The 57,671-nt window shown below is 40.2% G+C and carries 53 protein-coding genes, 5 pseudogenes and 1 riboswitch (1 of these 59 cut by a window edge); of the genes and pseudogenes, 49 read left to right on the top strand and 9 right to left on the bottom strand.

Annotated features, from left to right (window positions below; all coding sequences use genetic code 11):
- The 5 genes from A5886_RS15175 to A5886_RS15155 all read left to right on the top strand — a co-directional run.
- Positions 1 to 2,212, top strand: partial view of a TIGR02680 family protein gene (locus A5886_RS15175; protein WP_086275877.1) — the 3' portion only. 1,850 nt of this gene lie to the left of the window's left edge; only the last 2,212 of its 4,062 coding nucleotides appear in the window; its start codon lies off the left edge, out of view; the stop codon is at positions 2,210 to 2,212.
- The gene (locus tag A5886_RS15170) at positions 2,199 to 3,422 is read left to right on the top strand and encodes a DUF2399 domain-containing protein (protein ID WP_179190059.1); all 1,224 of its coding nucleotides are present in this window, start codon (positions 2,199 to 2,201) and stop codon (positions 3,420 to 3,422) included. The genes A5886_RS15175 and A5886_RS15170 overlap by 14 nt, the downstream gene beginning before the upstream one ends.
- 41 nt (positions 3,423 to 3,463) lie before the next feature.
- Positions 3,464 to 3,871, top strand: coding sequence for a hypothetical protein (locus A5886_RS15165; protein ID WP_086275875.1), 408 nt, complete (start codon positions 3,464 to 3,466; stop codon positions 3,869 to 3,871).
- Between the two features lie 395 nt (positions 3,872 to 4,266).
- Positions 4,267 to 4,860: a type IV toxin-antitoxin system AbiEi family antitoxin domain-containing protein gene (locus A5886_RS15160; RefSeq protein ID WP_086275874.1), complete on the top strand. Its 594-nt coding sequence runs from the start codon at positions 4,267 to 4,269 to the stop codon at positions 4,858 to 4,860.
- Between the two features lie 13 nt (positions 4,861 to 4,873).
- Positions 4,874 to 5,731: a nucleotidyl transferase AbiEii/AbiGii toxin family protein gene (locus A5886_RS15155; protein WP_086275873.1), complete on the top strand. Its 858-nt coding sequence runs from the start codon at positions 4,874 to 4,876 to the stop codon at positions 5,729 to 5,731.
- 352 nt (positions 5,732 to 6,083) lie between these two features.
- Here A5886_RS15155 and A5886_RS15150 read toward each other — a convergent pair whose 3' ends face one another.
- Positions 6,084 to 7,460, bottom strand: a complete 1,377-nt coding sequence (locus A5886_RS15150; protein WP_086275872.1) for an MATE family efflux transporter — start codon at positions 7,458 to 7,460, stop codon at positions 6,084 to 6,086.
- Between the two features lie 384 nt (positions 7,461 to 7,844).
- Here A5886_RS15150 and A5886_RS15145 point away from each other — a divergent pair, with 384 nt between their 5' ends.
- From A5886_RS15145 to A5886_RS15080, 14 genes and pseudogenes are all read left to right on the top strand, one after another.
- Positions 7,845 to 8,822, top strand: coding sequence for an ABC transporter permease (locus A5886_RS15145; RefSeq protein WP_086275871.1), 978 nt, complete (start codon positions 7,845 to 7,847; stop codon positions 8,820 to 8,822).
- A gap of 11 nt (positions 8,823 to 8,833) precedes the next feature.
- Positions 8,834 to 9,721, top strand: a complete 888-nt coding sequence (locus tag A5886_RS15140; RefSeq protein WP_054114370.1) for a carbohydrate ABC transporter permease — start codon at positions 8,834 to 8,836, stop codon at positions 9,719 to 9,721.
- Positions 9,722 to 9,788: 67 nt separating this feature from the next.
- Positions 9,789 to 11,402 carry an ABC transporter substrate-binding protein gene (locus A5886_RS15135; RefSeq protein WP_086276084.1) on the top strand — a complete coding sequence of 538 codons (1,614 nt, stop codon included), beginning with the start codon at positions 9,789 to 9,791 and terminating at the stop codon, positions 11,400 to 11,402.
- Entirely contained in the window at positions 11,399 to 12,877 is a 1,479-nt protein-coding gene (locus A5886_RS15130) for a glycoside hydrolase family 32 protein (RefSeq protein WP_086275870.1), read from the top strand. The genes A5886_RS15135 and A5886_RS15130 overlap by 4 nt, the downstream gene beginning before the upstream one ends.
- A complete protein-coding gene (locus A5886_RS15125; RefSeq protein ID WP_086275869.1) occupies positions 12,874 to 13,752 on the top strand; it encodes an ROK family protein in 879 nt (292 codons plus the stop codon). Before A5886_RS15130 ends, A5886_RS15125 begins: the two co-directional genes overlap by 4 nt.
- Before the next feature lie 53 nt (positions 13,753 to 13,805).
- Positions 13,806 to 14,774, top strand: coding sequence for a LacI family DNA-binding transcriptional regulator (locus A5886_RS15120; protein ID WP_054114366.1), 969 nt, complete (start codon positions 13,806 to 13,808; stop codon positions 14,772 to 14,774).
- Positions 14,775 to 14,946: 172 nt separating this feature from the next.
- Positions 14,947 to 15,121, top strand: a pseudogene (locus A5886_RS15115) (transposase); the annotation flags it as partial.
- A gap of 141 nt (positions 15,122 to 15,262) precedes the next feature.
- Complete coding sequence (locus A5886_RS15110) at positions 15,263 to 15,811, top strand: RNA polymerase sigma factor (RefSeq protein ID WP_179190058.1); 549 nt, start codon at positions 15,263 to 15,265, stop codon at positions 15,809 to 15,811.
- Positions 15,808 to 17,049: a DUF4179 domain-containing protein gene (locus A5886_RS15105; RefSeq protein WP_086275867.1), complete on the top strand. Its 1,242-nt coding sequence runs from the start codon at positions 15,808 to 15,810 to the stop codon at positions 17,047 to 17,049. Before A5886_RS15110 ends, A5886_RS15105 begins: the two co-directional genes overlap by 4 nt.
- A gap of 380 nt (positions 17,050 to 17,429) precedes the next feature.
- Positions 17,430 to 19,037, top strand: a complete 1,608-nt coding sequence (locus tag A5886_RS15100; RefSeq protein ID WP_086275866.1) for an ABC transporter substrate-binding protein/permease — start codon at positions 17,430 to 17,432, stop codon at positions 19,035 to 19,037.
- Between the two features lie 12 nt (positions 19,038 to 19,049).
- On the top strand, positions 19,050 to 19,784 hold the full coding sequence (locus A5886_RS15095) for an amino acid ABC transporter ATP-binding protein (RefSeq protein ID WP_086275865.1): 735 nt from the start codon (positions 19,050 to 19,052) through the stop codon (positions 19,782 to 19,784).
- A 66-nt stretch (positions 19,785 to 19,850) separates the two neighbouring features.
- On the top strand, positions 19,851 to 21,131 hold the full coding sequence (locus tag A5886_RS15090) for a M24 family metallopeptidase (RefSeq protein ID WP_086275864.1): 1,281 nt from the start codon (positions 19,851 to 19,853) through the stop codon (positions 21,129 to 21,131).
- Between the two features lie 170 nt (positions 21,132 to 21,301).
- Positions 21,302 to 23,926 (top strand): calcium-translocating P-type ATPase, PMCA-type, encoded by a 2,625-nt coding sequence (locus tag A5886_RS15085; RefSeq protein ID WP_179190057.1) that lies wholly within the window; start codon positions 21,302 to 21,304, stop codon positions 23,924 to 23,926.
- Positions 23,927 to 24,079: 153 nt separating this feature from the next.
- Complete coding sequence (locus tag A5886_RS15080; RefSeq protein ID WP_086275862.1) at positions 24,080 to 24,457, top strand: hypothetical protein; 378 nt, start codon at positions 24,080 to 24,082, stop codon at positions 24,455 to 24,457.
- A gap of 202 nt (positions 24,458 to 24,659) precedes the next feature.
- Here A5886_RS15080 and A5886_RS15075 read toward each other — a convergent pair whose 3' ends face one another.
- Both A5886_RS15075 and A5886_RS15070 read right to left on the bottom strand, forming a co-directional pair.
- Positions 24,660 to 24,851, bottom strand: a complete 192-nt coding sequence (locus tag A5886_RS15075; RefSeq protein WP_086275861.1) for a DEAD/DEAH box helicase family protein — start codon at positions 24,849 to 24,851, stop codon at positions 24,660 to 24,662.
- Between the two features lie 36 nt (positions 24,852 to 24,887).
- The gene (locus tag A5886_RS15070; protein ID WP_086275860.1) at positions 24,888 to 25,250 is read right to left on the bottom strand and encodes a hypothetical protein; all 363 of its coding nucleotides are present in this window, start codon (positions 25,248 to 25,250) and stop codon (positions 24,888 to 24,890) included.
- A gap of 222 nt (positions 25,251 to 25,472) precedes the next feature.
- Positions 25,473 to 25,545: riboswitch (Fluoride riboswitch) on the top strand.
- Between the two features lie 134 nt (positions 25,546 to 25,679).
- Between A5886_RS15070 and A5886_RS15065 the strand changes: the two genes are divergently transcribed.
- Entirely contained in the window at positions 25,680 to 25,931 is a 252-nt protein-coding gene (locus A5886_RS15065) for a MarR family winged helix-turn-helix transcriptional regulator (protein WP_086275859.1), read from the top strand.
- On the top strand, positions 25,931 to 26,965 hold the full coding sequence (locus A5886_RS15060) for a threonine aldolase family protein (RefSeq protein ID WP_086275858.1): 1,035 nt from the start codon (positions 25,931 to 25,933) through the stop codon (positions 26,963 to 26,965). Before A5886_RS15065 ends, A5886_RS15060 begins: the two co-directional genes overlap by 1 nt.
- Positions 26,966 to 27,115: 150 nt before the next feature.
- Here the strand turns inward: A5886_RS15060 and A5886_RS15055 are convergent, their stop codons facing one another.
- Together A5886_RS15055 and mazE are read right to left on the bottom strand one after the other, a co-directional pair.
- A complete protein-coding gene (locus A5886_RS15055; protein ID WP_086275857.1) occupies positions 27,116 to 27,457 on the bottom strand; it encodes a type II toxin-antitoxin system PemK/MazF family toxin in 342 nt (113 codons plus the stop codon).
- The gene (gene mazE, locus A5886_RS15050; protein WP_086275856.1) at positions 27,457 to 27,687 is read right to left on the bottom strand and encodes a type II toxin-antitoxin system PemI/MazE family antitoxin; all 231 of its coding nucleotides are present in this window, start codon (positions 27,685 to 27,687) and stop codon (positions 27,457 to 27,459) included. The genes A5886_RS15055 and mazE overlap by 1 nt, the downstream gene beginning before the upstream one ends.
- 182 nt (positions 27,688 to 27,869) lie before the next feature.
- Between mazE and A5886_RS15045 the strand changes: the two genes are divergently transcribed.
- From A5886_RS15045 to A5886_RS14955, 18 genes and pseudogenes are all read left to right on the top strand, one after another.
- Complete coding sequence (locus A5886_RS15045; protein ID WP_086275855.1) at positions 27,870 to 28,295, top strand: cytidine deaminase family protein; 426 nt, start codon at positions 27,870 to 27,872, stop codon at positions 28,293 to 28,295.
- A 201-nt stretch (positions 28,296 to 28,496) separates the two neighbouring features.
- Positions 28,497 to 28,739 carry a hypothetical protein gene (locus tag A5886_RS15040; protein ID WP_086275854.1) on the top strand — a complete coding sequence of 81 codons (243 nt, stop codon included), beginning with the start codon at positions 28,497 to 28,499 and terminating at the stop codon, positions 28,737 to 28,739.
- A gap of 193 nt (positions 28,740 to 28,932) precedes the next feature.
- On the top strand, positions 28,933 to 29,778 hold the full coding sequence (locus A5886_RS15035) for an SDR family oxidoreductase (protein WP_086275853.1): 846 nt from the start codon (positions 28,933 to 28,935) through the stop codon (positions 29,776 to 29,778).
- Positions 29,779 to 30,013: 235 nt separating this feature from the next.
- Complete coding sequence (locus A5886_RS15030; RefSeq protein ID WP_086275852.1) at positions 30,014 to 30,655, top strand: hypothetical protein; 642 nt, start codon at positions 30,014 to 30,016, stop codon at positions 30,653 to 30,655.
- Between the two features lie 7 nt (positions 30,656 to 30,662).
- On the top strand, positions 30,663 to 31,106 hold the full coding sequence (locus A5886_RS15025) for a hypothetical protein (RefSeq protein ID WP_143353800.1): 444 nt from the start codon (positions 30,663 to 30,665) through the stop codon (positions 31,104 to 31,106).
- 440 nt (positions 31,107 to 31,546) lie between these two features.
- Positions 31,547 to 32,428 carry a LysR family transcriptional regulator gene (locus A5886_RS15015; RefSeq protein ID WP_086275849.1) on the top strand — a complete coding sequence of 294 codons (882 nt, stop codon included), beginning with the start codon at positions 31,547 to 31,549 and terminating at the stop codon, positions 32,426 to 32,428.
- Positions 32,429 to 32,540: 112 nt separating this feature from the next.
- Complete coding sequence (locus A5886_RS15010) at positions 32,541 to 32,954, top strand: cupin domain-containing protein (RefSeq protein ID WP_086275848.1); 414 nt, start codon at positions 32,541 to 32,543, stop codon at positions 32,952 to 32,954.
- Positions 32,955 to 32,970: 16 nt separating this feature from the next.
- Positions 32,971 to 33,282 (top strand): carboxymuconolactone decarboxylase family protein, encoded by a 312-nt coding sequence (locus A5886_RS15005; RefSeq protein ID WP_054114336.1) that lies wholly within the window; start codon positions 32,971 to 32,973, stop codon positions 33,280 to 33,282.
- A 30-nt stretch (positions 33,283 to 33,312) separates the two neighbouring features.
- Complete coding sequence (locus tag A5886_RS15000; protein WP_256926242.1) at positions 33,313 to 34,452, top strand: MFS transporter; 1,140 nt, start codon at positions 33,313 to 33,315, stop codon at positions 34,450 to 34,452.
- A 109-nt stretch (positions 34,453 to 34,561) separates the two neighbouring features.
- Positions 34,562 to 34,693 (top strand): annotated as a pseudogene (locus A5886_RS14995) (Txe/YoeB family addiction module toxin); the annotation flags it as partial.
- Between the two features lie 104 nt (positions 34,694 to 34,797).
- Positions 34,798 to 35,097, top strand: a complete 300-nt coding sequence (locus A5886_RS14990; protein ID WP_086275845.1) for a rhodanese-like domain-containing protein — start codon at positions 34,798 to 34,800, stop codon at positions 35,095 to 35,097.
- 174 nt (positions 35,098 to 35,271) lie between these two features.
- Positions 35,272 to 35,679, top strand: a complete 408-nt coding sequence (locus tag A5886_RS14985; protein WP_086275844.1) for a (deoxy)nucleoside triphosphate pyrophosphohydrolase — start codon at positions 35,272 to 35,274, stop codon at positions 35,677 to 35,679.
- A 1-nt stretch (position 35,680) separates the two neighbouring features.
- A complete protein-coding gene (locus tag A5886_RS14980) occupies positions 35,681 to 38,557 on the top strand; it encodes a DEAD/DEAH box helicase (RefSeq protein WP_086275843.1) in 2,877 nt (958 codons plus the stop codon).
- Between the two features lie 745 nt (positions 38,558 to 39,302).
- Positions 39,303 to 39,614 (top strand): PTS sugar transporter subunit IIA, encoded by a 312-nt coding sequence (locus A5886_RS14975; RefSeq protein ID WP_086275842.1) that lies wholly within the window; start codon positions 39,303 to 39,305, stop codon positions 39,612 to 39,614.
- A gap of 13 nt (positions 39,615 to 39,627) precedes the next feature.
- Positions 39,628 to 39,939 (top strand): PTS sugar transporter subunit IIB, encoded by a 312-nt coding sequence (locus tag A5886_RS14970; RefSeq protein ID WP_086275841.1) that lies wholly within the window; start codon positions 39,628 to 39,630, stop codon positions 39,937 to 39,939.
- The gene (locus tag A5886_RS14965) at positions 39,936 to 41,228 is read left to right on the top strand and encodes a PTS sugar transporter subunit IIC (RefSeq protein WP_086275840.1); all 1,293 of its coding nucleotides are present in this window, start codon (positions 39,936 to 39,938) and stop codon (positions 41,226 to 41,228) included. The genes A5886_RS14970 and A5886_RS14965 overlap by 4 nt, the downstream gene beginning before the upstream one ends.
- Before the next feature lie 25 nt (positions 41,229 to 41,253).
- Positions 41,254 to 42,723: a glycoside hydrolase family 1 protein gene (locus tag A5886_RS14960; protein WP_086275839.1), complete on the top strand. Its 1,470-nt coding sequence runs from the start codon at positions 41,254 to 41,256 to the stop codon at positions 42,721 to 42,723.
- Positions 42,724 to 42,961: 238 nt separating this feature from the next.
- Positions 42,962 to 43,815: pseudogene (locus tag A5886_RS14955) on the top strand (IS30 family transposase); the annotation flags it as partial.
- A 67-nt stretch (positions 43,816 to 43,882) separates the two neighbouring features.
- Here the strand turns inward: A5886_RS14955 and A5886_RS14950 are convergent.
- Positions 43,883 to 44,878: a LacI family DNA-binding transcriptional regulator gene (locus A5886_RS14950; RefSeq protein ID WP_086275838.1), complete on the bottom strand. Its 996-nt coding sequence runs from the start codon at positions 44,876 to 44,878 to the stop codon at positions 43,883 to 43,885.
- 179 nt (positions 44,879 to 45,057) lie between these two features.
- Between A5886_RS14950 and A5886_RS14945 the strand changes: the two genes are divergently transcribed.
- Genes A5886_RS14945 through A5886_RS14910 form a run of 8 tightly spaced genes read left to right on the top strand, consistent with a single transcriptional unit; the run spans position 45,058 to position 54,224 of the window.
- A complete protein-coding gene (locus A5886_RS14945) occupies positions 45,058 to 46,377 on the top strand; it encodes an ABC transporter substrate-binding protein (protein ID WP_086275837.1) in 1,320 nt (439 codons plus the stop codon).
- Positions 46,377 to 47,252, top strand: coding sequence for a carbohydrate ABC transporter permease (locus tag A5886_RS14940; protein ID WP_086275836.1), 876 nt, complete (start codon positions 46,377 to 46,379; stop codon positions 47,250 to 47,252). Before A5886_RS14945 ends, A5886_RS14940 begins: the two co-directional genes overlap by 1 nt.
- Positions 47,239 to 48,075, top strand: a complete 837-nt coding sequence (locus A5886_RS14935; RefSeq protein WP_003125479.1) for a carbohydrate ABC transporter permease — start codon at positions 47,239 to 47,241, stop codon at positions 48,073 to 48,075. The genes A5886_RS14940 and A5886_RS14935 overlap by 14 nt, the downstream gene beginning before the upstream one ends.
- Before the next feature lie 12 nt (positions 48,076 to 48,087).
- A complete protein-coding gene (locus tag A5886_RS14930; RefSeq protein WP_086275835.1) occupies positions 48,088 to 49,596 on the top strand; it encodes an alpha-amylase family glycosyl hydrolase in 1,509 nt (502 codons plus the stop codon).
- Positions 49,593 to 50,498: an MTP-1 family protein gene (locus A5886_RS14925; protein ID WP_086275834.1), complete on the top strand. Its 906-nt coding sequence runs from the start codon at positions 49,593 to 49,595 to the stop codon at positions 50,496 to 50,498. Before A5886_RS14930 ends, A5886_RS14925 begins: the two co-directional genes overlap by 4 nt.
- An 11-nt stretch (positions 50,499 to 50,509) precedes the next feature.
- On the top strand, positions 50,510 to 51,577 hold the full coding sequence (locus A5886_RS14920; protein WP_086275833.1) for a BtaManbiosPhlase: 1,068 nt from the start codon (positions 50,510 to 50,512) through the stop codon (positions 51,575 to 51,577).
- Complete coding sequence (locus A5886_RS14915) at positions 51,574 to 53,292, top strand: phospho-sugar mutase (RefSeq protein WP_086275832.1); 1,719 nt, start codon at positions 51,574 to 51,576, stop codon at positions 53,290 to 53,292. Before A5886_RS14920 ends, A5886_RS14915 begins: the two co-directional genes overlap by 4 nt.
- Positions 53,289 to 54,224 (top strand): DUF1861 family protein, encoded by a 936-nt coding sequence (locus tag A5886_RS14910; protein ID WP_086275831.1) that lies wholly within the window; start codon positions 53,289 to 53,291, stop codon positions 54,222 to 54,224. The genes A5886_RS14915 and A5886_RS14910 overlap by 4 nt, the downstream gene beginning before the upstream one ends.
- Before the next feature lie 967 nt (positions 54,225 to 55,191).
- Here the strand turns inward: A5886_RS14910 and A5886_RS14900 are convergent.
- Both A5886_RS14900 and A5886_RS14895 read right to left on the bottom strand, forming a co-directional pair.
- A pseudogene (locus A5886_RS14900) lies at positions 55,192 to 55,729 on the bottom strand (transposase); the annotation flags it as partial.
- A complete protein-coding gene (locus A5886_RS14895) occupies positions 55,693 to 56,244 on the bottom strand; it encodes an IS110 family transposase (protein WP_256926241.1) in 552 nt (183 codons plus the stop codon). The pseudogene A5886_RS14900 and the gene A5886_RS14895, both read right to left, overlap by 37 nt.
- 341 nt (positions 56,245 to 56,585) lie before the next feature.
- On the opposite strand from A5886_RS14895, the pseudogene A5886_RS15985 reads away from it, so the two are divergent.
- Positions 56,586 to 56,801, top strand: a pseudogene (locus tag A5886_RS15985) (transposase); the annotation flags it as partial.
- Here the strand turns inward: A5886_RS15985 and A5886_RS14885 are convergent.
- A complete protein-coding gene (locus A5886_RS14885; protein ID WP_256926240.1) occupies positions 56,784 to 57,266 on the bottom strand; it encodes a transposase in 483 nt (160 codons plus the stop codon). The pseudogene A5886_RS15985 and the gene A5886_RS14885 sit on opposite strands and share 18 nt — an antisense overlap.
- On the opposite strand from A5886_RS14885, the gene A5886_RS14880 reads away from it, so the two are divergent.
- Positions 57,266 to 57,671 (top strand): transposase (locus tag A5886_RS14880; protein WP_506511092.1); only part of this gene is annotated, 406 nt, incomplete at its 3' end. The two genes, A5886_RS14885 and A5886_RS14880, sit on opposite strands and share 1 nt — an antisense overlap.

Genomic DNA, 57,671 nt, shown 5'->3' with positions numbered 1-57,671 from the left:
AGTCAACAATATTGAAGGTGCGCTATATGCTTCAGGTATTCTCGACAGTTTGATTGCCAAAGATGGGCTGGCAGTCGATGAAGATATCCAAATTCTGCCAAATCCACAGTTTTTTACAACAACATTGGCGGATATTCTAGAAATGACTCCTGATACGCCAGCAGAATTACAAAGCATTGTCGCGGATGTGTTGCAAAGTATTGTCTTAGATGAAGTGAATGAAAGAGTACCAATGATTTCTCAAGAAGGAAGCTACCAAATTGCCAATTTAAGAGGGGCAGCACCGAAGGATTATCAGGCCAGCTATATCGGTGCAACCAATCAAGAACGATACCGACAGCAACGTATTGTTGCATTAGAAGAAGAGCTGCTAGCCATTGAAACAGAACAAGCACAATTAACGCAGCAATTACAACAATTACAATTGGCGGAAGAACAGTTGCATGATGATTTTCAGCAACACCCCAAAGGAACAGAAGTCTATCAAGCCATTTTCTATATTGAAAAGAATCAAAATGAAAGAAAAGGTGAAGAAGTCAATTTTGCACGGGTGCAGCAGCAACTCGACACACATCAGATCTTGTTAAATAGCCTAAACATACAACTGCATGAAAAGACAGCACAAGATACTTTCAAATGTACATTAGATAGCTATGAAGATGCTTTGCGCTATATCGACAACTATTCAGCGAATATTGAGGATGCCTATAGGTATGGAAAAGACATTGCAAACCAACAATTGCTGATCGAACAAAGCAAGACCTATATCGACACGCAAGAAGAAGAGACTGCGCTGTCCCTCCAGGATTTACACGAATTGAATGATAGTCAAACAATATGTGCAGCGCTGCGTGAAGACAACTTAGCCCAACAAAAATTGGTGAATGTCGAAGAACTGCAGCAACGACTAGCCGAAAACAGAAAGGAACAGGTGCAACGAAAAAAAGAACAAAAAGTGTTTGCGGCGCAAAATATCCAGTTGAATAAAGATGAAAGCAGCAAAACCACGCAACTAGAAAGTGGTGCGAAACAACAGCAACAGCTTGTTTTTCAAGAAAAACACTGGCGCGAATTGCTTCAAGTAAAGAGTGCTATTGCGCCTGAAGATCTGTTAGATTTTGCGAAACAAGAAAAGAAGCCCTTAGACAGTAAGAGAATAAAAGAGTTAGAAAGCAATATGATGCGTCAATTTAACTTTTTATCAGATCAATTGCAAAACTATAAACCACAATTGCTGAATCACACAGGAATTGAATTGACGATGCCAGATGAGCAACTGATTGGTGAATACGGTCAATTCAATCATTATAAAGAAGTGTTTTTCCAGTTTGAAGGACAAAAAGTAAATGTGATGGATCTTTCTACACAATTGAAAGAACAACAAATCACCTTAAAAGAATTATTGAAAAAAGATGACGAGCGTCTCTTTAAACGGGTTATCTTGGAATCAGTAGGAACGATATTGCGTAGGAAAATCGAAACCGCTATGTTATGGGTGAAACAAATGAATGAGCTTTTACAAGGACAAAAGAATTCATCAGGACTTTCTCTGTCTATCGTATGGAAGCCTCTTTCTAGTATGTCTGAAAAAGATTTAGGCACCAAACAGCTGGTCTCCCTATTGCAAAAACAGACAGAGCTATTGCGAGAAGAAGACCGCGAAGCCATTGCCCGTCATTTTCAAGAAAAAGTCGCTTATGCACAAGAACGCGTGCAACAAAATCCAGAAGAACGCAACACTTTATTTCAAGCAATCGCGCAAGTTTTGGATTATCGAGATTGGTTTGAATTTGAATTGCGTTTCCGCAGGGCGAACGAACATTATCAGGCTCAAGTACTTACTGACCGCAAATTTAATCAATTCAGTGGAGGAGAAAAGGCAATTTCCATGTATTTGCCGCTATTTACAGCAGTCGCTTCGCGTTACCGTGATGCGAAGGCAGAATGTCCCAAAGTGATTACGCTAGATGAGGCATTTGCAGGGATCGATGACAATAATATCGGGGAATTATTCAAAGCCTGTGAACAGCTGGAATTCAATTACGTTATGAACTCACAAGCGTTATTTGGTGACTATCCAACTGTGTCTGCCCTTATGGTCTATGAACTGCTGCGTCCACAAAATATCAATCTGGTCACACCGATTTGTTACTATTGGAATGGATCGCGTAAAGAAATGAGACTAGGAGATGGCATATATGACACCGAATGAATTTTTTTCCCCGCCTATTTTCAAACAGATTGCGGTTATCCTATGGAAAAGGTACTATCTGAATAGCGATTTTGGACGGACAATAGGCAAAAAACAAGTGGATGCCTACGATCAAGAGCCCTTATACCGCATGTTGGGTATGACGAAAATTGAGTGGGATAAAAAGAAGAGTCTAAATTTGCACGCTTTTGAAACAACATTACGAAACAGTATCTTCGATATGTCCTTGATAGATTTTGTCGTTCTTTTGAAAGGGCCGTTACTGGAAAAAACGATCGTGTTAGCGCAAGAACAAGCAAATTATCAATTATTTATTGAAAGGATCGATGAGATTAGCCCAGAATTTACACAATTGCTTGATGAACATCAGTTGAAAGAATGGTTCAAATTGAAAGATTTCACAGCCTTTGATTTTGTGAAGCGAGGTTTGGCTCAATTGCCAACAGTCTATACAAGGTTGCCCGTATTTGCTTATCAGATAACCAAAAATCCACATGCCTTTGATGATAACCAGCCAGCTGGCCGGTTATTACTGCAAATGTTAGCCAAAAAAAGTGCACTTCAGTGGGCGGAGTGCACTATCATTGAAGGTAAAAATCAACTTTTGAATCAATTCTATTTGCTGAAAGACGACATCATGAATGCGGTATCGATCCGTGGACTAACTGCTTCTACCAACAACGAACAGAAGCAAATGTGGAAAGCCGCCTGCGAAGAAAGTTGTTCTTGGAATGTACCGTTAAAGGAGATTTTGAAAGTGGATCAGATCCATCCCTTTCAAGGGGAGCATGTACTTATTGTGGAAAATTCAGGAGTTTATTCAATTCTGTTGGAACAGCTTCCACATGTAGCCATGGTTTGTTCCAGTGGTCAGTTTACTTATGCTGTGATTACTTTATTAAGAAAACTAGCTGACAGTCACAGCAAATTGATGTATGTCGGTGACATTGATCCAGAAGGTTTGGTTATGGCACAAAAAATGTTGGATCTCTTTCCAAATCAGTGCCAAATCGTGGGCATGAACCAAACAAATTATCATAGGTATGGGGTGCAGCAAGTAGGCGTCATCCATCGTTTGAAACAGTTACGCTTGATCAAAAACGAGCACTTGCAACAGTTAGCTAAGGACATGCAGACAACCCAAAGAGTGGCTTCACAAGAAGGATTTATTGATGAAGTGATTGCTGAGGTTTTACGTATTGCTTTATAGAGGCTGAATGAGCAGGTAAATCATTTTTTAGGAGGCTTTAGATGAAACTGCATGAAATAAAAAAAGCACATGGATTCAACCAAAAGACATTTTATGGCTGGTTACGTGAAACAGGGATGATTGTCAAAGAAGCTTCAGGATATGTGATAGGACCCAATGCGTTAGAAGGGATGTTTACTTTGCATACTAAGAGTGCAAACCAAGATGGAGAACTGCTCACGCGGACACAAGTAGCCGTGGAAGACGATAATGTCTTCCGACTAGTTGAGAAGTACGAACAAACAGATCTGCCTAAACGATATGCATCGAAACCGAAAACCTCAAATCACGGATCAGCGGACATTTCACAAACGGAAAAAGATATGGCTGAAGCGTTGCTCAGAATTTCCATTTTAGAAAATCAAGTATTGATTTTGACGAAACAGTTGGAGATGGTGATGACTGTCTAATAATATTTGAATGTTTGTTTTGGGATATGAATCTAAAAGTGTTGTTTTGGTTCAATGATGTGAGAGTCGCGCGTCGGTATTCCTCTTTTTATTTTAAATGATCGCGTGAAGATTCTTCTGACTTATGACACGTTTACAAAGATGGCGAAAGGCTTATAGTTAAAGGCGATTCTTTTGCTGATTTTGATTAAGTTGTTCTGTGAAAAAAAGAAATTCTTTGCAGTAAAATCACATATGGGATTAACTATATAATAATAAACGTATAAGCTTTTCGAAATTTGATTGGTAATAACTATATGTTATCTTTATTCCTGAAACTATTCCATCTTATTGTTAATAATAAACTAACGTAGTATAATTTAGTTAGTTTATAATTAACGAGTGGAGGGGTTATTTTGAATCAAAAAATTACTAATGTTTTTGATAAATATAGTGGCAATCTCTCTCTGAAAGATGCCCGAAAAGAGGGAATTCTACCTATGACATTAGATAGATTGGTTAAAGCTGATGAAATTGAGAAGGTAGCGCCAGGATTTTATGTGATGAAAGATACGTTTATTGATGAACTATACTTGGCTCAAAGTATGTATCCCAAAGGCATATTTTCTCACGAAACAGTACTAGATATTAATCAAATCGGCACCTATATTCCCCAAAAAATAAATATGATGTTTCCAAAGGGATACCATGTTCCAAAAGAACGTCTGGAAAAATATGCCATTCATCCCCACTATACAACAAAAGAAACATACGAATTAGGATTAACAGAAAAAGAAAGCTTTTATGGGAACAAAATCATTATTTATGATCTGGAAAGAACCCTATGTGATATGTGGAATTCAAGATATAAAGCAAGTGCAGAAGTAAAACAAGAAGCTTTAAAAGAATACATGAGTTCCCCTAATAGAGATACAAATAAGTTAAGAAAGTACATGCAAACTTTGAAGTCACCCAAAGAAATGAAATCTTATATGGTACCATTATATTAGGAGGCGGAAACGAGTGAACCCCAAGCAGTTTAAAGCAAAAACGCGAAATTTTGCGATGGAAAGACACCTAAATCCGCAAATTGTCCAAAGGTACTTTATGATGGAAAAGCTACTTGAGTGCATTTCGGAATCTGATTATCAAGATGATTTCGTTTTGAAAGGTGGGTTCTTAATTGGTTCCAAATACGGATTGGAGAACCGCTCGACTGTAGATATTGATACCACTTTTAGAAATTCAAATCTGACAAAAGAGAAATTAATAGAGGTTTTTAAGGAACTAACGGCCCGTCCAACAAAAGAAGGAATTCAGTTTGAACTTCAAAGTTTATCAGAAACCAGAGAAGCAGATTTTTATCCAGGATTTCAAGCAAAAATTATCGCTCTTTTAGATAAAGCACGTATTCCTTTTAAATTGGATATTACTTCAGGCGACTCTATTATTCCGGAAGCTATATTTTATGAACACAAGTTAATGTTTGAGGATAAAAAAATTCGGATTCCGGCATATCCTACAGAACAGATTCTATCTGAAAAGCTGCATGCAACATTCAGTTTTGGGACAGACAATTCAAGAATGAAAGATTTTTATGATTTATATATGATTACAAAGTTGGAACCGATCGATGTTAAAAGTCTATGCGAAAGTATACATGGTACATTTACCAAAAGATCAAATCAAGCCTCGTTTACAAATCTTTACAACGAAGAGATGCCGCAATTGTTCCAAAACAAATCATTGGCAGAACAATGGGGAAAATATCAAGAAGAAAATAATTTTGCCAAAAATATTTCATTTGAATTGGCGCTTGGATCAATCGATTCCTTAATGCAATTAGTGATAGATGAAGAAAGGAAGAAAAACGGAATTTAAAAAAGAGAAGAAGTCAGATATGGGAATGACGAATTGCACATAATAGATAGCCATGATTCATTAGATTCTATCCAAATGGAAATGGGCTGGCTGAAACGACACTCAAGATTTCTATTCTAAAAAAAAATGAATTAGTTTTGATCAAATAGGTGAATCGGGGGATGATTGGTAAATAGGTGAATTTTTTAATACTTTAAGGAATGGATTTACTTGTTAACTGATACTTCTCGCTAGATACTCACTCTGATTTTATTTTTCCATAAAAACACCCATAGAAAGAAACAAAAAAATCGAATCATCAAGTTTGCGTATGCATCTTGATGATTCGATTTTTTCATTACATACATTTTCCTCAATGCACGATATTTTTCACCCAAAGATCAGAGCGGATCAAGCGGTACCCGATTCCACTCTTCAACAGTTCCACCAATTGGCAGCACAGGTAAACCAAGACGATCGAGAGCGTCGTATGCGTACTTAGTACAAAGGCCAACGGCAGAACGATTACCCAAGTGAAGACACTGTCGAACAAAAAGGTAATAAAAGTTTGGCCGCCAGAACGTAAAATGAAATAGCTGGCATGGTTAAAGGCATACATCGGCATACATAACGCAGCGACTTTGATAAATTGGCTGGCTAGGCTTTTGACTGCCGGTTCAGTTTGGTAGATTTCTGGGAAGAACGGTGCCACCACCATCATCAAAATCCCAAGTCCGAGACAACTCATGACGGAAAAGAAGAGCAGTTTTCGTGCACTGTCCTTGGCTTCATCGAATTTATCAGCCCCTAAAAGTTGACCGACCATGATAGCAACTGCACCGCCCAGCGCCATATAGACAATGTTGAACAGGTTGGAAACAGTAGAAGAAATGTTCAAGGAAGCAATCACCGATAACCCACGAACGGAATACGCTTGAACGATCATCGTTTGGCCAATTGCCCAAAGGATCTCATTGGCCATCAAAGGCGAACCTTTACGCAAAATCTGTTTCACCAACTGCAGCGGTACGCTGAATTGATGGTAGACCCGAACGGCAAACGGATTGTCCTCGACATGGTGATGCACCCAATAGACTGTGATGGCACATTCAACGATACGGGCAATCAATGTTGAAATCGCAGCGCCCCGCACGCCCAATGCAGGGAAGAAGAATAGGCCGAAAATCAGCAAGAAATTCAAGGCTGTGTTGATGACTACGGCGATGCTGCTGGCAAACATCGGCACCATCGTTTTGCCCATTTCCCTAAGCGAACTGGCATACGCTTGAGAAATGGCAAAAAATGGCAGGCTGAACAACAGGATGATTAAGAATTCTTTGGCAGAGGTCAAAGCAAGAGCCAACTCAGCACTATCGCCACTGCCATGCAAATAGAGACGAATCAAGAAATCTTGCCCAAAGAACAACAACCCCATCGCAAATAGACAAATCAACAAATTGCCCACCAATTTGAAGCGAAAGGCATCCCGCATCCCATGATAATCTTGCTTCCCATAGAACTGGGTCCCGAAAATACTACCCGCAGAAACGATCCCAAAGATGCTCAAGTTAAACACAAAGATCAGTTGGTTGACAATGGCTACACCGGACATTTGTGCAGTCCCGATTTGTCCCACCATTAAATTATCTAATAAGCCCACAAAATTGGTGATCGCATTCTGGATCATCACTGGAATCGCGATCGTTAAGACCGTACGGTAAAAGGCTTTGTTTCCAATATATTTTTGCATGATTCCTCCATAAACAACAAATAATTTCAAATATGCTTACTCAGTATAGCAAAAAGTGGCTGGTTTAGAAAGCAAGGTTTGATGTGAGACAGATAAGATTCGTTTTTGATGACCTTTAGTTAGAATTGATGAGCGTATCAGTGGGAATACTCAAGAAAAATACTTTGATTGGAAATGACTGGAAATCAGAAGGAAAGGCAGATGTAGCGATAGGTTTTGTACAACTATAAATTTTTGTACTGTCAATATACATTTTGATATTGACATGAAAAAGAAGGCGTGCTAATCTGAAAGCAGAAAAAGGGAAACGTTTCCACTTTCAGATTGGATGCTTTCTTTTTTTAAAATCAAAAAATGGAAACGTTTCTAAAAAGGGGGATCTATATGGAAAAAGTGATAAAGGAACAGTTTTCGGGACGAAAACGACCCATAGCTAATCCTGATAGAAAAAAAGAAAAATGGCAAAAGCTCAGAAAAAAAGTAGCAAAAGACAAGTGGCTTTATTTACTCATGGTACCAGGCATTTTACTTACAATTGTTTTTCGTTATTTCCCAATGTATGGCGCCATCATTGCGTTCAAAGATTACAACCCAATGCTGGGCATTTGGGAAAGTCCCTGGGTTGGCTTAGCGCATTTTCGAACATTTATCTCTTCACCTAACTTTTCAGTCTTGTTAACCAATACTTTGAAAATTAGTGTTTATGGACTGATATTGGGCTTTTTTCCTCCCATACTGTTGGCATTGTCACTAAATCAAATTCTTAATAAAAAAATCAAACAAAAAATCCAATTGATACTTTATGCGCCTAATTTCATTTCTGTTGTCATTATAGTAGGTATGCTCTTTTTGTTTTTATCTGCAAATGGTCCAATTAACGGGCTCGTCGAAAAATTCACAGGACAGCCTATTATGTTTATGTCAAACCCTGATTATTTTCGAACAATTTATATTCTTTCTGGTATCTGGCAAGGGATGGGTTGGGCTTCAATACTATATACAGCGACTTTAGCTGGCATTAGTTCTGATTTATATGAAGCTGCAAATATCGATGGCGCAAATATCCTGCAAAAAATTTGGTTTATTGATTTGCCCGCGCTCAGACCAGTTATGGTTATCAATTTTATTTTATCAGCAGGAAATATCATGAATGTTGGTTATGAGAAAGCTTACTTGATGCAAACGTCAATGAATATTCCAACTTCAGAGATTATTTCGACATACGTATACAAAATAGGGTTGCAATCTGGTGATTATGCGTATTCAGCAGCCGTGGGGTTATTTAATATGATCATCAACGTAGTGCTTTTGTTGCTTGTCAATGGAATAACTAAAAAAATAAATGACGGCGAAGGCTTATAGGGGGAAATAAAATGAATCTTACTATGTATACGAAGATAGACAGGCAGTTGCTCTGGGTCAATCGTATTATTGTTGGGTTTTTGGTGATAATCACACTAGTACCACTGGTATACGTGGTCGTAGCCTCATTCATGGATCCGGCTACTTTAATCAATCAGGGGATCAGTTTTAATCCTAAAGATTGGACGACGCAAGGATATAGTCGTGTGTTTGCTGATGATGCTATTTTAAGGGGATTCCTCAATTCATTGTTCTATTCGTTTAGTTTCAGCTTCTTGACAGTATTCATTACAATGATTACGGCATATCCGCTGTCGAAACCAGATTTAGTGGGTCGTAGGGTCATCATGATTTTCTTCATCATTACCATGTTTGTTGGTGGGGGATTGATTCCAACCTATTTATTGATCAAAAATTTAGGAATGTTAGATACCGTTTGGTCCTTGATCGTTCCTGGGGCAATCAATGTTTGGAATATCATATTGGCGCGGACATACTTTATGAGTTTGCCGAAAGAACTATCTGAGGCTGCCACGATCGATGGCGCCAATGACTTGCAAATTTTGTTTAAAATTATGCTGCCTTTAGCAAAACCAATAATGTTCGTGTTATTTCTATATGCGTTTGTGGGGCAGTGGAATGCCTATTTTGATGCCATGATCTATATAAAGAATCCCAACTTAGAACCTTTACAGTTAGTTTTAAGGAACATACTGATTCAAAACCAGCCTTCTCAAGATATGGTAGGCTCAAATACAGCCATGGCTGAAATGAAACAAATCGCTGAATTGATCAAATATGCCACCATAGTTATCTCTAGTTTGCCATTGATCGTCATGTATCCATTCTTTCAAAAGTATTTTGATAAAGGCGTATTGGTTGGTTCGGTCAAAGGATAGGATATGGATGTATGGTTTATATCAAGAAGTCATCAAAATAAAAAAAATTTTTAAAGGAGAGAAACAAATGAAAAGAAATGCAAGAATGATCACCACATTAGTAACAGGTTCATTGCTATTGGCTGGTTGTGGAGGCGGTTCAAAGGACAGCGCAAAGTCAAGCCCAGATTATGAGCTAGCAGATATCAGTTTTCCGCTTGCTGAAAATGTGACATTAAAAATGATGTCCCAAAGTGCAGCACTCGCACCAAATGATCCCAATGAAAAATTGATTTTTCAAAGAATTGAAGAGGACACCAATGTTCATATAGATTGGACCAACTATAAAGCTGATTTTGCGGAAAAAAGGAATTTAGATATTGCAAGTGGAGATTTACCAGATGCAATATTTAATGCTGGCGCCGGGGACTATGACTTACTTAATTGGGCAGAAAGTGGTGTGATTTTGCCGGTTGAAGATTTGATTGACCAGTATATGCCGAATTTGAAAAAAATATTTGACGAGTACCCCGAATATCGTCAATTATCTACAGCACCAGATGGTCATATCTATTCTTTTCCATGGATTGAAGAATTGGGTGAGGGAAAGGAATCGATTCATACGGTCAATGACATGGCATGGATCAATGTAGAATGGTTGGACAATTTAGGGTTGGATATGCCGACGACAACGGAGGAATTGATGACCGTATTAGAGGCGTTCAAGACAGAAGATCCTAATGGTAACGGAGAAGCAGATGAGATTCCCTTTTCATTTATCAATGATGGTGGAAATGAAGACTTGAAAATGCTTTTTGCTGCCTTTGGTGAAGGGGACAATGATGATCATTTGATTGTCGACAATAATGGCAATGTGCAGTTTACAGCGGATAAAGATGGATACAAAGAGGCAATCACTTACTTTAATGAAATGTATCAAAAAGGCTTGATCGACAATGAGGCTTTTGAACAGGATTGGAATACGTACGTCGCAAAAGGAAAAGAACAAAAGTATGGTGTGTATTTTACTTGGGATAAGACCAATGTGACTGGAGACAATGACCAATACGATGTACTGCCGGTATTAGCAGGACCGGATGGGCGAAAACATGTGACGAGAACAAATGGTGTCGGCTTTTCAAGGGATCGGTTCGTGATCACTAGTGCGAATAAGAACTTAGAACTGACAGCTAAGTGGGTCGACAAAATGTATGAGCCATTACAGTCTGTACAAAATAACTGGGGAACATATGGAGACACAGAACAAGCAAATATTTTTGAGCTGAAAGATGGGATGTTACACCATCTGCCTTTGGATGGAGTTGCGCCAGGGGAATTGAGACAAAAAACTGAAGCAGCCGGACCTTTGGCTGTGCTGAACACCTATTATGGCACGGTTACGACAATGCCCGACGATGCACAGTGGCGCTTAGATTTGATGCATGCTACTTATTTGCCTTATATCAATAATGAAAATATCTATCCAAAAGTTTTTATGGAAAAGGATCAAACAGATCGACTGGCAAAAATAGAAACAGATATGTGGGATTATATTTACCGCAAGCGTGCAGAATGGATTACGAATGGCAATATTGATGATGAGTGGTCAGATTACTTGGCTGAGTTGAGCAGAGTGGGAATAGGAGAATGGCTTGAAATCAAGCAAACCGGTTATGATAATTTTATTAAAGGGACTGAATGAATTTGACAGAGAAACGGAAAGACACGATAGAACAGGCAAATCACTTCATTGCGCAATCCAAACATCAAGTGAACCAGCAATACCGCCATCAGTATCATCTGATGGCGCCGATTGGCTGGATAAATGATCCGAATGGGTTCATTTTTTTTCAAGGCGCATACCATTTATTTTATCAGTATTATCCTTATGATAGCCAGTGGGGACCGATGCACTGGGGGCATTCCAAATCAACGGATATGATACATTGGGAACATTTACCAGTCGCACTGGCGCCTGATCAGTGGTATGACAAAGATGGTTGTTTTTCAGGAAGTGCGCTCGAAAAAGATGGTCTGCTCTACCTTATGTATACAGGACATAGGATAGAAGAGGGCAAAACGTACCAAACACAATGTATTGCTATCTCTAAAGATGGTATCCATTTTGAAAAATTAGAGAATAATCCGGTTATTGGAGAATCGATTCTTGGCAAGGAAGGGAGCATTCATGATTTTCGTGATCCAAAAGTCTTTGTACATGGTGAATCATATTTTGCTGTTGTAGCCACTAAGACTGAACATGATCGAGGGCGTATTCTTCTCTTTTCATCAGAAGATTGTCTCAACTGGCAGTTTTACTCCGTTCTTCTGGAGGGGGATGCATCTCAAGGAATCATGTGGGAGTGTCCAGATTTATTTCATTTAGATGGTAAAGATGTGTTGATTTTGTCACCAATCCAGATCGAAAAGAATGGTTATGAATACCATAATATCAGTTCTACGATGGCATGTATCGGAAAAATGGATTGGCAGACTGGTAAACTAGAGGTAGAAACGTCCCATGAAATCGATTTTGGGTTAGATTTTTACGCGCCACAAACGACGCTTGGTGCCGACAATCAACGAATCATGATAGCATGGATGCAAATGTGGGGCAGAACACTGCCAACCCATGTATTAGGCCATCGGTGGGCTGGATCAATGACATTGCCGCGGACCTTACATGTAAGAAACGAGCGCTTGGTGCAAGAACCCTTTCCCCAAATCCATGATGCGTTAGACCTTCAATTAAACGAAGAACAAATAATAGTCAATGAACATCCGATTGTGTATCGACGCGTAATAGAAGACAACACATATTTGCGCCTAGTTATTCAGCTAAACGAAGCAAGAGAATTTACGTTCACCTTGGCTGGATTGCAATTGAGTTATTCTTATGACAAAGAAGCGTTGACGTTGTCACGAGAGAACGTTGGCCATGTGATCTCAGGAGATGAACAGCCAATACTGACACAAAGAACCATCCAGACTCCTTTAATAGAAGATTGTCTAACGTTAGAGATTTTTCGTGATACATCGTCGATCGAAGTCTTTATTAGTGGACAAGAAACCATAACAACTACTTTCTATGAAGAAGAAAAGAATAAAGATTTAATTTTCTCAGCAACTGGAAATGCAATAATCCAACAGTTGGATATAGGTCAGGTGATGGTATGACATACTATGGTGCAATCGAAGCAGGAGGCACAAAGTTTGTATTGGCAGTAGCGGATCAAGAAAACCAAATAATTGAGCAAATTTCGCTTCCTACAGAGACTCCAGAAAAAACGCTCAGCGCTGTGCAGACATTTTTCAAGCAATATAGCTTGAAAGGATTAGGTGTTGGGAGTTTTGGACCATTAGATCTGGATCCGAAATCTTCTACTTATGGTTGGATCACCAATACACCTAAGGTTGATTGGCAATTTTTTGATTTGCTTAGCTACTTGAAACAACATATTTGCAACCAAGTTACATTAACGACAGATGTCAATGCTTCGTGCTTAGGTGAATACTTATATGGGGCTGCGAAACATGTGCATAGTTGCTTGTATTATACTGTTGGCACAGGTGTCGGTGCCGGTGCGATCAATCAAGGTACATTCGTTCAAGGTGCTGCACATCCTGAAATGGGACATGTCATCATACGCAGAATGGATGGCGATGATTTTGAAGGTATTTGTCCTTTTCATGGTGATTGTTTAGAAGGCATGGTCTGTGGTCCTGCATTAGAAAAACGTACTGGAAAATTAGGAAAGCTTATCTCAAAAGAGGATGAACATTGGACATATGTGGCAAATTATTTGGCACAATCTGTGTATAATGCGAGTTTGACATTAGACCCTGAAGTTATTTTGTTTGGGGGTGGTGTTTTTAAGCAAACACATTTATTACCAAGAATCAAAAGTGCATTTGATGAACTAAATCATGGGTATAAGAAAATAGGAGATCAAGATTCTTACTTGAGATTGGCAGCGTTAAATGACCAGCAAGGCGTTTTGGGATGCCTTGCACTAGCTAAACAGACAGAGAGACCACTTATCCCGGACTAGTCTTTTGCGTCTTGCTCTATTATAATAAATCGTAGAGATTGCGAGGGGATTTTGTGAAAGCTACGATGAAAGAAGTTGCTAAGCTAGCAGGTGTTGGTGTAGGAACTGTATCAAGAGTGCTAAATAATGGCTCTGTGAAGCAATCCACACGAGAAAAAGTGGAAACTGCTATCAAGTCTTTAAACTATCAGCCAGATATTTACGCAAGAGGGTTAAAGACAAATAAAACCAATACGATCGCCTTAATTTTGCCTAGTGTATGGCACCCCTTTTTTTCAGAATTTGCTTTGCATGTTGAAAGTCATTTAGAAAGAAATCATTATAAACTCTATCTTTGTAACTCTAATGGAAATTCAGAGAAAGAGCGAGAATATATCCAAATGGTCATGCAAAATAAAGTGGATGGTATCATTGGTATCACCTATTCTGATATTGATGAATATATTTCCAGCAATCTTCCCTTTGTGAGTATTGATCGTTATTTTACTGAAGATGTAATCTATGTGACATCTGACAATGCAGCTGGAGGGGAATTGGCTGTTAAAGAGTTGCTAGACAGGCAGTGCCATCACTTAGCATATATTGGTGGATATCAAGATACACCGAATGAAACAAAAAATCGCCGTAAATTTTTTGAATTGTCTTGTGAACGTTATGGAATCAGGTATGATGTGTTAAATATGCTCGAACCGATTGCATGTATTGAGGAACAGATCACAGCATTTTTGACTACCCATCCATTGATTGATGGCATTTTTACAATCAATGATTCAATGGCTTTAGAAGTATGCCGAGTGCTGTCTAAAATGGGGCGAAGGGTACCTCAAGATGTCCAAGTGATTGGATTTGATGGGCAGCGCATTAGAGCGGAGGAAGATTATCTGGTCTCAACGATTGTGCAACCTATTCAGGACATGGCCATCCAGGCTGTAGAACTGCTTTTAGATGTGATTGAAGGCAAAGAGGTTGAAAAACGTACGGTTTTGCCGGTGAAATTTGCTGAAGGCGGCACAACTAAATAATATCCAGTGAATTTGGAAGCGATCCGCTAAACTGAGGTAAAATATAGAAGCACCTCTTGTTGTATTCAAGTTAATGTAGTGACCCTAAAAGTTAGACTTTTAGGGAGTGGATAAATTTGGAGTTGGTATAATAAACTAGACAAAGAATTAAGGGAAGGCGAAGATCTAGATTATGCCAAGACGTTCATTTGATAAAGCATTGAAAATCGCCGTTGTAAAACTAGTGACGGAAGAAAAATTTTCTGTTAAAAAAGTTAGCCTACAGCTAGAAGTTCAAGCGAATAGCTTGTATCGATGGGTTCAAGAAGTTGATAAATATGGATAAAAGTGCGTTCCCTGAAAAAGGGGGCCTTATAATTTATGGGACTGAAGAATCATTTCTGATTCATCAGTCCCATAAATTATAGAGCCGAAATAAAATTTTACATCATTTTAGTATTTTTAATACTTTGTCTTGTATATAAATATAAAGGAGAAAAATGCTGGAGATGAATGAAAAAGATGCGTATTTGAAAGACCGCTTGCTGCAGCAAAACAATGATGCGTTAAGAGAAGTCATTGATACCTATTCGCATGACTTGTATGCGGCAGCGGCGATTGTACTTACCAAACAGTATGCGCAACGTGTGCAAGAAATAGAAGAAGTCGTACAAGATACCTTTGTTTTTCTGTGGCGGTATCCCGAAAAGTACAATCCTGAAAGAGCCTCTTTGAAAACCTATTTGTCTTGGAAAGTCATCAGTTTGGCAAAAAACAAAGTGGTAAAGAACAATCGAGAGAAGAAATTGTTCGCTTCACTAGCTGGTCTGTATCAACATCAACAAATACCTGATTGGTTTGATGATCACTATCTTGATATGTTTCTTGCCTTGCCTGACAAAGCCAGAGAGGTCATGGTGCGGCGATTGATTTTGAATCAAAAACCAAAAGATATCCAAAATGCACTCGGCATACCACTGAAAGAAATCAATAATATCCTTTTCTACTATAAAAAACGCTTGAAAGACATGATCAAAGAGGGGATGGATGCGAGATGAAACAGGATACTCAGAAAGTGGATCTCTTCTTGCAGGAAGAAGGCCTGCTTGATACGATTGATGAACAACGAATTTTTCGCGCAGTTCAGTCTAAATCAGTTCCCCGAAAACCGAAGAGGCTGAAAAAAGGTGTCGCATTGATAGTTGCGTCTTTATTGATTCTTACTTTAGTTGGATTTACGACTGTTCCTTATCTTTCCAAAATCATCAACACGTATTTTGGGCACAACTTTAGCACTTTGTTGACACCGCAAGAGGAAACCAGTGTCACAAAAAATGGGGTTAAAATTCGGCTGCTGCAGTATTTTCAAGATAATGGCGTGTATTACACAGTCATATCGACTGAAGGGACTGACCAGAAAGTGCTGATTGATCCTGCTGATGTACCTGGTGTGTCTGTGATCAAAGAAATCACGCCTGAAAAAGAGCATAGGAAGCAGTTCTTTTTACTCACCAGTTTCGATAAATTATCCGAATTAGCGATTAAGCTGCTGCAAACAAATCCAGTCAAAATCAAAGAGGAGATAAAGTTAAGCAGCATTGAAGAGAGGGCTGCCAATCAATCTGAGCAGATATCTCGTTCAGCTATTTTAAGCAGTACAGGCATTGAGGAAGCCAATGATCCGCTGTTGATTCTTAAGGGAGAACATCGGTCAACAGACGACTATTTCGCTATCAGCAGCTATGGGATGATTCAAGATAGATTCCATGTCCAGATTCAAAGCCTGAACAAATCCATCAATGACCTTTTACTTTCAGTGAATACAGACACAGAAGCGGCATATCAGCCGACTGTGACATATCTGTTTGATTATTATCAGGGAGCGAATAAAACGTACCGGAAAGAATTTGTTTTTGACATAGATGAATTGGATAAGGTGGATGCTTTCACTATTTCTGGTACGTTGTTTACAGAACAAATTGCTGCTGATTGGACTATAGACATGGGTGATCCTGATCCATTGCCAACGAAAGTATTTGAAAGTACGGACAAAGCAGTATCTATTACTGTTTCTCCATTATCTGTCCATATCCAAACACCGTATACAACACGGTTAGCAGGTAGTTCAGTGATTGCGGAAGATAGTGAAGGGAACAAACAAGAATTGGCAATTTTAAATCCACAGGATCAGCAAAGTACCAACGATATGACATATATGACCTATTATCATGACCTTAGTCGAATCGAAAAGATATCTATCGGTGATGAGGTGTTTACACTAGCTGTCCACCGGTAATAGGTACTTTGGTACCATGGCTTGAATGATCAACAAAATAACGATTGAGGCAATAAAAAAAGAAAAAACATTTGACGTATTATGCAGAAATGGATAGAATGTTCCTTAACAAAGACAAGGAGGCTTTTTTGATGCAAACGCACGTAATGAATACTGGACAATTTTATTATTACGCTTTTTATAGATGATGTTTGCGTCATATAGATGCAAACATGCGGTGTTTGTATCTATGAAGAGCTCATTTTTGGTGCCTGCATAGATTGGTGAATCTAATGTAGGGCTGAAAAATCGAAACTGATTTTTTAATACAACTATCTGCCGACATTAGAGTGATCTGATGTCGGCTTTTTGTGTATAAAAGGAAAGAGGTAAGGGAATAAATGAAAAAAAGAGTAAAAGAAAAAAATGGATGGACAATAGGGATTGTAGCTGTACTCTTGGGCTTGTTGGTCTTAGTATGGAGTCCGTTCCAAGCAGCAGCGCAAACAGTGGTGGTAGGGACATCTGGTCAAACAAAACCATTGAACTTTTTCAGTGAAGACAATCAATTGACTGGATTTGAAATCGATGTGTTAAAAGAAATGGAAAAACGTTCCGATACATTGAACTTTACCTTTGAAACAGCAGAATTTGCGTCGTTGTTTGCAGGTCTGGATTCGAAAAAATTTGATCTAGTCGTCAATAATCTCGGCGAAAGTGGTGACCGTCGGGAAAAATACTTATTTTCTTTGTATCCGTATATTGTCACCCATAATGTGTTGATTACAGATATGAAACAACCGGATGAATTAGCGATTGGTGATCTGAAAGGAAAGTCAGTAGCCGTTGTTCCTGCTTCACCACAATCACAATTTTTAGAATCGTGGAATGAAAGCAATCCAGAAGAAGCGGTACGTATCCAATATGTGGACTCGGATCCTTCACAAATCATTCGCGATGTGGAGAGCGGGAAATTTGATGCCACGATTTATGCCACGACCTATGTTCATGATGTGGAAACAACATTTGGCATTACGCTAAAAACCCACCCCATTGAGAATGAAGCGGCTATTAGGCAGCCAGGTTCGTATTTTATTTACCGTAAAGACGAAGTGACATTACGGAACGACATGGATGCGCTCCTAGCAGAAATGCGGGCAGATGGTACGTTGGCTGAGATTAGTCAACGTTACTTAGGGCAAGACGATACAACATTAACAACCGATATTATTGAAAAAAACGATGCATTGAATGAAGAAATGGCGGCGTCATCAGAAGATACTGCTGTGGAGACGGAATCTAGCACGAAGGGTAAATTATTTGTCCCTGCGATGATTCCTACAATTATGAAACAACTGATACCTAAACTACCTATCACTTTGCTGATGACAGTTGTGTCTGTGGCAATCGGTTTATTACTTGGTTTTGTGATTGCCGTTATCAAGTTAAAGCAGATTCCTGTATTGACCCAATTGAGTAGTGTGTTTGTTTCATTTATGCGAGGGACACCACAACTGGTACAACTGTTCTTGTCCTTTTATGGATTTCCTATTTTTATTGAATGGCTAGGCCAGTATCTGCATTTCAGTGCAAATGTCAATGCAATCCCTGCGTTAGTCTATGTGTTTATTGCGTTTGGTTTGAATGAAGCAGCATATACGTCTGAAACATTCCGTGCAGCATTGTCTTCTGTCAATCAAAGTGAGATTGAAGCAGCTAGATCAATCGGTATGACGAATGCACAAACCATGCGCCGGATCATCTTGCCTTCAGCATTGATCGTTGCTTTGCCGAACTTAGCCAATAGCTTGATTAGCTTGCTCAAAGCGACTTCATTAGCCTTTACCGTGACGATCGTAGATATTATGGGTCAAACACGAATCATTGCAGGAGCGAATTTGCGCTTTTTTGAAGCGTACATTGCTGTGGCACTTGTGTATTGGGGAATGTGTATTCTAATTGAACAGTTGGCTAAGGTAGCCGAGCGCAAGTTGAGAGTGGACCAATAGAGGAGAGACGATATGCTTACATTAAAGAATTGGAACAAATCTTTTAAAGACAATCATGTATTAAAAAATATTGATTTGACCGTCGGTACCGGTGATGTGCTTACAATTATTGGATCAAGTGGTTCGGGTAAATCGACCTTGCTGCGCTCTATAAATTTCTTAGAACCTGCAGATGCCGGGACTATTCAAATCGGCGAGGTGAGCTATGATGCAGCTAAGGCAACAAAAAAAGATATTTTGGCTGTCCGAAGACAAACGGCAATGGTTTTTCAAAATTATGCCCTATTCTCCAAAAAGACAGTTAGAGAAAATGTCATGGAAGCCTTGATTCAAGTAAAAAATCTACCTAAAAAAGAAGCCATTGAACGTGCAGAGGCGCAACTACACTTGGTTGGCATGGCAGACCGAATGGATTTCTATCCAAATAAATTATCAGGTGGACAACAGCAACGTGTAGGCATTGCGCGGGCGTTGGCCATTGAACCCGAAGTCATTTTGTTTGATGAACCCACGTCTGCTTTAGACCCTGAGCTTGTCTCTGGTATCTTAGATGTCATCAAGAAGGTCGCCCACCAAAATACCACTATGATACTCGTGACACATGAAATGAAATTCGCCAGAGAAGTATCGGATCAGGTCATCTTTTTGGATCGAGGCACGATTTTAGAGCAAGGCACCCCAGACGAATTATTTAACCATTCAAAAGAAGCGCGAACGAAGCAGTTTATTCAAGGATTTCAATCATGAGAGTGAACATGTTATCCTAGTCATAGAAGAAGACACTAGCATACAGTCACAGAAAGAAGGGCCAACATGTCAAAGATCACTTTAAAAAAAGTCACAGCTCCAGAAAAAGATCATGAAGCAACCATCGTTCAGTTAACCGATGAAACGATGACAGAGCGCAAGGGAAAAGTCATCAATGCAATGCAAAATGCCAATGTAGATACCTTAGTCATTTATTGCGATGTGGAACATGGCGGCAATTTTTCCTATCTAACGGGATTTGTCACACGATTTGAAGAAAGTTTGCTCATCTTGCATCAATCAGGTGAAGCATTCTTGGTCCTTGGCAACGAAAATACCAAGATGGCAAACTACGCAAGAATCGACGCAGAAGTGATCCACACGCCGCTCTTTTCGTTACCTGACCAACCAATGGATAATGAACAGCAGCTAACTGATGTGTTGGCTGCTGCGAAAATCGAAAAGGGCCAACAAGTCGGTCTAGTTGGTTGGAAAATGTTCACGACTGCTGGAGACAATCGAAAACTGTATGATCTGCCTGCATTTATCGTCAACGGAGTGGAAACCCTCGTTGGCTCATCTTTGGCTTCAGATTGTGTATTACGGGCAATCGACGAAGTAGCGGTAGGAAAAACGGAAATGGAGATTGGCAGTCATTTGGTGAAATATGGCCAACGCACGAATGTCTTTCCAATTGCCGCGACGGGTGAACGCTTTGAACATGCTGTGATCTCACCTACAGACAAGAAAATAAAATTAGGCGACAAACTGTCGATCACCACAGGCTTTAAAGGCGGATTGGCCAGTCGCAGTGGATACGCCGCTGCATCAGCTCAGGATCTGCCTGAAGAACAAAAAGCATATATAGAGAAAGTAGCCGCACCGTACTACAAAGCGGTAGTGACCTGGCTGGAAAATATCAAGATCGGCATGCAAGGCAAAGCATTATATGCATTGATTGAAGAGGTTCTGCCGCAAGCCGACTACCACTGGCATTTAAATCCGGGTCATTTAACCTCTGATGAAGAGTGGATGTCCTCGCCGGTGAAGAAAGATACAACGACTCCCTTAACATCTGGTATGCTGCTGCAAATCGATATCATCCCCTCAGTTGCAGGGTATGCGGGAACAAGTTGTGAAAATGGCATTGCTTTGGCTGACGAAAACCTGCGGCATGCATTAGCCGAATCTTATCCAAATTTTTGGCAACAAATCATCAAGCGCCAAGTGTATATTCGTGCGGTACTCAATATTGATTTACCTGATGAAGTCTTACCATTATCCAGCGGCGTTGCTTACTATACACCCTTCTTTTTAGCGAAGGATGTCGCGTTTGTTAAAGGATAGGTGAGGTTTAGAATAGTTGTCCACAGGTTATGCACAACGAACAAATCATACGCTGATGTCACAGCAGAATCCCGATTCTCTGCTGTGATTTTTTTCATAAACGCACCAAACAGCGCCAAAATAGAGTATAGTATTATATTGATAGTTAAAAAAATGAATATGAATAGGGGATGAATCGTTTGACATTATGGTTTGCCAAATCCAAAGAAGAAGTGTTACAAGCTTTGGAGACGGACCAGCAACAAGGACTGTCCAAGCAAGAAGTGAAGAAACGTCTACAGTCTTTTGGTCATAATGCACTTGATGTGCAAAAGAAAGAGAGTTTACTGAAGAAAGTCATCGGGCAATTGAAAGACCCAATGATCATCGTATTGTTGATTGCGGCATTTCTTTCCTATGTATCCAGCGGTTTTGAAGATTGGGTCGAATCAGTGATCATTCTTTTGATCGTGGTGATCAATGCCATTATTTCAATCTCGCAAGAAAACAATGCCAGCAAATCGTTGGAAGCTTTGCAGAAAATGTCTGCACCATTGGCTAAAGTGATTCGTGATGGACAATTGGATCATGTCGATACCACGACATTGGTCCCAGGGGACATCATCGAATTAGAAGCCGGTGATTTGGTGCCGGCGGATGCCAGAGTCTTGAAAGCCATCAATCTGAAAGCAGATGAAGCGGCGATGACAGGTGAATCGGTACCGGTCAACAAGAAAGATATCGACAACCTGTCAGATGATACCGGCTTGGCGGATCGCAAAAATATGTTGATTTCTTCCACCGTGATCACCAATGGCCGTGCAACATGCGTGGTCACTGACACAGGAATGAAAACCGAAGTCGGTCGGATTGCGGGCATGTTGATTTCTGAAGATGAGAACATCACGCCTTTGCAAAAGAAAATGGCTGAAATCTCAAAAATATTGTCGATTATTTGTTTGGGTATCTGTGTGTTGATGTTCGTTGTCGGTTTATTATATGGCCGTCCGATCCTAGATATCTTTATGATGGCTGTTTCACTGGGTGTTGCGGCAATTCCTGAAGGATTAGCAGCAATTGTGACCATCGTATTGGCATTAGGTGTTCAGCGTTTGGTGAAACGCAATGCAATTGTCAAAAAATTGCCAGCTGTAGAAACGTTAGGGGCAGCTTCCGTGATTTGCAGTGACAAAACTGGGACATTGACTCAAAACAAAATGACCATTGTAGAAACGTTTGCTTATGGAGAGCAATCAGAAGCTGAGTTGCTGACGATTGGTGCACTTTGTAACGATTCAAAATTAATTGGTGATGCTGCAGATGTCCAAGTGACGGGGGATCCAACAGAAACTGCGTTCGTCACCAAAGCCTATGAAGAACAATTGAACAAAAATGATTTAGAAGTAATGTATCCACGGGTAGCAGAAATTCCGTTTGATTCTGAACGGAAACTAATGAGTACCATCCATAAAACTGCTGCTGGCTATCGGGTTATGGTCAAAGGGGCACCTGATGTCCTACTGACACGTTGTATCATCGATGGTGCAGACCAACAGATCATTGCTGACAAGAATGCCGAAATGGCATCGAAAGCCTTGCGTGTTTTAGGGGCAGCGTATAAAGATATCACAGAAGTACCAGAAGAATTGACTTCAGAAGACATTGAAAATGGCTTAACCTTTGCTGGGTTGGTGGGTATGATCGATCCGCCGCGACAAGAAGTCAAAGAAGCTGTGGCGCAATGTTACGATGCAGGCATTCGTCCAGTCATGATCACAGGGGACCACAAACTGACTGCAGTGGCGATCGCCAAAGAGTTGGCGATTTTCCGTTCCGGTGACCTTGCGCTGACAGGTGCCGAATTAGACACCATGCCACAAGAAATCTTGGAAGAAGAAGTCAGCAAGTATTCTGTTTATGCCCGGGTTTCACCGGAGCACAAAATGCGCATTGTCAAAGCGTGGCAAGCCAACGGCATGGTCGTTGCGATGACGGGTGATGGCGTCAATGATGCCCCTGCTTTGAAAGTCGCAGATATCGGTTGTGCGATGGGGATCACTGGTACAGATGTAGCCAAAGGTGCGGCAGATATGATCTTAACAGATGATAACTTTGCGACGATCGTTCATGCAGTTGAACAAGGACGCGGTATCTATGCCAATATCAAGAAATCGATCCAATATCTATTAAGCTGTAATATCGGTGAGATCATTACGATCTTTGTTGCAACTGCCTTGAATTTCCACCAAATGCCTTTAGTAGCGATCCAACTGTTATGGTTGAACTTAGTGACCGACTCATTACCTGCGTTGGCTTTGGGAATGGAACCTGTTGAACCAGGCGTCATGAAACAAAAACCACGAGATTCACGGAAAAGTATTTTTGCTGATGGCTTTGCCTCAAGTATGATTTTTTATGGAATCTTGGTAGGGGCGATCACCTTAGCAGCTTATTGGTTAGGGGAGTATGTTCTGTCAGATCCAGGGATAGCTGATGGAACGGCCAATACAATGGCCTTTGCCACATTGGTCTTCGGTGAATTGACACGGGCGTATGCTGTTCGTAGTGAAACCCGCTCGATCTTCAGCATTGGTTTATTTTCAAACAGTGCCATGAATAAAGCCTTCGTTGTTAGCTTGGCGATGCAATTGGCGGTCCTATTCATTCCTTTCTTGCAAGATATCTTTAGAGTGACAAGCTTGAATGGAACAGAATGGCTGATCGTGATTGGCTTGTCATTGATTCCACTGATTGTCAGCGAATTGAACAAATTGATTCGCCACGGCGGAAAAAAGACAACTGAAGCAACAGCATAATCCAAAATAAGCATCATGCAGACCATGAATATAATGGTTTGCATGATGTTTTTTTAGCATGGTATACTTTTAAGCAAAATAGGAGAACAGCAACTAAATGCTCTGACAAAGGAACGGATGTTGGACACAACAATTATATGAAGGAGGAATCAGATGGACAAGTCATCAAATGAAGCTTACCTATATCAAATCTCCACCAACCCCATCCATCAAAATGGCATCTTTCTTTCCATGCATGACCAAGATATCGGGTTTGGTTTTGGTGGAGAGCTTTCCATTGTCACAGGTATGAACAACTCCTTAGAGACAACGATTGCGGCTATCAAAAATAGTACAATTGTGTATATTTCAGGTGAGGTTGACGCAACAACTTATTTTGAACTTGGGCTGGCTATTTCTTTGGGAAAGACCGTGTATTATGTGACGGAACGAGGCGACAACGCCGTTGAAGCGTTGCTGCCCTATGATATGGCGCAACTGAACTGTGTGTCATTCAAAACATTTATCCAGATAGTGGAAGAGCAGTTATAAAAAAGCAAGTAGGCGCTATCCTCACGATAGCGCCTACTTGCATATGATTTGTCCTGCTTTCCTATGGAGCAGCACGGATCTTCATGATTCAAATGTTTATGTCCAATTCTGAAGAAAATCAACAAATAGCTGTAGCATCTCACGATCATTCTTCCACCGATACGCTGCTACGATTGCCTGTTCCTCCTGATTGGCATGTAAATCAAGAATAAGGATGTGCTTCGATATATCGGATGATTTTATTCGTGTCCATAAGGTAGTCAGCGACCGTCTCATCAAAGATGATCCAGTCATTATAGTCCAAATCAATGCATGGGTGACCACTTGATCGAATGTGATCAAGAATTGTAGATTTGCCGACACCAGACATACCGGTCAATAAAACTTTTACCATATGAGGACTCCTTTTATATAAAAGAAATTAGCCGAGTCAATGTTTTTTTCTGTATATTTCCGTACAAAGTGTCGTCAAAACATGTGCAATGACAAAACTGACAATCAACAACCCAAAGGCAATGGCGAAAGACAAAATAGTTTGATTCAAGAAATTTTGAAAAATAGGAAGTGTCACGAACAAGTAAAAACTAATGATCGTCAAAGCAATGCCTAGTACATAAAAACTAAGGATTTCTGAAAAAGTCTTCTTGTTTTCATATTGTGTATCTATCGAAGCAAAGTCCCCTTGTTGGAATGGAACAGGTGAACCCTGCTGTGATGGATCAGGTTTTGTATTCATGGTGTTGAAAGTATTGTTGGGTATTTGTGTGTTCTTTCCTTGAGGTTTATCGGACATGATTGACTCGACTCCTTTATGAGGATTATAGCATAAGCATGGACGAAAATATTAAGATGATCATTATTGAATGCTTTCCTTAGATTTAAAGATTAAGGTAGACGGATGGTCATTTGATAAAAAGTGACATGCTCATTGATAATATAGTATATGCTTCAAGCATAAAAAAAATCTTTCTATCTATTAGTATTGACGAATAATGATAGGTATATGATAATGAGTGGAGAATAGGGGAATGAATGTCTCCCTCAGTGATTACTGAAACCGCAATTTTGCTAATGACTTCTACAAGCTTTTTTTGAGCTTGTAGAAGTCATTTTTTTAGGAGGAAACGATGTTTAAGAGTATCGGTGAAATCAGCCGACAGCCTAGTGTGACCGCCAATGCTCTGACCCAGTACTTGATGATAAAAAAAGCTATTTAAGCCGTATGCTATCAAAATTCGAAAAAGACGGGCAGATTTATCGGAAGAAAGATTCAGCGGATAGCCGTGTCTATCATCTCTACCTGACAGAAGCAGGCCAACAGCTAAATGCCTTTATCGAAGAACTGTCGAATGAGAAAGTGCAGGGACTAACAGAACACTTGGATACCGAGGAGCTACAGACCCTCATTGGTGCCATGGGCAAGATTACGACAATACTCGAAAAAATCGTACCAAATGAAATGGAGGAAATCTAATGCTATCTTTTGAAAATGATTATTCGGAAGGGGTTCACCCCGCTATTTTAGACCGATTTGCCGCAACCAATATGGTGCAAGAAAGCGGCTATGGCACAGACACATTCACCAAATCGGCCAAGGAAAAAATACGCGAGGCGATTGGACTAACAGAAGCGACCATTCACTTCCTTGTCGGTGGCACGCAGACAAATCAAATTGTGATCGATAGCCTATTGCGCAGTTACGAAGGCGTGATTGCTGCCGATACCGGCCATATCAGCACCCACGAAGCCGGTGCCATCGAATACAGCGGCCACAAAGTATTGACGATTCCTGCTGAGGCGGGAAAACTATCGGCCGCATCCGTAGCCAACTATCTGCAAACATTTTATGCCGATGCCAATCATACGCACATGGTGTACCCAGGGATGGTCTATATTTCTTATCCCACAGAATATGGCACACTGTATACGAAAGAGGAATTGACCAAATTGTCTCAAGTATGCCAGGACTATGAGATTCCTTTATTTATTGATGGTGCACGTTTGGGGTATGGACTAGCCAGTCCGCAAGCAGATCTGACCTTTGCGGATATCGCCGCACTCAGTGATGTATTTTATATCGGCGGCACCAAAATAGGCGCACTTTGCGGAGAAGCTGTCGTCTTTACCAAACAAAATGAACCCAAGCATTTCACTACATTTATCAAGCAACATGGTGCCTTGCTGGCCAAAGGTCGACTTTTAGGCATTCAGTTTGATACATTGTTTACGGATGATTTGTATCTAACAATCAGTCAACATGCCGTTGCGATGGCAATGATACTCAAAGAAAGCATGATTGCCAAAGGCTACCCTATGTACTTAGATTCACCCACAAATCAACAATTTTTTATCCTGCACAAGGACACGTTGAAAGCCCTGGAGTCACACGTCAAATTTTCTCGATGGGAAAACTACGATGACCATCATGAAGTCGTACGTTTTGCGACAAGCTGGGCCACCTCAGCAGAGAATATTGCGGCGTTGCTGGCGTATCTGCCGGAGGTTTGAGTAAAGTCAGTTTTTGAAAATGGTAATGCGTGGGATTGTTGGTGGGACCATCGAATAAATAAAAAATCAGGCATCATCTCACAACGAGGATGCCTGATTTTTGTATATAAAAGCTACAGCCTAGTAGGTGTTGAAGCAATCCGCTATCGTTTAAAATATGTATTCGATGATTTGATTGATGTTTGCCATGTCTGGCAAAGGCAAATGTTCAATAGGAATCAAATTTCTTTTTTTAACATCAAGAGACTTTAATTGAGAGATAATAACTTGCCCTTTTGTTTCCAACTCTTCTGGCAGCGTATAACGGGTCGGAAGATGACGTATAGTAGAGGTGATAGGGCATATAACTGCAAACATTGTTTTACGATTAAATTCATATTTAGACACGACAAGACCAGGGCGTCTTTTTTGTAGCTCATTTCTTGCAGAAGGATCGAAATCAATCCACACGATGTCACCCTTTTTTGGAATATAACGCTTGTCTTCTGGCATCAGATAACTTCTCTCCCTTCAGGCAAGACATCCTCCCATTCATCTACTTCATAAAAAGCTGCTTCTTCACCTAGTAAAAAGGGGTCTTCTATCTTTGGCACTAAAATGATTGTCCCGTCTTCTGTATAGACAACGATATATTCTTTATTTGGCATAGGTTTTTGTCCATTATTAGATGGTAAGGTAATGACTACAGAATCTCCTTGTAATCTCGATTTTGCTGTAAGCATGTAAATCACTCCTTTTATTATGTTATACCACATTACATATAGTAACATTCGGTGTTGCTTTGAATCGAAATCTTTTTTTTAATAAAGATAGATTACAAATAAATTGTGTGAATCCAAAAGTATAGTCTCATTGAACAATGGTATAATTGAATCCTAATTAGTCATAACTCAAGGGGGTCTATATGGATATTTGGGAGAAACTCTATCAAGAAGCAAAAGCACTGTACAATCCGCATGAAGTATCACCGTTTATCTACGCTGAGCATGTCGTTTGTGCTTTAGAAGCCGGTGATGGGCAAATTTATACCGGGTATTGTTTTGAAGCTACAGCTGGTGTTTTCCACCTTTGCGCCGAACGTGCGGCGGCTTTTAATATGTACCAACAAAGCAAACAAACCAAAATCAACAGGATCATCACCTTTCGTGATGAGGCACCCGCAGCAGTCGGCGGTATGCCTTGTGGCGCCTGTCGAGAGTTTCTGATGCAATTGGATCAGGAAAATGCGGAAACAGCCTTTATGGTGGATTACCAGAAAAGAGAAATCGTGACACTAAAAGAATTGCTGCCGAAATGGTGGGGTGCAGACAGGTATGATGCAGCACCATGAGTCATGGTCTGAAGTGCCAAATGAACGGATGAATATCAGAAGCAATCTCTGAAAAGGAGCAATCGAATGGATAAAGAATCGAATCAAACGTATATCTATCACATATCCACCAACCCCAAACACCAAAAGGGCGATCTTTTTTCGATGGATGAACAAGCTATTTGATTTAGCATTCAGGGACAGGCATCGATAGTTACAGGCATGAATGATTCTTTGGCAGCAACGATAGCGGCTATCAAAAAAAGTGAACTAGTATATATGGCTGGTGATGTGGACGCCACAACATTGTTTGAGTTAGGCATAGCCATTTCTTTGGGAAAAACAGTATATTATGTGGCTGAACAAGCCGAAAATAAGGTTGCAGCGTTGCTGTCTTATGATGTGGAACAACTAAAATATATTTCCTTTCAGCAGTTCATGGATATTATGGAAGCGTATATGTGAGAAAGTGTTGCTGGGATACGTAATCTCAACATACGTCTATAAACTAAACGTAATCTAATGAAGATTGCGTTTTTTTGTCTAGCTAGGGTGGTGCGTATTCTTTTACTTGACGAAACACACCAGACTGCGTATGATGATGTTGTAACTATATTATTTACAACTAAAAAATCAAAAATGAAGGAGTGTATGATAAATGACCTACTTAGTCACTGGTGCAACTGGTGGATTTGGCGGATTGGCGCTACAATTTTTGAAAGAATTGGTACCTCAAGAAGAGATTTATGCGTTGGTTCGGAGTGAAGAAAAAGGCGCTGCGTTGAAAGAAGCGGGCTTTCAGGTGCGGATCGGGGATTATTCTGATCTGGATTCGATGAAAGAGGCTTTGACAGGTATCGATCGTTTGCTATTTGTGTCAGGCGGCACAGACAATCGTCAGGCGGAACATACCAATGTTGTCAAAGCGGCGCAAGAAGCGAGTGTCTCATATATTGCCTACACAAGTTACGCTGAGGCCACAAGATCGACAACTGCGTTAGCTGCAGACCATATCTTTACGGAAAAATTGATTGGCGAAAGCGGGATTGCCCATACATTTTTGCGCAACAACTGGTATCTGGAAAACGAATTATTGCTTATTGGTGAAGCACTCAAAACGGGTAAGTTTGTGTACGCTGCAGGAGAAGGCAAGACTGGCTGGGCATTGAGAAGAGAATATGCCGAAGTTGCCGCCCATGCATTAGCTGGCAAGGATTTTCCTGAGATTCTTGAATTATCAGGGGTACCAATCACGTATGAAGCATTGGGGGCAGCACTAAAAGAAGCAACTGGTAAAGATCTAGAGATCGTGGCCACAGATGATCAAGGCTTTGTACAGCACTTGGTGGCAGGTGGACTGCCGCAACCAGTAGCGGAAATCTTTTTGACTTTCCAACAAGACATCAGAGACAATCAACTGGCAGTTTACAGCGATGACTTTGAAAAAGCACTAGGCAAACCATTGGTCAGCCGTGTGGATGGGTTGAAAGAATTGCTGCAATAAGGAGATAGACAAACTTTATCCCGGAACATGCAGTCCAAAAAAGACAGCCAAAAGCAGATATTGATTGCTTGGGCTGTCATTTTTGTGTATATAATTTTTTTCTGAGGGGTTCAAGACCTCAATCGCTCAACTTTTGCCAACAAGAGAGTATTTATTTAGTTTGAAGGGTAAGATATACTATGACTAAGTCGATGCGAAGGATGTAGACGACAGCAGCATGTAAAGGGGCGATTTTGTGAAAAAAAGCATATCTGTACTTATCAGTATCTTGCTCATCGGTAGCATCATATTTTATGCTTATAGCAATTATATCAATGGACATATTGTTGGGTTTATACAAGATGACGACAGCAGCCTACAATTCAACGAGGTCATGTACTATTCCGTCTACAATGCAGAACATATAGACGAAGGCGACTTTTTGGGTTATCTCACAAACGGGCGCAATCGAATAGAGGTTTTTGATTCAAAAGAAAAACTGTATCAAGTCACTGATGAAGAGCCAATGGACTATCTTCTCTATACACTTCATGCCGAAATGGAATTGATTCGCGTTCTGCATGTTGCCAACCATGTGAAGACGATACCTATCACATTTTTTGACCAACTTCCATATGAATCGATAGATGATATCACATATCATGGCCAGTCATTTCATCAATACTTGGCAGTCGAAGAAAATATCACCCAGCAGTTGCGTATCCTAGATGAAGATGCCACGTTGGTGTACTATGCTGTTGAAAGCATTCCTTCACACCAATGGTTGGTTGTATACAATAAAGAAGCAAATACGTATCATGCATTTTTTACAGAATTCAATCAGTTAGATGCAGTACCGGCTGCAATCTATGTCTATCATCAACCAGATACGTTGTAGAGAAGGGATGACAAGTATTATGACAAGCAACCAGAAAAAGATTGGAGTCGGCGTATTATTTTGTGGGCTCATCATTGTCTTAGGCGCAGCTGTTTTCTTTCTCACTCACCCCAAAAAAGACCTGTCGATCATCAATGCGCAAGGGGCGATTCAACAGTCGATGACCCTGACAAGACAGTATCAAAATGGAGAAGAAACCATATATCATAGCGATACAATCCATTCTGCAGAAGCAGCTGTTCCTGATAACGAGAGCAGCGGTGAGAGTAGTCTATCCCTGATGATCAATGGTCAAGCGCAGACAATCGTTGGGTATATCGATAGCAATACAAAAAAATATTCACTCGAACTTAAAGTCGTTGATTTCGAGGAAGCCACAGGAAGAATCGTGATGGCTGTCACGTATGTTGACGGCTTGAATGATCATAAGAGGGAATTTGTTTTTGAGTGAAACAAAAAAGGGGGAGTTAATATTAAAAAAAGCTATTTGATCCTACTCAGAACCATATTATATATAGGTGTGCCAATGATTATTGGATTGATTGTTGGTCATATATTTGATTTCAGCCCATTCATTTTTGCAGCGATTATCTATGGCGTGATGTTCATTTTTATGATTCCTTCAGATAGTTTCTTTTCTAGTTCAGTTGACTATCAGACGAAAACCTTGAATCCTACTTTTAGACCGGCCAAGTTTGAAATGAAGACAGACAGTCTAGAAAGCACAATAAAGGTCATTGTCGTTTTTTTGGCTTTGATTATTTGCCTTATAATTGTCTATTATCAGTACGTATAAAGTAGATTTCAAGACGATAAACCTTGAAAAAAGTCGCTAGCGCATTATCCCTATAAATCTGCTATAGTAAAAATAAAAAAAAGAAGAGGCACAGGATGGAAATCAGACTTTTACGTTATTTTTGGACAGTTGCCCAAGAAGGCAATATTTCAAGAGCAGCGAAACTATTGAATATCACGCAACCTACCTTGAGTCGTCAGATTCGCGAGTTAGAAGAAAACTTGGGCGTGCCGTTGTTTCGCAGAGAAAAGAACCAGCTGTATTTATTGCCGGATGGCCTTTTTCTCAAAGAGCGGGCAGAAGAGTTGATTCTTCTTAGTGATAAATTAGATCAGAACTTTGCTGAAAGGAAGCAGGCGCAGCTTGAAGGCGTGATGACCATCGGCAGTGTGGAAGCAGATAATTCGGACACTGTTGCCATGATGCTGGAAGAAATGGTCAAGGATTACCCCAAAGTCACCTTCAACTTGGTGACGGGCACTAGTGATGATATCAGTGACAAACTCGACAAAGGATTGTTGGATCTAGCTGTCTTACTGGAACCAGCATCCTTGACAAACGTCCATGTATTAAAGCTGCCGCGAGAAGAAACATGGGGGTTCTTAGTGTCAAAAGATTGGCCCATTGCAAGCAAAAACCAGTTGACGCCAGCAGATATTCAAGGACTGCCGCTGCTGTGTTCCAATAGAGAAGAAGTGCAGCGGTTACTGGCTTCGTGGGCTGGCGTGCCATTGGTACAGCTCTCGATCGTTGGCCATTTCAACTTATTGTTCAATACTTTGCCATTGGTGGAACACAACGTAGGAATCGCCTTAACGATTGAAGGTGCTGTGACGAAACGAGCAGCCGATCATACCGTGTTTATTCCCATGGAACCAGCGATCCAGACAAACTGTCTATTGGTGTGGAAAGAACGGATGCAAACACCTGCAGTGCAAGAAATCATTACGCGCTTCAAACATGCTTTCAAAGCATAGCATGATCTAAAAAGAGCATTAGACGAATAGTGAAACGAGAGGTACGATGATGCTATACATCGTACCTCTCGTTTTTTTGTAGGACGAAATCAACATACTGGAGGAAAGTAATATGAGCAAACATGAAGAAGTTAAAGACGGTCTGATCTTCCCAATCGGAGAAAAAAACGACGCCTATGCACAATACTTTATCGGACAAAGCTACTTGCAAAGCCTAATCGCTGATCCAGCAATCAATGTCGGTGTCGGCAACGTGACTTTTGAACCAGGCTGCCGCAACAACTGGCATATTCATCATGATGGGTTCCAATTACTCCTCGTCACAGGGGGAGAAGGCTGGTACCAAGAAGCAGGCAAACCAGCGCAATTCCTACAAGCTGGAGATGTCATTACCACCCATGATGGCGTCAAACATTGGCATGGTGCCGCAAAGGATAGCTGGTTCACGCATGTCGCGATCACCGCAGGCACCCCAGAATGGTTGGAACCAGTCACAGATGAATGGTACAACAACTTAGACAAATAAGAAGGAGAGATTTATGATGAAAAAACAAACAGCTGGCAGAGAGCAACTAGGCGAATTCGCCCCACAATTTGCAGCATTGAACGATGATATTTTGTTTGGTGAAGTCTGGGCAAAAGAAGACACCTTGTCTGCCCATGACAGAAGTATGATCACCTGTGCGGCACTTTTGGCAATGGGTGCCCCACAACTGGAAGCACATTTGACGATCGCAAAAACCAATGGTGTGACCAAAGACGAAATCGTTGGGCTGATCACACATTTGGCTTTTTACGCAGGCTGGCCAAAAGCTTGGAGTGCCTTTGCATTGGCAAAAGAAATCTTCGAATAATCAATGGCGCAGCTAAGGAAGATTTCTTTATTGTCCGTTTCTTTATTGGTTGTTTCAGCAGGGGCGATCGCCGGAAATATCCCAGCGATCGTCCAGGCTTATCCTACCGTTAATGAAACGTTGATCGAACTTTTGACAACGATCCCTTCATTATTTATTATCTTAACCATTCTTATCAGTCCCAAAGTCGCGCAACGCATCGGCTACAAACAAACTGTCCAAGTAGGGATTGGCATTGTCTGTCTGGCAGGTTTACTGCCAGTGGTGACAACCTCCTTCACTAGCCTTTTCTTAAGCCGGATCCTCTTTGGCGTTGGCGTGGGTCTATTTAATCCTTTGCTTTATACGATAGCTGCCGGTTTATATTCGGGCGGTCATCTGGCGACAGTCATTGGATTGCAAAGTGCCTTTGAAGGTATTGGTGGGATGCTGATCACCTTTTTGGTTGGCCAATTATTGGTCACTGGATGGCGCTATTCCTTTATGGTCTACGGCCTAGCCATACCAATTCTTTTTCTATTTGGTTTGTTTGTACCTGACATCAGACCAACCACATCCGATGAGAAAGAAGCCAAGACAGGGCCAACGATTGATCGGACACTGATCTATTATCTGATCTTGCTCTTTCTGGCAGTGACTGTTTATATGTCGATTGCGGTAAAGGTTACGGGCTTGCTCTATGATAAAGCGATTGGAGATGCAACAGATGGCAGTAATTTATTGGCATTCATCGGGTTCGGTGCAATGACAGCCGGCATGGTATTCGGCAAAACAGTCCGTATCTTTAAGGAATGGACGATTCCCGTGTCATTCTTAGGAATGAGCATAGCGCTCCTGCTTTTAGCGCGTGCACCAAATCTGTGGATCGCCTCCCTTGCAGTCATCCTATGCGGCTTCTCCTTCCGAACCTTCGTCCCTTATGTCTTTAATGAAGTCAACCAAAAGAGTCAACAAGCCACAGCTCAAACAGCGCTGCTGCTGATCTTCTTCAATATCGGGACTGCTGCCACACCACTGACAATCGCCTATCTGCAACATCTATTTCCTTTCCTGCACCAGTCAGGCTTGTTTTATGGCGGGGCTGTGTTGATGCTAGTGTTGGGTGGCGGCGTTGTGGTTGTGGGGAAAGTTGGTTTTATGATGAGAATGAGTGATTCAAGGAAGAGATAGAAAAAGATCGCTTACTTTAGCGTAGAATATAATGTACAATAAAGGCGAATTTAACACACATGATTTAATTGATGTAGAGATGGAAAGGTAAGGCATGGATATCCCTTTTCTAGGAAAACCAGAACCACTAAAATATGATCTATCTGGAAAATGCTCCAGAAGAATTACAGATGAGCACCGGCTGATTTATAAAGTTGAACATGACACAATTTTTATCTACTCGGCAAAAGATCATTACTGAAACAAGCAAACCCACATCCAGCGATGTGGGTTTATTGCAGTTCAATTGACAAAAAGCCACTTCACCTGTTAAATAAAGCCACAAGACATAAAGGAGTGGCAAAAATGTTCCCATCAATCAGCAATGACGCATTTTATCAAAAAAGCAAACAAACACCTTTAACGATCATCGATGTACGAGAAAGCGATGAATTTGCAGAAGGACACATACCCCAGGCAATTAATCGGCCATTGCGTATATTGGTGGAAGAAATCGACTCATTTGAGAAGGATAAAACGTATTATATCGTTTGCCAGTCTGGCGGGCGTTCGTCGCAGGCTTGTAGTTATTTGAGTAGTCAAGGCATTCGAGTGGTGAATGTTTTAGGTGGGATGTCTGAGTGGCAAGGTGAGGTTATTAGGTAAATAAAAAACATGAGCGGGTGAAGAGCTCATGTTTTTTTGTGTGCTATGAATGGAATTAAAGTTGCATTCAGAATAACAGTATAGTACAAATTAACCCTAAATTAACTTGTTGCCTCATCTGAACTTTTATGCGATCCTAATAAGAAGAATACTATCAAGATAAGAGGGTTATATATGAAAAAAGAAATACATGTAGTTGGCGCGATCATTATCAAAAACGGGAAGATTTTATGCTGTCAAAGAGGACCTGAAAGATCATTAGCGAACCTGTGGGAATTTCCTGGTGGCAAAATCGAACAAGATGAAACTAAAGTGCAAGCGCTTAGACGCGAGTTAGAAGAAGAGCTTAGGATACAAGTAAGCATTCAAGAGGAAGACTTTGAATTTTGTCGTTATGAATATGATTTTGGTTTCGTCAATCTAACTACCTTTATTTGTGCATTAGATGAAGGGGAGCCACAATTAACAGAACACATACAAGTAAAGTGGTTATCACCTGAAGAATTGCAGACAGTAGAATGGGCACCAGCAGATGTGCCAACTGTTGAAAAATTAATGAAATATGATGTAGGGAGCATATAGAATGGAGTATTTAGAGCGGGCACTGCAAAAAGCATTCATCGATAAGACAATAGCAAGTGAAAAATTGAATCCGAAATTTATTGTGAATAATCCTGAAAAAAAAGATTACTTATTAACGACGTTACACCAAGAAATGAATAGCTGTCAGTCCTTCTTTATTTCAGTTGCTTTTGTTACACAAGATGGTCTAAATGCAATCAAAGCGCAACTTGCAGATTTGGCAGAAAGAGGCATTGCTGGAAAAATTTTAACATCAACGTATCTTGGTTTCAATGAACCGAAAGCATTTGCTTCGCTGCTGAACATTCCCAATGTGGAAGTAAGGATCTCGTCTAAAAAAGGTTTCCACTCTAAAGGTTACTTATTTGATAAAGAAGACCATAAAACCTTTATTATCGGTAGTTCAAATCTAACAATGTCTGCGTTAAAATTAAATTATGAGTGGAATGTCAAACTTACTTCCAACGATAATGGTGAGATGATTTCGACAATCGAAGAACATCTGATTCAAGAATGGGAAGCAGCTGTTCCCTTGACCCGTGAATGGGTAGAAAACTTTGAAGAAAATTATCAGGGACTTAAAGTAACAAAATGGATTGAGGATATCCAACAAAAATCATACCCACCTTATGTGGTCCCAAATGAAATGCAGAAGCAAGCATTGAATAATCTACAAGAGTTAAGACAAACCGGCGCTAAAAGAGGATTAGTGATTTCAGCGACAGGTACAGGTAAAACATATCTTGCCGGCTTTGATGTGCATCAATTTAGTCCGAAGCGTATGCTGTTCATTGTACATCGAGAACAAATTTTAACAAAAGCAATGGCATCGTTCAAAAAGATTATCAGTGGTGATGATGCAGACTTTGGCATTTTATCAGGCAATTCAAAAAATACTTCGGCTAAATATTTGTTTGCAACAATTCAAACTATTTCTAAAGATAGTTATCAAAACCAATTAGGTGCAGATGCATTTGACTATATACTAATTGATGAGGTCCATAAAGCTGGAGCCAGCTCATACAAGAAAACAATCAATTTCTTTCAGCCCGAATTTTTGTTAGGCATGACAGCGACACCTGAACGGACTGATGGGTTTAATATCTTTGAATTATTCGATTATAATATTGCCTATGAAATACGTCTGCAGCAGGCATTAGAAGAAGATATGCTATGTCCTTTTTACTATTTTGGCGTTACGGATTATGAAAAAGATGGTCATGTTATTGACGAAACATCTGATTTGAATTATTTGATGGATCAGGAAAGAGTTGATTTTTTAATTCAAAAAATTGATTATTATGGTTGCTCAGGGAATGTACCGAAAGGGCTAGTTTTCTGTAGTCGTAAAGAAGAAGCACAGAGAATGGCAGAACTATTTACACAAAGGGGTATTCCAAGTGCCTATCTTTCTGGCGATCACAATTTAGAAAAACGTGAGCAAGAGGTTCAAAATCTTGAAAATGGCAAAATAAATTATATCTTTACAGTTGATATATTTAATGAAGGGATAGACATACCCAAGATTAATCAAGTAGTGATGCTAAGAAATACCGAATCAAGCATTATTTTCATCCAGCAACTTGGACGAGGATTAAGAAAACATCCGTCTAAAGAGTTTGTGACCGTCATTGATTTCATTGGGAATTATAAAAATAACTACATGATTCCAATGGCATTATCGGGAGACAATTCTAGGAATAAAAATAACATTCGTAGAGATACTGTTGATGTCACTTATATTTCTGGATTATCTTCCATTAACTTCGAAAAAGTAGCTAAAGAACGTATATTCAAATCAATTGATCAAGTGCGTTTAAATACGTTAGCGGATTTGAAGGATAGCTTCTACAAAGCTAAACATCGCTTAAATCGCGTACCATATCTACTGGATTTTGAAAAAATGGATAGCATTGACCCATTGATTATTAGCGGGAAAGAAAAAACGTATTATCATTTCTTGAAAAAAATAGGTGAAGCCGAAGGGGAAGTATCAGAAGCAGAGAACTTAGCATTGCGGTTCGTTTCAGTAGAACTGTTACTAGGGATTAGACCGCATGAATTGTTGCTTATTGACCAATTCATAAACACAGAAAGAAATAACTTAACATTTTCTGAAATGAAGCAGCTGTTTGATGGACTGAATGTGTATTATACGAAAGATACGATCGAATCAGCAGTCCATGTTTTAGATCTTTCTTTCTATGAAACAGGAACTAGGAAAAGCTATCTAGCTTCGAGGATGTTTACATTAACTGATCGAGGATTAGCGGTTACAGATAATTTTAAATCATACCGTCAGAATCCTTATTTCCTTAAATTATTGAAAGACTTGGTAGATACTGGATTAGCCAAATCGCAACGATATGATATAACCAAGCCGCTTAACCTTTATGAGAAGTATCGCCGTAAAGATGTTCTGCGGATGTTGAACATGGATTTCAAACAAAACGAGCAAGGTATAGGTGGTTATACGTACAGCAACCAACATTTTGCTATTTTTGTTACATTAGATAAAGGCAAAGACTTTAAAGCTTCGTTAATGGCTTACGAAGATGAGTTCATAGATGAGAGTACGTTCAAATGGTTCACCAAATCACCAAGAACATTGGCTTCACCAGAAGTTCAGATTTTAAAAAATGCAGATGACTGGCATATTCATTTATTTATTAAGCGAAAATATAATAATAAAGACAATGAAACAGACTTCTATTATTTAGGTGAATTAACACCAATTGAAGAAACGATTCAGCAATTACAAAAACCTACGACCGATGGAAAGCTAAAAAATGTAGTTGAATTAGAGTTTAAGTTACAAGATCCAGTAGAACCAAATTATTATGAGTTTTTGACACAAAGCAGTGAAGAAGTAGAATAAAGCATGGAAATCTGCAAAGCCCAACCGCTATGCAGATTTTTTTGTTATTTTTACCCCTCCCTTATATAGGAACCCCAATCCCCATGTTATTAAACCCCTCACCGCAAATGTTCCCCTTGCAAACCTAAACCGCTTTCAGATAAACTAGTAAGCGAATAGAAACCAAAAAAATAGGCACTTCGTAAGGTGTTGGCGCACCGCTACGAAGCCTCAATTAGTCACCCCCTTTAACACGGATGACCAATCAAGTTGCCATAGTTGATACCCGTAGGCATCAACGTGTTTATTGTACCGAAAAAGCGGATTCATTTCTAGTGGTTTTCCACCTTTTTCGCGAAAAAAATACGTGCTGCTATACGCTTATTTCGCTATTTCACAGGCATTGGACACCCGTCCAGTGCCTTTTTGCTTTGTTTGATAAAGGATAGACGATTTGAAATGAATGATGGGTATACCCTCGGTACCAGCGCAGTACCGCAACGTCTTTCCTGGTCTCAGCAGCTGCCAACTACTGAGAGCGCAAAGCAATAGGTGGCACGAAAATAGGCAGTCATAGTTGAACCAAGGCATAGGTATAATTTGAAAATATACACATCGCACCAACTTGTGCCACCTATCGCTGAAATAAGTATCGGGATCAATCTTCTGATCCTAGATAAAGAAGGGCAGTTTTTGGTTTCTATTCGTTTGATTGCACAGTGACTCAAGAAATAATAGCACATAGGGAATAGAAAGAGGAGAGACGATGGAAAATGTCGAAATCAGCTTCACATTGATTCTGCATGCGGGTAATGCCAAATCATCCGCGATGTTAGCGATAGAAGCAGCACGAGAAGGCGACTTCACTGCAGCCGAACAAGCTATGGAAGAAGCCAAAACTGAATTACACAAAGCCCACCAATGTCAGACCGACTTGATCCAGTCAGAGGCCAGAGGTGAGGCAACGGCCTTATCGATTTTATTGATCCACGCACAAGACCACTTAGCCATGGCGATGACAGCGACAGAGCAAGCCGCCGAATGGCTTTATTTATATAAAAAAATCACGAAATCATAGGAGGACACAAACAATGAGAATTATGTTAGCCTGCGCTGCAGGGATGTCTACCAGTATTTTAGTCGCAAAAATGGAAGCCGCAGCCAAAGAACAAGGCAAGGATTACAAGATTTGGGCGATCGATCAAAGCATGATTGAACGTGAACTAGGCAATTTTGATGTCTTACTATTGGGTCCGCAAGTCCAACATACGATGCGGAAAGTCAAGAAAATCATCAATGGCACTGTACCTGTCGCTGTCATCAAAGCTGTCGATTATGGCCGTGGCAATGGCGCAGCTGTGCTGAAACATGCGGAAGAATTGATCGAAGGAGGTCAAGCATGAGTGCGTTTGATACTTTTGCTGATCGAGTCAGCATCGTTGCGGAGAAAGTTGATGACAACAAATACTTAAGTGTGGTCAAAAATACATTTACAGTACTGATGCCGTTCATTATTGTAGGGTCATTTGCCACACTTGGTAATTCATTATTGACCAGTGAGAGTACTGGCTTGGCACAATTTTCAGCGCTGCAGTTTTTAACTGTGTTGGAGCCAGCATTCACTGCGATTAATTTCGCAACAATGAATACGATGACATTGGCTGTGATTGTTATTTTAGGGTGGATTCTCGGTGAGAGGAACAATGAGAATGGCATCATGTGTGCAGTGGTTTCTCTCAGTGCGTATATAGCCGTGGTACCACAAGGCGTTGAAACCATGGTGGATGGCGTGGAAAGCCTCGCATCTGGTTTGCCAGTCGCCACACTAAATGCTGGGGGGCTCTTCATTGGGATGTTTTTAACGATTATCACAGTCGAGTTCTTTTGTAAATTGAACAAAATCGAGAAACTGCAAATCAAAATGCCGCCAAGCGTTCCAAGTGCCATTAGCAAATCATTTAGTGTGCTGATCCCGATCTTTATTACGTTATTTGTGATTGCAATTGCGGGGCGCTTGTTTGAACTGGCAACAGGATTATATATCAACGAAGCACTGTATCAATTTTTGCAAGCACCGTTAGAAGGGATTTTGCAACATCCGGCAGGAATCATCGGCTTAGTGGTCATCTCGCAAGTATTTTGGCTTGTGGGCATCCATGGTGGTCTGGTCATATCGCCGATTCGTAATCCGATTCTAATCGCTGCATTGGCAGCCAACATTGCGGCCTTTGAAGCGGGACAAACACCGGATCAAGTCATTACCATGGGTTCTTCGGTCACATTCTTGGTTGTTGGTGGTGCTGGGTTGATTCTATCTTTAAATATTGCGTTGCTCTTATTTTCTAAAAAAGATGATCTTCGGGCTGTGGCTAAGATTGGATTAGTTCCTTCTTTGTTTGGCATTAGTGAACCTGTCGTATTTGGACTGCCGTTGGTACTGAATCCAATTTTTGCGATCCCTTTTGTTTTGGGGAGTGGGATACCGGCGGCGATTGTTTTGGTGGCCAATCAGTGGGGATTCCTTGGATCAAATATCGTGGATGTCCCATTTGGCTTGCCAATCATTATCGGTGCCTTCCTTGGATGGGGAATCAATGGTGTGATTCTACAGGTTATCCTGATTGCATTGGGCGTGCTGATCTATTTGCCGTTTGTTTTCTTAAGCAATCGAACCATGTCAGCTGATGCCTGAGACCTATAAGTAAAGGAGAGAAATGATGACGAAAAATTATTTTCCAGAGGGATTTTTATGGGGTGGTGCGATTGCAGCCAACCAAGCAGAAGGCGCTTGGGATATTGAAGGCAAAGGGTTGTCGGTCGCTGATGTTGCCCGCTTTAAACCAGATGTATCCGTAAAAGATTATCAACAACAATGGCATGTTGACGAACAAAGTATTGCAGCAGCGATAGCTGAGAAAGGCACAGCTAATTACGCAAAGCGACGAGGCATTGATTTTTATAATCGATACGAGGAAGATATCGCCTTGTTCAAAGAAATGGGCTTTAACGTTTTGCGGGTATCCATCGCTTGGACACGCATCTTTCCCAACGGTGATGAAGATCAGCCCAATGAAGCAGGCCTTGACTATTATCGGGCACTATTCACAGAACTCCGAGACAATGGCATTGAACCACTGGTAACTTTATCCCATTATGAAATGCCGCTGCATTTGGTTACCCATTATCAAGGATGGGTCTCACGTGAAGTCGTCGATTTCTTTGCAAAGTTTTGTCGCGTAGTTTTTGAAGAATACAAGTCATTGGTGACCTACTGGCTGACCTTTAATGAAATTGACAGTGTCTTTAGGCACCCTTTTACAACTGTTGGGGTTGTAGAAGAGCGCTATCCAGACAAAGCCAGTGCTGAAGCCGCTATTTATCAAGCATTACACCATCAGTTTGTTGCCAGCGCTTTGGCAACGAAGTATTGCCGTAAATCCAATCCTCAAGTGCAGATTGGCGCAATGGTGACCAAATTGATGACCTATCCCGAAAACTGTCACCCTGAGAATGTGGCTTTAGCGGAGAAAGCCAATCGGGAGAATCATCTTTATTCAGATGTTCAGGTGTGGGGCGCTTATCCCCAATGGATCCTAAATGAATGGAAAGAAAAAGGGATAGAAATCCAGATGGAGAATTGGGACTTGGCAACGATCAAGTTGTACACTGTGGACTTCTTATCATTTAGTTACTATATGTCTTTGGTGGTTTCAAAAGATGCAGACCAAAGAGAAAAAGTCAGCGGCAACATTGCCACAGGTGTCAAAAATCCTTATTTGCCTATGACGGAATGGGGTTGGCAAGTGGATCCAATCGGATTGAGAACTTCGCTGATCTCCCTATATGACCGCTACCGCCTCCCACTGTTTGTGGTTGAAAACGGCATTGGCGCCATAGATACACCGGATGCCCATGGAGAAATCAACGACCAATACCGGATTGATTACTTTAAAGCACACTTTGAACAAATCAATTTGGCGTTAAAAGAAGGCGTTGATTTGATGGGGTATACTTCTTGGGGATGTATCGATATTGTCAGTGCATCGACCTCCCAGATGAGCAAGCGTTACGGATTTATCTATGTCGATGCCGATGACTACGGACAAGGGACATACAATCGGAAGAAGAAAAAATCCTTTGCATGGTACCAGAAGGTCATTGCATCCAATGGGGCGGATCTAGATTGAAAGGTCTGATAGCCAATTGAGTTTTTGATGCGCTGACCTCCCTGGCTCAGTAGTCATCGAACCAGATTGCCCACCTGAAGTCATGGTGGGAGATCAGATTTTGGTGAAGAAGAAGTTATCCTAGACTTGACCATGTTTTTCAGTAGTAGTTCACATGAAAAAGCCAGACCGATTGCGAAGAGGTCTGGCTTTTTGTTGTTCAGTGCGCAAAGGTATTCTGTTTCCTAGACAGATTGCATCAAGAAATTCAATACATAGACAAAGTTTGAAAACTGGTGCTACGATACTGAACTACTATCAACAATACAAAGAAAACAAAAAACGCTGCGTAGACGCTCGATGGCTTTACCAGAGGAACAAAAAGAATATGTTCAAAAGAGGGTTGTTCAAGGGTGGACACCGGATGTGATTGTCGGCCGCTCGGAAATGAAACTTGATTGTTCAGTCCGTACACTGTATCGAATGTTTCAAACTGGCGCATTTAATGTGCGTGATCTGCCTATGAAAGACAAACGAAAACCAAATGGACACCAAGAAAAACGTGGGAAACAAGCTTTTCGGCGCAGTATACATGAGCGCATCAAGGAGCATCCAGAATTTGGAAACGAGTTTGGCCATCTTGAAGGAGACACTATTGTCGGTCGAAAACACAAAAGTGCTGTTATTACATTGGTGGAACGTTTGTCAAAAGTGATTATTACATTGAAGCCAGCCGGTAGACAGGCAATGGACATTGAAAATCGAATTAATCATTGGTTTCAAACGGTTCCTAAACATCTGTTTAAATCAATTACGTTTGACTGTGGGAAAGAATTTTCAAATTGGAAAGCTATGGGAAATCAAAATGATATTGATATTTATTTTGCGGATCCAGGCACCCCGTCACAACGCTCTCTAAATGAACATTCAAATGGATTATTATGTTGTGATGGATTAGTTAAAGCCATGGACTTCAATGAAGTATCAGAATCATTTATTCAAGCTGTTGCTTCCAAACGAAATCACATCCCAAGAAAATCTCTAAAGTATCAAACACCGATGGAAATATTTTTGAGAAATATAAAACCAGATGATTTGTCTAACTTAATTTGACAAATGAAATTTTAAAAAATTAACAATCTGAACAAAATTGTTTCCGAGATATTGATTCAAATTTATATTATTTAGTATTGGGAATCCGAACCGATTCTCGGACGTTCAGCTGTGGAACAATTTGCTGATGGACGATTGGTTCTTTGGGATGAGCGATGCGATGGACCAATGTCCGAATCGCCAACTGACCCATAAACTTCAGATCGGTAGCGATATTTGTCAATTGAGGAATCGCCATGCGTGTAAATTCAGTTTCATCAAAACAAATCACGCTGATATCTTTGGGAATCGTGTAACCAGAAGATTGAAGATAACTGTTTAACATGAAAGCTAGCCCAGAATTCACGCAAAACCATGCATCTGGCATTTGTTTTATATTCTTTAAGCTGTTAAATAAAGCACCTTGAGATTCTTCAATTTCTGTGATTTCAATCGTAGGATCATTTGTTAGATTGTGTTCTCGTAAAGCCCGTTGATACCCGCGATAACGCTCAAGATAGCTGGGAGAAAATGCTGTATCACCAATAAAGCCAATTCGCTTCATTCCATTTTCAATCAGAAGTGAGATGGCTTGGAACGTTCCGTCGGTGTTTTTTGTCAAGATGGCATCTGCTGTGAGTGAAGGATCATGGTGATCGATCAATGTGACAGGAAGCCCAGTATCAATTACTTTCTTGATGTAGGCATTTTTACTATGAGACAGGATCAGGATACCGTCATACTTTTTTAAGTTTGGCGGAAGCTTTAGGCTAAGTAAGTCTTCCTCTGTAATGGTATAAGTATCAAGTTTGATCGCTGTTTTTTGAGCTTCTACTTCTGCACTTTTAACGATCTCGCCAAAAAAACTCGTTTGAGAAAAAGCAAATTCGGTTGCCATCAATAAGAATGACATCGTGGTATCTTCATTCATCGTTTGATAACGATAGCCTAATTCATCTGCTTTGTTTTTAACGAGTAATTTGGTTTGTTGGCTGACACCAGGCTTATTTCTCAACGCCTGTGAGACAGAATTTTTTGAGATGCCCAATGCATCGGCAATATCTTGCATAGAGGCTTTTTTCATATTTTCACCTTATTTCTCCTAGTCTTATAATGATTATACCATAATGTTACAAAATTAATAGCCTAAAATAATTACAAAAGTAATGTTGTAATTATAATTACGTAATGTTGACAATTAAAATGACGGGTGGTATGATGACGGTGTAAAAAGAAATCGCTTACTATTTAGGAGGAACGATCATGAAAATGAAAAAAATGCTTATTGGTATTGCTGCGGTAGTGGCAGGGACAGTTTTATTCACTGGTTGTAGCAATCAATCAAAAGAGAGCGGTTCTGGGGCAACTGATGGGAAGACAAAGATTACTTTTTGGGCTGCACCCAATCCAACACAATTGAAGTATTGGCAAGAAATGGCCGCAGACTTTGAGAAACAAAATGAGGACATTACAGTTGAAGTTTCTCAAATGAAGGAAAGTCCATCTTCTGAAGCAACAATCCAAAGTGCAATTGCTTCTAACACCGCACCAACGTTATCTGAAAACATCAACCGTAGTTTTGCTGCCCAGTTGGCTGCTAGTCAGGCTATTTTACCATTAGAAAAACAAGATTCTTTCGATACGATCGTCAAAGCTCGTAATATGAGTCAAACCATCGATAGTTGGAAATTCTCTGATGGTAGTCAATACGTGCTACCTGTTTATTCCAATCCGATTTTGTTTGGCTGGCGATTAGATAGTTTGAAAGAATTAGGCTTTGATGAAGTGCCAAGAACCTATTCAGATTTATTGAAAGTCGTCGACAAAATCAAAGGAACGGACAAAGCACTTTGGGCGAAAAAAGACTTAGCAGATCCAACGGCTTGGATGCGTTGGTTTGATTTCTTCCCACTCTACAATGCGGCCAGTGAAGGTGCGAGCTTTGTCGAAAACAATCAATTCACAGCTAATGAAGCTGCCATGACAGATGTATTTGGTTTGATGCATACATTAGCGGATGCAAAAGTACTGCGCACCGGTGAAGCAACGGATCCCTTTGAAAACGGCGATAGTATTATGACCGATTTGGGTCCTTGGACGTTCCCTAACTGGGAAGAAAAATACCCAGAGCTGAAGTTTGGTGAAAACTACACGGTTACTACGCCTGTGGTACCTGATGCTTTAGCGGATGCAGAACAAGTATCCACCTATGCAGATGCTAAAGGAATCGTGATGTACGCCCAAGCAACAGAAGAAGAACAAGCGGCAGCGATGAAATTCTTGGAATTTGTTTATTCAGATGAAAACAACGACATGAAATTACTAGAAATGACTTCGCTTATTCCAGCGCGTGATGATGCAACAGAAAACGATGCTTTCAAAGCCTACTTTGAAGAAAATCCAGCGATGAAAGTCTTTGCAGAAAATGTGCCTTACGCTGTTCCAGCAATGGACAACGAGAAATACAATGACATTCAGCAAGTATTTGGCGAACAAGCATGGGTGCCAGTTGTTCGGGGTGAAAAAGATGCGAAAACAGCTGTGAGCGATGCGAAGACGGCTGTCGAAGGGGCGCTTCAATAATGAGTAAGAACACAAAATTGGGCTGGTCATTTACCAGCCCCTATCTGATTTTTACATTGATTTTCTTTCTACTTCCTTTATTTTGGTCATTTTGGCTAGCATTAACGAGTTGGAATATGATTTCACCGACCGTTGAATTTGTTGGATTTCAGAATTTTATTGATGCGATAAAAAGTCCAGCAATCCAATCTGCATTCGTTGTTACATACAAATTTCTGATTATCTTTGTACCAATGGCGCTGGTTCTTTCGATGGTGATTGCGCTATTAGTCAATAGCCTGCCAAAGCTGAAGGGGTTATACATGGTGGCTTTCTTCTTGCCTTATCTGTCAAGCGGGGTTGTCACTTCTTTGATCGTCAAAGGATTGCTTTCCTACAACGGTCCCTTTAATACCTTCTTGCGAACGAGACTAGGCTGGGATATTGATTGGCTAGGTAATCCCCATGCAGCCATCATCATCGTTTCTCTGATGATCGCTTGGAAGATTTCTGGCTACTATGCGCTGATCCTAATTTCGGGCTTAGGGAATATCAACAAAGAAGTGTATGAAGCAGCGGCAATCGATGGTGCGAGTCCTTGGACAAGGTTTTGGAAAATCACCTTTCCCATGTTGTACCCAGCATTCTTTACGGTTACAGTTCTGGCGGTGGGGATCAGCTTTGGTATCTTCACAGAGGTCTACCAGTTGACAGGAGGCGGACCAAACTTTGCGACCAATACATGGCAAATGGAAATCTACAATCAAGCCTTTGTTAATTTGAAATCCGGCTACGCGTCTGCAGTTGCACTAATGGCTTCTGTCGTTACTTTTGCATCTATCGGCGTTATTCGGAAGTTACTAGAAAAGTGGGGTGAAAAAAATGGTTGGCAATAAACGAACGAAGGGAAAGAACAGTGTCCTATATCTAGTAACCACCCTGGTGATGCTCCTCATGACGTTTCCTTTTGTCTATCTTGTTTTGCACTCGTTTGCTGCTTGGGATCAAGTCGATCGAAAAATTATCCCGACCACTTTTAGCTTACGTTCTTGGACGTGGCTGTTTGGCGGTTCGGCCACTTCAGCAGATGTTCCTTGGATCGGTGCATTCGTGAATACAACGATCGTGGCTACGATCGCAACGTTTTTAATGATGGTCTTTGCATTGATGGTAGGGTATGCGCTTGCCAAAATCGAATTTAAAGGGAAGAAATTCGTGAATCATTTTATTCTCTTTCAAATGTTTTTCCCAGCGATCATTTTGCTGATCCCCCAATTTCTAATGGTGACCAAAGTGGGATTATTGGATTCTTATGCTGGAATGATCATTCCGACTGCAATTAGTTTATGGGCGATTTTTATGTATACCAACTTTTTCAAAGCCATTCCCGATGCGTTGATCGAGGCTGCAAAGTTGGATGGGGCAACGGAAATGCAAGTGTTATTCAAAGTGGTATTGCCAATGTCTAAGTCGATCACAACGGTGATTTTTCTTTTCCTATTCACGGATCGTTGGACGAACCTGCTTTGGGATATGATCGTTTCAAAGAGTGATGCGACTGTTACGCTGAATGTCTTGATTTCGCAAATGTTTGGGCCCTATGGGACATATCCAGGACCAATGTATGCAGCCTCTGTGTTGCTCACGTTACCGTTGATCCTTTTGTTTTTGATTTTTTCAAAACGATTCCAAGATGGGATGCAATTTACACTGAAGTAAGGAGTCCAACGAATGTGGTGGGAAAATGCTGTGTTTTATGAAATTTATATTGCCTCCTTTGCAGATAGTGATGGGGATGGAATCGGCGATATCAATGGGATTCGCAAAAAATTGCCTTATTTAAAAGAATTCGGTATAGATGCCCTCTGGCTAACACCATTTTATCCGTCTCCTAAAGTCGATAATGGGTATGATGTCTCCGATTATTGTGCGGTTGATCCTCAGTATGGTACTTTAGCCGCTTTTGATCTCCTTGTGGAAGAAGCGCATCAGCTAGAAATGAGAATTATCATTGATGTCGTAGTTAATCATACTTCTACCAAACATCCTTGGTTCATCGAATCAGCCAGTGGCAAAGAACATCCAAAGCGAGACTGGTATATTTGGCGGGATCAACCAAACAACTGGGAAAGTTTTTTTGGTGGATCTGCTTGGAAGTATGATGCGGCTACGGACCAATATTATTACCATAGCTTTGCCGAAGAGCAAGCAGACTTGAACTGGCAGAATCAAGAAGTGAAACAAGCCGTTTTTGATGTCTTGCGATTTTGGCTAGGCAGAGGTGTCGATGGGTTCCGTTTTGATGTCATCAACAATTTGACGGTCAGTGATCAATTTATTGATAATCCAGTGAGAAAAGATGGGAAACAAGATCATTGCATTGATGTGAACCAGCCGGGGATCAAACGTGTGTTAAAGGAATTAAATCAGTGGATCAAAACAGTCGATCCGTCAATTTTTACAGTGGCTGAAATTAGCTCGGATCAACTAGCACGGATCAACAGTTATACAGAAGATGGATTGTTCGATACCGCATTTCATTTTAATTTGGGCAGCATGGAAGAATTGGATCTTGAGAAACTAACTAGAGATTTTAAAGAAATGAGTCAACAAAAGAAAATTCCTACGCTGTTCTTTAACAGCCACGACATGAGCCGTTCATGGCAGCGACTGGCAAAAGAAAACCGCGACATCTATCGCTTATTGACCGTGTTTCTGTTGATCAATCGTGGCATTCCCTTTTTATTTCAGGGAGAAGAACAAGGGGTGGGGGATTATTTGCCTCAGCAGCTAGCTGATATCAGGGATATTCAAGCAAAAAATAAATACCAAGAAGAACTGATTTTAAGCGGAGAGTCACACGCTTTAATAATGGCCAATCAAGTGAATCGTGACCGCTCGAGGGGCATGCTTCCGTGGCTATCAAATCAGCAAAGCGGTTGGATCGGATTGGCAGCGGTGAACCAGGAGGCGAAGGGGATTTTGGCAGATTATCAAAATCTGATTCGGTTGCGAAAAACAGAAGGACCTTTTACAGCCATCCGCAACATTAAGTTAACAGGAGATTGCTTGAGTTATCAAACGGAAAGCCTACAAATTATTTTAAATTTTGGACAGCCGATCAAGCACTCGTTAGAAGGAAATCGAAAGACCATTTTTGGAAATGGCATGTTAAGTGAAGATGGTCACTGGGTTCATCTGCCGGCAAAGGCATGTTGGATTGGAAAGGAGCAGCTATGATTTATATCAAGCAATTATTGCAGGAGTATCGAAATGAGAAAGCCAAAGTAGTCAAAGAAGCCGCAATTTTGCGATTCAGCGGTGTGGGTGATCAAGATGTTTATAATATCACTGCCCCTTTTGAATTGGCGGGGAAAGAAGTGATTGCAGGTCGCATTGAATCAAGAGACAGTGAAGTTTCCACTGTCAGTTTATTTGAAGAGGTTGAAACAAACAGGTGGACACTAATCGCTGATAGTATCGAACTTTCTTTACAGGATCCTTTTTATACCCGAATTGACGGACAAGTCATCCTTGGGGGGGTTGAAGTTGTTTTTCTAGAAGATGGCACAGCGAATTGGCGTACGGTTTTTTATCACTTGGCGACTCTTTCCGAAGCAAAAAAAATCTTTGAGGGGCCGTGGGGAATGAAAGACTTGCGCTTGAAACAATTATCTTCTGGAGAAATCCTAGTGCTGACACGACCGCAAGGAAGTAAAGGTGGCCGAGGCAAGATAGGTGCAACGATCGTTCACGCGCTTAGTGATTTGACCATTGAAATAATTACAGAAGCCCCGTTACTGTCTGACCAGTTTTGTGAAAGCGAATGGGGTGGCGGCAATGAGATCCATGAGATTGATGGCGACATTTGGGTCTTAGGCCATATCGCGAATTTCGATGATCAAGGAAATCGTCATTATTATGCGATGGTTTTCTGTCTGGAACGAAATCAATTTGCTATGACACAGGCAAAAATTATTGCAGAAAGAAACGATTTCCAACAAGGACCAATGAAACGCCCAGATTTAGAAGATGTCGTCTTTAGCGGCGGACTTCACATTTACGAAGATCATATCGTGCTATATGCTGGTATCAGTGATGCAGGCGCGCAGAAAATCAAACTAGAAAATCCATTTAGATAGAGGTTAAGCAGATGAAAATAGAACGTTTTAATGAAAATCCATTGATCACTCCCGCAGATGTGAAACCATTACATGAAGGGTATGAAGTGATTGGCGCCTTTAATGGTGGAGTAGCAAAATACAACGATGAAGTCTTACTTTTATTACGTGTGGCAGAGCGCCCAATCTCTGACGACCCTAACGTTATTAAAGCGCCTGTATTTGATCCAAGAACACAAACGATGGAAGTATTAACATTCCACCGAGATGATCCGGATTATGATTTTGACGATCCGAGAATGATCCGCAAAAAAGACAAGTTGGATAGTTTTGTCTATCTGACATCTCTTTCTTATATTCGAATTGCCCGCAGTAAAGATGGGCATCATTTTACGATTGATGAGGAGGCATTCTTGTATCCTTTCAATGAATATCAATCATATGGCATCGAAGACGCGCGATGCACACAGATTGGCGATACTTACTATATCAACTTTAGTTCTGTCTCACCAATGGGTGTTTGTGATTCATTAGTAGCTACCAAGGATTTTCAATCCTATCAAGATTTAGGGAATATCTTTGCACCAGAGAACAAAGATGTGCTGATTTTTCCAGAACAAATCAACGGGCGTTATTACGCCTTACACCGTCCTTCTCTGAAAAGTATTGGCAACTATGACATTTGGATTGCTTCTTCGCCAGATTTAGTTAGCTGGGGACAGCACCGGCATTTACTAGGGATTCGTGAAGATTGTTGGGATAGTGGGCGTGTAGGTGGAGGGCTAGTTCCTATTAAAACCGACGAAGGCTGGCTGATTATTTATCATGGTGCGACTCCCGAACATCGCTATTGTATGGGCGCAGCATTAGTAGACTTGCAAGACCCAACAAGAGTCATTGCTAGAAGCCAAAAACCAATCATGGAACCAGAAGCTGATTATGAAAAGAATGGGTTCTTCGGCGATGTCGTCTTTGGCTGTGGTGGTATTCTAGTTGCTGATCAATTGACGATGTATTATGGCGTAGCAGATACTTCAATGGCTGGCTGTACCTTGTCGATTGCTGAGATTCTCAAACAATTAAAAGAGGTAGAAAAATGAACTGGAAAAGAAAATATCAAGAATGGCTTGATTTCCCATCTTTGGAAGCAAACTTGAAAGATCAGCTGCTCGCTCTGTCTGATCCTGCTGTGATAGAAGAACACTTTTATGACTATTTGGCTTTTGGGACAGGGGGGATGCGGGGAGAGCTAGGCGTTGGCATCAACCGAATCAATGACTACACCATTAAGCGGGCAGCGCTTGGATTAGCTCACTATGTTCAAAAAGCGCATGCTGAACAACAGGGGGTAGTGATTTCTTTTGATAATCGACATGGTTCAAAACGATTTGCGGAATGGACCGCTCGCGTATTAGCCAGTCAGGGGATTCGGGTCTATTTATCTGATCAATTACGTCCGACCCCGCAATTGTCTTTTCTAGTTCGTTATTATAAAGCCTTTGCAGGTGTCATGATCACTGCGAGTCATAATCCTAAGCAATACAATGGATTTAAAGTGTATGCCTCGGACGGCGGTCAGATCACACTAGGAACTGCCGAAGAATTGATGGGAACATTAGCAAGTATTCAAAATGAATTAATGATCGAAGCGGATTTATTGTCAACTTATGTCGAACAACAGTTGATTGATATTTTTGGGGAAGAAGTAGATGCGTTGTATTTAGATCAATTGATTCAGGTGACCCAAAATCCTGAAAGGATCCGCCATTTTGGATCACAGCTTTCAATGGTTTATACACCACTTCACGGTACTGGAAATGTATTGATACAAAAGGCCTTTCAACGCTTGGGATTTACGAATCTTCGGATAGTGAAAGAGCAAGAACTGCCTGATCCTGATTTTACAACTGTCTCTTCTCCTAATCCAGAAGACCAACAGGCGTTTATTCTAGCATTGAAAGAGGCTCAAACACAGCCAACACAGCTAATTCTAGCCACAGATCCAGACGCGGACCGCTTGGGTGCTGTTGTACGTAAGGACGGACAGCCAGTCTTTCTAAATGGCAATCAAATAGGGGTGTTATTGCTTGATTATTTGATTAGTATGAAAAAAGACTCTTTAGACAATAAATTTATCGCAAAAACGATTGTAACATCTGATTTAGGGGCAAAAATTGCCGAAGCTTATGGCATTGAAGTTAGAAACACGTTAACAGGATTTAAATTTATTGGGGAACAAATCCAATTATCAGAAGAAACAAAAGATAAAACCTTTCTTTTCGGCTATGAAGAAAGTTTTGGGTACCTGGCAGCCCCATTTGTTAGGGATAAGGACGCGATTCAAGCAGCTGTATTATTGGCTGAGACCGCACTGGACTGTTTCCTTTCCGGAATTGATTTAGTTGATCGCTTGAATGAAATCTATGACCGTTATGGTTATTACGAAGAGCAATTAGAAACAAAAGTTTTTCCCGGTAAAGATGGACTGTCGCAAATGAATCAGCAGTTAGATCGTTTAAGAACCCTGTCATTTTCTCATTTGGGGGATTTTGTCTTAATGGCCAAAGAAGATTTCCTGACTTCTGAACGGTGGGTGGCCGGTCAATCAATCGAAAAAATTACATTGCCATCATCCAATGTTCTAAAATATATATTTACCGATGGTTCGTGGGTCTGTCTGAGACCTTCAGGTACAGAACCAAAATTAAAATTTTATTATTCTGTCAATTCTTCTAGTCAACAATCTACAAAGCTGAAAATGCAACGGTTGAAGAGATTGTTTCATTCATTAATTATAGAGAGGGATTTAAAATGAACGTAACACAACAAAAAAAGATATTTGAATTACAGCACATTACCAATACAGGAGAAATATTAGAATTTGATGGCGTGCCTGGTTTTGACGTCTATAATTGTTCTCAACCTTTCATTTTTAATGAAGAATGGTACATGTATGGAAGGGTAGAGAAGCGAAGTGAGTGGATGAACTCTCACGTACGACTTTTCAAAAAAAGAAGTGAACTTCAATGGTCTTTAGTAAATAATGCCATGATTTATCAACTTGAGGATCCATATATTACTAAAATAAAAAATCACATTGTATTAGGTGGAACTCACGTCCAAGTAAAGCAAGAAAATTTTTTGGGTGCTTATTACGGATATTTTTATTATGGACAAGAATTAGATAATTTAAAATATTTTACAACAGGACCTCGTAACATGAAAGATATCAGAATTGTAGAACTTAAAGATGGGCGTATAGGAATTTTTTCTAGACCGAGAGACACAGCATTAATTAAGAAATATGGTAGTGAATCCCTAATAGGTTTTATAGTTGTAGATAGTTTAGAAGAACTGACAGCTGAAACAATTTACCAGGCCCCAATATTACCCAATTTGTTCGAGAATGGAGAATGGGGTGGGGTAAACCAAGCTTATCTGTTAGACTCGGGGAAAATTGGTGTCATAGGTCATCGTGCCTACAAGAATGGTGATCAAAAGGTATACACAGTAATATCTTTTGTATTGGATCCTATCACTCGTCAGATTGATAATTATAAAATCATAGCAACAAGAAAAAGTTTCCCTAAAGGACCGGCCAAGCGTTCTCATCTACAAGACTGTTGTTTTCCCTCAGGAATCACCATCGAAAAAGGTAAATGTATTCTTTATTCTGGACTAGGTGATTGTAATGAGGGAATTGTTGAGATACCATATCCATTTAAAAATGATGGAAGTATTTGTTAAATTTTATAAAAATTATTTTATACATTACAGACTTGATTAGATAAGAATCAAAAGTTTGCATTTTGTCGTGATAACATTTAAAGATTTTAGTAAACAACAAAAAATAATTTCGCAATTAATATCGAATTAAATATTACAATCTTAATATCTATTATATTGTAGGATTGACGATAATTAGTTTAGTCGATGGCATGCTTCTGTCTAAGTATTCTTTGATAAACAGGACAAAGATTCATTGGGCACTGTTAGCCAATAGATAATTTAGCAGAATAAAGTCAGTTTAAAATAAAGTACAAAAAATGTACTAAATAACTTTAAATGGCGATATTATGTTAAGTCCAAGGTAGAGAATACAAAGTCTAGTGAAGAGACAGGTTTTATCTATACTGCTTGTAAGGACAAGGGATATTTCGACTGAGTAGCAATGTATAAAATTAAAAAAAGTGATCAACTTTGAGGTTAGGTTACAAGTAAAAAGAATGATTTTAGTAATTGGGAATAACAGTGGCTACGGAATATTGATTTAGTGAGAAAAAGTGTAATTGACTAATTCTTCGTGAATTTTTATGTAGGTATATAGAGGTGGTAGTTATGAAAAAATTTCTTAGTTATTCTATGTATTTTCACTATTTTTGGTCTTTCTGCTTGTGGTGATTTTACAAGTATGACATCGCTAGGAGCTGAGTACAAGGAAATTCCAAAGAATATCAGAAAATCTTTAGTCAAAAATAGGCAAAATATAAGGCGAGAAGACTACTACGTAGAATGGTACGATTTCGGGAAACTGGAAGACAAATCTAGAGAGATATTGGAGATTACGATGAAATTCAAGCCTGCCGTGGTCCAACAATTAAATTAGCAATATCAAATAGCGGTATCCAAAACGGCTCTTTGTCGATAAGGACTGATGAGTTGTGCAAAATCAAATCTGGATCAGAATGAACCTCATTCTGACTCAGATTTTTTGTTATCTTACTTTGATTAATTGATTGATCAAAGAGATTCTAATTCTCATGTTCTCAAATGATTTAAATCCGTAGGATACTCGTTTCATTGTCTTTATATGGGTATTCTTCGCTTCTGTTTTTCCATCGGAATAAGGATAGATCATTGCGTTGTGATGCTTTGTTCATAGGTCAAAAGGTTTTGAAGCTTCTTCCGAAAGCCGTCATCTAACGTTTCGGGAAGTTCTGCCAATAAGGAGAAAAATAAGTCGGGATCTTTGTCTTGAAAAGCTTCAACTGATTCATGAAAAAAGAGATATGCCTCCTTTGAGAGCGTGGAAAAGCCAAAAAATCGATCAATCATTATTACTTCATATAGAAACGTGCATTTAGGTGCTAGAAAACTTTTCCATGTTTTGTATTCGTAATGGTTAATGTTTGCTTTGCACGATTTTTTAGCGGAAAGTGCCAGTTCTTTTTCAGTTTTTCTGCCTGACTTTTCTGTCCTGCTTTACGAAGCTCATTCATTTCACGGATACGCAACTCATTGAATCTTTGGTCACAAAAGCATTTTCTATAAAGTTGCTTGTTACAGTTGCACTAGAATGCGTGTGTAGCTTACTTTTTTTTCGAGTATAATCCTCTTTCAATCTGGCTGTATGTCGAGTTAAATACTTCAACTCAATTATTGAAGGGTTAGCACTAAATGATTGTTTATCAAGATCTGTTCGTATTTTTCGAGCGATCGTCATGGTGTCTTTTTTATCGGTTTTGATTTTTTGCAAGCTTTGATTTTTGGCATATTCTTTAATTAAGTACGGATTATAGCTGTAGGTTGGGTAGCCTTGCGTCCGAAGGAAGCGTAAGATATTAAAGCAATAATGATCGGTATCTTCTAAGGCGATTTGAATGTCTTCACCGGTAGATTTCTGCAAATTAGCAAGCGTCATTTGAAGCTTCGTAAAGCCTTCACGATTGTTTTTAATCTGAAGATGACGAATAAAAATCGCTCCTTTTGTGTCAATAACCGCTAAGTCATGTTTATGCTTGACAACATCTATTCCAACATACAACATAAGTATCACTCCTAATCAGATAAAATTCACGCTTTGATCCACTCACTCTTTGCCATGTAACCTTGTGATCAATCAAGCATCACGAACAGACGTCAAGCGCTAACAAACTTATTAACAATTTGACAAAGAGATGTGGCTAGAGCCTTTCATTAACAGTATTCCAAAGGAATCTGGTGGAGAACGTACTAGTCCACAGAGTCTAACTCAATTATAGATAGAATAACAGCTAAATAAAACGAAATAGCTGATTAATTGAGTAATCTAAATATATAAGGAAGAACGTTTATGTCCAATTACAAAAAATACGATGAAGATTTCAAAAAAGCTTAGCTAATCTTTATCATGGCGGGAAAACTCAATCCAGTTTATGCAAAGAATATGGGGGCTCACAAACAGCCATCTCACGATGGATCAAACTCTATTCTGAAGTGGAAATGGAATCAGATGAACTTCTGACTGCTAACCAAGTAAGAGAACTTCAAAAACAAAAGGCCGCTTTAGAAGAAGAGAACTTTATCTTAAAAAAGCGATTGTCCTATTCACGCCACACTCCATAAACGACTAAGAGCTATCTGTTTGAAATGATAGAGCAGAAGCTGGCATATCTCATAGGCTGCGCTTAATTGATCATTATAACTTAAAAGGTCATCCATAATTGCTTTTTCAGTCATTGGTCTTCTGAACGATCGATTGTACCTGTAATTCGAGCTATCAAAGTTATAAGAGTTTTTAAGAAACAGTTTCCAGAAACGCTTTAATCTTTTATATTTGATTGAATCTGTTTTATGGTATTTATTCATCGTTTGAATACGTAGTTGATTGAGTGCGTGAGAGATTTGTTGGACAATGTGGAAACGGTCCGTAACGATTTGAGCATTAGGGAAAACTGATTTGACCAATTCAAAATAAGGGGCATTCATATCCATAACGATATGCTTTACCTTTGCCCTTGTTTTGCGACTATATTTAATGAAATAGGCTTTTAAAAAAGCTAGTTTGCGGTTCTCTAGTACACCAATCAATCATAGAGTCTTATTTCAAAAATAATCAATCCGTTGCCAAAACTGCGCAATGCTTAGGACGTGCGCGACAAACGATTCATAACGTGTATCAATTTTTGAAAACTGGTGCTACGATACTGAACTATTATCAACAATACAAAGAAAACAAAAAACGCTGCGGTAGACGCTCGATGGCTTTACCAGAGGAACAAAAAGAATATGTTCAAAAGAGGGTTGTTCAAGGGTGGACACCGGATGTGATTGTCGGCCGCTCGGAAATGAAACTTGATTGTTCAGTCCGTACACTGTATCGAATGTTTCAAACTGGCGCATTTAATGTGCGTGATCTGCCTATGAAAGACAAACGAAAACCAAATGGACACCAAGAAAAACGTGGGAAACAAGCTTTTCGGCGCAGTATACATG

This window comes from Candidatus Enterococcus testudinis (assembly GCF_002140915.1).
Taxonomy (GTDB): Bacteria; Bacillota; Bacilli; order Lactobacillales; family Enterococcaceae; genus Enterococcus_D; species Enterococcus_D testudinis.
This window is presented reverse-complemented; position numbering and strand designations above follow the sequence as displayed.

Coding starts and splice junctions, on each gene's coding strand:
- A5886_RS14980 (WP_086275843.1), top strand. CDS start 35,681: ATGGAGTATTTAGAGCGGGCACTGCAAAAAGCATTCATCGATAAGACA.
- A5886_RS15095 (WP_086275865.1), top strand. CDS start 19,050: ATGCTTACATTAAAGAATTGGAACAAATCTTTTAAAGACAATCATGTA.
- A5886_RS15035 (WP_086275853.1), top strand. CDS start 28,933: ATGACCTACTTAGTCACTGGTGCAACTGGTGGATTTGGCGGATTGGCG.
- A5886_RS15130 (WP_086275870.1), top strand. CDS start 11,399: ATGAATTTGACAGAGAAACGGAAAGACACGATAGAACAGGCAAATCAC.
- A5886_RS14985 (WP_086275844.1), top strand. CDS start 35,272: ATGAAAAAAGAAATACATGTAGTTGGCGCGATCATTATCAAAAACGGG.
- A5886_RS15005 (WP_054114336.1), top strand. CDS start 32,971: ATGAAAAAACAAACAGCTGGCAGAGAGCAACTAGGCGAATTCGCCCCA.
- A5886_RS15100 (WP_086275866.1), top strand. CDS start 17,430: ATGAAAAAAAGAGTAAAAGAAAAAAATGGATGGACAATAGGGATTGTA.
- A5886_RS15105 (WP_086275867.1), top strand. CDS start 15,808: ATGAAACAGGATACTCAGAAAGTGGATCTCTTCTTGCAGGAAGAAGGC.
- A5886_RS15040 (WP_086275854.1), top strand. CDS start 28,497: ATGAATGATTCTTTGGCAGCAACGATAGCGGCTATCAAAAAAAGTGAA.
- A5886_RS15060 (WP_086275858.1), top strand. CDS start 25,931: ATGCTATCTTTTGAAAATGATTATTCGGAAGGGGTTCACCCCGCTATT.
- A5886_RS14950 (WP_086275838.1), bottom strand. CDS start 44,878: ATGAAAAAAGCCTCTATGCAAGATATTGCCGATGCATTGGGCATCTCA.
- A5886_RS15025 (WP_143353800.1), top strand. CDS start 30,663: ATGACAAGTATTATGACAAGCAACCAGAAAAAGATTGGAGTCGGCGTA.
- A5886_RS14930 (WP_086275835.1), top strand. CDS start 48,088: ATGTGGTGGGAAAATGCTGTGTTTTATGAAATTTATATTGCCTCCTTT.
- A5886_RS14935 (WP_003125479.1), top strand. CDS start 47,239: ATGGTTGGCAATAAACGAACGAAGGGAAAGAACAGTGTCCTATATCTA.
- A5886_RS14925 (WP_086275834.1), top strand. CDS start 49,593: ATGATTTATATCAAGCAATTATTGCAGGAGTATCGAAATGAGAAAGCC.
- A5886_RS15010 (WP_086275848.1), top strand. CDS start 32,541: ATGAGCAAACATGAAGAAGTTAAAGACGGTCTGATCTTCCCAATCGGA.
- A5886_RS14945 (WP_086275837.1), top strand. CDS start 45,058: ATGAAAATGAAAAAAATGCTTATTGGTATTGCTGCGGTAGTGGCAGGG.
- A5886_RS14990 (WP_086275845.1), top strand. CDS start 34,798: ATGTTCCCATCAATCAGCAATGACGCATTTTATCAAAAAAGCAAACAA.
- A5886_RS15165 (WP_086275875.1), top strand. CDS start 3,464: ATGAAACTGCATGAAATAAAAAAAGCACATGGATTCAACCAAAAGACA.
- A5886_RS15140 (WP_054114370.1), top strand. CDS start 8,834: ATGAATCTTACTATGTATACGAAGATAGACAGGCAGTTGCTCTGGGTC.
- A5886_RS15170 (WP_179190059.1), top strand. CDS start 2,199: ATGACACCGAATGAATTTTTTTCCCCGCCTATTTTCAAACAGATTGCG.
- A5886_RS15135 (WP_086276084.1), top strand. CDS start 9,789: ATGAAAAGAAATGCAAGAATGATCACCACATTAGTAACAGGTTCATTG.
- A5886_RS15085 (WP_179190057.1), top strand. CDS start 21,302: ATGAATCGTTTGACATTATGGTTTGCCAAATCCAAAGAAGAAGTGTTA.
- A5886_RS14975 (WP_086275842.1), top strand. CDS start 39,303: ATGGAAAATGTCGAAATCAGCTTCACATTGATTCTGCATGCGGGTAAT.
- A5886_RS15150 (WP_086275872.1), bottom strand. CDS start 7,460: ATGCAAAAATATATTGGAAACAAAGCCTTTTACCGTACGGTCTTAACG.
- A5886_RS15015 (WP_086275849.1), top strand. CDS start 31,547: ATGGAAATCAGACTTTTACGTTATTTTTGGACAGTTGCCCAAGAAGGC.
- A5886_RS15075 (WP_086275861.1), bottom strand. CDS start 24,851: ATGGTAAAAGTTTTATTGACCGGTATGTCTGGTGTCGGCAAATCTACA.
- A5886_RS14965 (WP_086275840.1), top strand. CDS start 39,936: ATGAGTGCGTTTGATACTTTTGCTGATCGAGTCAGCATCGTTGCGGAG.
- A5886_RS14940 (WP_086275836.1), top strand. CDS start 46,377: ATGAGTAAGAACACAAAATTGGGCTGGTCATTTACCAGCCCCTATCTG.
- A5886_RS15065 (WP_086275859.1), top strand. CDS start 25,680: ATGCTATCAAAATTCGAAAAAGACGGGCAGATTTATCGGAAGAAAGAT.
- mazE (WP_086275856.1), bottom strand. CDS start 27,687: ATGCTTACAGCAAAATCGAGATTACAAGGAGATTCTGTAGTCATTACC.
- A5886_RS15090 (WP_086275864.1), top strand. CDS start 19,851: ATGTCAAAGATCACTTTAAAAAAAGTCACAGCTCCAGAAAAAGATCAT.
- A5886_RS14920 (WP_086275833.1), top strand. CDS start 50,510: ATGAAAATAGAACGTTTTAATGAAAATCCATTGATCACTCCCGCAGAT.
- A5886_RS14910 (WP_086275831.1), top strand. CDS start 53,289: ATGAACGTAACACAACAAAAAAAGATATTTGAATTACAGCACATTACC.
- A5886_RS15070 (WP_086275860.1), bottom strand. CDS start 25,250: ATGTCCGATAAACCTCAAGGAAAGAACACACAAATACCCAACAATACT.
- A5886_RS15110 (WP_179190058.1), top strand. CDS start 15,263: ATGAATGAAAAAGATGCGTATTTGAAAGACCGCTTGCTGCAGCAAAAC.
- A5886_RS14970 (WP_086275841.1), top strand. CDS start 39,628: ATGAGAATTATGTTAGCCTGCGCTGCAGGGATGTCTACCAGTATTTTA.
- A5886_RS14895 (WP_256926241.1), bottom strand. CDS start 56,244: ATGTTGTATGTTGGAATAGATGTTGTCAAGCATAAACATGACTTAGCG.
- A5886_RS14960 (WP_086275839.1), top strand. CDS start 41,254: ATGACGAAAAATTATTTTCCAGAGGGATTTTTATGGGGTGGTGCGATT.
- A5886_RS14915 (WP_086275832.1), top strand. CDS start 51,574: ATGAACTGGAAAAGAAAATATCAAGAATGGCTTGATTTCCCATCTTTG.
- A5886_RS15055 (WP_086275857.1), bottom strand. CDS start 27,457: ATGCCAGAAGACAAGCGTTATATTCCAAAAAAGGGTGACATCGTGTGG.
- A5886_RS15125 (WP_086275869.1), top strand. CDS start 12,874: ATGACATACTATGGTGCAATCGAAGCAGGAGGCACAAAGTTTGTATTG.
- A5886_RS15080 (WP_086275862.1), top strand. CDS start 24,080: ATGGACAAGTCATCAAATGAAGCTTACCTATATCAAATCTCCACCAAC.
- A5886_RS15145 (WP_086275871.1), top strand. CDS start 7,845: ATGGAAAAAGTGATAAAGGAACAGTTTTCGGGACGAAAACGACCCATA.
- A5886_RS15045 (WP_086275855.1), top strand. CDS start 27,870: ATGGATATTTGGGAGAAACTCTATCAAGAAGCAAAAGCACTGTACAAT.